Source organism: Sphingomonas sp. Leaf22, assembly GCF_001421715.1.
Lineage (GTDB): Bacteria > Pseudomonadota > Alphaproteobacteria > Sphingomonadales > Sphingomonadaceae > Sphingomonas.
The window spans coordinates 1-57671 of sequence record NZ_LMKP01000013.1; the positions used below are offsets into that span (position 1 = coordinate 1).

The following is a 57671-nucleotide window of genomic DNA, read 5'->3' on the forward strand; positions in this document are numbered from 1 at the left end:
CCTTTGCGCCGGTTCGCCTCGGACGTACGCAAGATACGCGATATCGTGCCGGGGCGCTGGCCCGACGGACCGGGGCGGGTTGCGCCACGCACCGACCCCTTCGTCCGTCGCTGCCGCTTGTGCGTCAAGGGCACCTCGAAAGCGACAACAACATTGCAGCGCGGACAGCGCGCCGTGTCGCGCTCGGGCAACCCAACTGGCTACAGCGTGAGCCGAAATTGCCTCGCAGCCGGGCATTCCCGACACAACCCTGCGCCTCGTCCATCGTTAGCAGGACCGCGGAAAGCGTATGCAGACTTACATTGGCCGGGCCGGAATGTGCCCGCCTGCGCTTCGGCGTGTCGACCACTGCGCAACACAACTGCACAGATTACCGCAGGCGGCAGCAGCGCCACACAGGACCGCGCCGATCATGGGCCGCGTTAGTCAGTCATCGAGCGCACCGAGAAGCGCCAGCAGCACGACGAAGGCGAGCAGCGCCATCGGGATTGAGCAATATTCCATCCGTATCCAGAACAGCTTGTGCGTCGGAGTCATTCCCAGACGCTCGCCGGTCGCGGGATCGACCAATTGGCGCGGCAGTGTCGTGTTCATCCACTTGCTGACGAACCAATTTACCGCTGCCGTGGCGAACAGGCCGGTGTTCGCTACAAGGAACGCCAGGTTCGGTTGGCCCGGAGCGCCAAACAGCCGTTGCATGAGCACGCCGACCGCGGTGACGACGCCAGCGACGATCAAAAATAGTCAGACCCCTGACCCACTCCAGATGATGAACATCGGCTGATCTCCTTGTAGGCGGCTCGATCGACCGCTTCGTTCCTGATGGTGACGGCGGCACGTCGGTCACGATGGTTGCTTCGCTTCTGCCCGGCTCGTTGCACAGTGCACGTTCCGGCATCGCCACCTGCGAGGGTGGACAGGGCAAGGCCTTACTGTATGATAAATACTATTCGGCATAGTGCCCGGGGGGACATCATGGATCGTTCGACATTCGCCCGGGCCGCGGGGTTGCTATTGTTTGCGATGGCGACGCCCGCAGCAGCGCAGCCCAACGCCACGGTACCGCTGACGGTTTCGGCCACGCGCGCGACCAGTCTCGTCACCTGGGTGCCGAAGCAGGTCAAAGGCGTCGTCCTGTTCTCGACAGGACATGGCTCGTGGCCCGAGCGCTACGACGCGATCGTTTCGGCATGGCAAAAGGCGGGGTTTGCGGTGATCGCGCCGGTGCATGTGGACTCGATGCACTATCCCGATCGGGAGAAGTTTAGTCGCGAAGCGAGCTTCGGCGAACGGATCGCCGATCTCCGCGCCGCCAGCGCCTATGCGGCGAAGACTTGGCCGGGACGACCGGTCGTCGCGGCGGGGCACAGCTTCGGTACGCTGACCGCGCTGTGTCTCGGCGGCGGGCTGGCGTCGTTTGGCAACTTCCGGGATCCCAGCGTAAAGGCGGTGCTCGGCTTCTCGTCACCCGGACGGATCCCCGGCCTGATCGGACCCGACGCCTATGCGGGCGACCGCGTTCCGATGCTGCTCGTCACCGGTGATCGCGACGTCGTACCGGGACTGGTGACCGACTGGCACGATCATCTGTTGCCGGTCCAGTCTGCGCCGGCCGATGACAAGTTCGGCGTCGTCTATGCCGGGGCCGATCACGAGTTTATCGGGCGTCCCGCCGACACCCATTTCGCCGGCGCTGCCGCGATCAGCACCGATTTCCTGCGCGCCTATGCGCTGTCCGACGCCAAGGCACGCAGCCGGCTGACCAAGGCACCCGACACGGCCACGACGACCTGGACGCGCCGCTGATGCGGGGCAAACCGCTTTGGGGCATCGTCGCGGCGGCCATGTTGCTCTGGACCGCCAACGCGGCGGCCCAGCAAAAACCGGTCTTCGATCCCACGTCGTGGAAACGCGACGTCGCCGGTCCCCCGACGCGGGTCATGGTCCTCGCCTCGACGCATTTGAAAAACCTGCCCGGCTTCAAGCCGGAATGGATGGGATTGCTGCTCGACCGCCTCGCGGCCTACAAGCCATCGATCATCACGATCGAGGCACTGTCCGGTCAGGAATGCGATCAGTTGCGCCGTTATCCCGCGACCTATCCGGGCGTGGCCGGCCAATATTGTCCGACCGTCGACGATGCGCGCATGGCGACCGGCCTCGACGTGCCGCAGGCGACGTCGCAGGCCGCCGCGATGCTGGCGGCGTGGCCGGAACGTCCGACGCCGGCCGCGCGCCGTCGGCTCGCCAGCGTGTTTCTGGCGGGCGGCGAGCCGGCGTCGGCGCTCGTTCAGTGGCTGCGGCTCGATCCGGGCGAACGCCATGACGGCGACGGCCTCGACGAAGCGCTGGTCAAACGGCTCGGCACCTTGATGGCGAGCGCCAACGAGAATTATCAGATTGGTGCGGCGCTCGCGGCCCGGCACGGCCTCGAACGGGTGTACCCGATCGACGATCACACTGCCGATGGCGCGATGAGCGAGGAGCAGGCGTTCGGTAAGGCGATCCAGCGGCTATGGTCGACCCCCGGACCGAACGTCGAAAAGCTGAACGCACAAGCGTATGAAAGCCCGGCGGACATGCTCGCCACCTTCCGGCTGAACAATCGCGTCGACATCCAGATCGGCGGGATCGAGGGCGACTTCGGGCGGGCGCTGAAGGATCGCACGCCCGAACTTTGGGGCCGGCAATATGTCAGTTGGTGGGAAATACGGAACCTGCGGATGGTCGCCAACATCCGCGCGACCTTCGCCCAGCAGCCCGGCGCACGCGTGCTGACCATCGTCGGCGCGGCGCACAAACCCTATTTCGATGCCTATCTGAATCTCATGCACGAGGTCGAGCTGGTGGATGTGAATACGGCGTTGTGAACCGCGCCGGGGTTGCCGGTTCGCATTGACCGTCGGTCGTGTAGCGCCTGTTCGAGCGCAGGTAGGACAGGCCGGTATGCGCGCTCCGACGGGCGCGCGCCGGAGCATCTCGGCCAACAAGATGTCGTGGGCCGGTTCTTACAACGCCCGAATCCACGCCGCCTTGGTCGTGGCAAAGCGCGTGTCACCGTCAGACCTGATCCGGTCTGAAAATCCGTCAATCATCCACGCTGCTGAGCACATGTTTGGTTAACCCGAGCAGCGGCGCTCGCTGCGCGGTCATACCACCCCCCGCCCCTGCTACGGCCGGGCTCGAGCCATAAAGTACGAGGGTACCGCCGTCGCTTCCTTGTACGACAATCTGTCTATTTCGGTACGGTTCAGTAACGAATCTTTATCATGCTCGTACCGCTATTCGGCATTTGCCAGACATATTACCATCGCACGTTCGGTGTCCTGCCGCGCCAGATCGACCAGAAATTCGGTCGCGGCGCGCGCGCCTGCGCCGTCGCTGCGGGCGATCATGTCGAACAGTGCCTGATGTTCCATGACCGGGTCGCGCGGCGTACCGGCCCGATATTTGAAAAGCGTGGTCCAACGCACTGCCGCGGCGATACTCGCTGACAGGCTGACCAGCAATTCATTGCCGGTCGCTTCGAGGATGATGGCATGGAAACTCTGATCGGCCGCCTGCCCCGCCTCGCTGTCGAGGCCGAGCCGCGCCATTTCCTCGAGCGCATGGCCCATCCGCGTCAACTGGCGTGCCGTGCGCGAAACCGCCGCCAATTCCGCCGCGGCCGGCTCGACGATCATGCGAAGCTGGAACAGGCTGCGCACGAACGTCAGGGACGGAGGCTCGCCTTCGAACATCCAGCCCAGCAGTTCGGGGTCGAGCAGGTTCCATTCCTGCCGCTCGCGAACGCGGGTGCCCGCCTTGGGGCGGCTTTCGACCAGCCCTTTGGCCGCCAGCATCCGCAGCGACTCGCGGATGACGCTGCGCGACACGTTGAAACCCTCGGCAAGGTCGATTTCGCCGGGCAGATAACTGCCCGGTTCGTGGCGGCCGGTGACGATCGCCACGCCCATCCGGCGGGCCAATACGACGTTGGCCGGCTGTCCGCCGTTGCGCAGAACCATGGTCCCCCTCCCCCGCTTTTCTCCAGCATAGCCGTGAAGATAAAGCTGCGTCGAGCCGCTCGATTCCATATTGTCAGGCAAATATTATACGGTAATATGTCAGACAAGACTCGATTCAGAGTCAGATATGGGGAGAGGCATTATGAGGACCATCAGGCACGCCCTCTTGGCGAGCGTTTCGTTGATGACCGTCGGCGGGTTCTCTGCCGCAGCATCGGCACAGACGGCGGCCGAGACGACCGGCGATGCGGCGGCGGGCGATGGTCAGGATATCGTCGTCACCGGGGTCCGTGCGTCGTTGCGATCGGCGCAGGCCATCAAGCAGAATTCCAACCAGATCGTCGATTCGGTCAGCGCGCAGGACATCGGCAAGCTGCCCGACGTCAACACCACCGAAGCGTTGCAGCGGATCACCGGCGTGCAGATCCAGCGCCGCTATGGTGAGGGCGCGACCGACTTCGATCATCGGACACAGCCGGCCGTAACCGTTCGCGGCCTGACCCAGGTACAGAACTTCCTCGACGGCCGTGCGGTATATTCGGCGTCGGGCGGTCGCGCCTTCGACCTCGAAGGCATTCCGCCCGAACTGCTCTCCGGCATCGACGTGTACAAGAACGCGCCGGCCAATATCATCGAGGGTGGCGTGGGTGGTGCGGTCAACCTGCGCACCCGCCGGCCGTTCGATTCGACGGGTCAGGTCATCAGCATGACCGCCCGCGGCAATTATTACGACCGCGTCGACAAGCCGGGCTATGCGTTCTCGGGCCTGTACAGCAACCGGTACGACACCAGCATCGGTGAAATCGGCCTGCTGGTGAACGCGGTCTATTCGAAAAGCCATTATCGCCAGGACGGCCTGCTTGCCGGTCCGTTCGGCGAGGCACGGCCCGGGTCGATCGCGAATGCGCCGAGCAACGCGCAGATCCCCTATGGTTTCGAAGTCTATGACGATACCGGCGATCGCAGGCGCTTCGGCATCGCCGCCGCGGTACAATGGCAGGCGAGCGATACCGTATTGGTCACCGCACAGTATCAGGGCAGCAAATACTGGTTCAACCGGACCGGCGCATATTATTACGATTTCAACAACCTGCCGGGAAACCAGTATAACTCCGCAGGACAGGTGACCCAGTACAACACGCTGCCGACCGCCGGCGCGGCGTTCACCTTCAACAAGGATGGGTATGCGACCAGTGGTTCGCTGTCGCCGCAGACTTTCGAGACCGGTCGTTTCGATCAGGAACTGTGGAGCGCCAGCCAGAACTACACCTTCAATGTCGGCTGGCAGGCGACCGACCGTGCCAAGGTCAATTTCGACGTCCAGTATCTGACGTCCTATTATAACGCCGATCGCAACGGTCATGTGCTGTCGCTGTACAATCGGACGAACCAGAACGCGACCGGCCAATATGGCGGCACCCTCGCGCCGCATCCGTCGACCGTGGTGTTCGATCTGCGCGGCAAATATCCGCGCTGGGACGTTACCGATCCGTCGGTGCTGAACAACCCGGCGAACTATACGCTGCCGTTCATCGCCGACTCGCTTCAGCGCAACGACGCCGACACGCTCGCGCTTGCCTATGACATCGAATATGATGTCGAAGGCGGCTTCCTGAAGAAGCTGCGTGGCGGTGCCCGCTATTCGGACAACGGCATCGATCTGCGCGGTACGTGGAACGGCGTCGGCCTGTTCCGCGACTATGCACCGGGGGCGAGCAACGTGCCGGCCGGCGCGGCGCTGATCCCGCTGACCCGTTTCCCGCAGCTCGCGATGAAGGGGCCGTCGAAGAACTGGTTCGACGGCAACACCGTCACCGGTGGCATCCTGTACCCCGCGTTCCCGGCCGGCGATGGCGTGTGGGAACAGACCAAGGCGCTGTACGCCCTGTTCGGTGCGCAGACGAAGGATGCCTTCACACCGGGCGACCTCAATCGCCAGACCGAAAAGACCTATACCGCCTGGGGTATCGCCGATTATGAATTCGCACTCGGCAGCATCCGGTTCGACGGCGGTGCCGGTGTGCGGATCGTCAAGACGCGCACCACGTCGGTCGGCACGCAGTTCAATGTCGACGGCACCTTCAGCCCGATCTCGCTGGGCAACGAATATACCAACGTTCTGCCCAGCGTGAACATCCGGGCCCGGCTGACCGACACGTTCCAGATGCGCTTCGCCTATTCGAAGGGCGTGGCGCGGCCGAACTTCGACGTGCTGTCGACCAACGTCACACTGCAGAACCCGAACCAGGTCGATCCGAACAACGGTCTGCCCTTTGCCAATTCGGGCAACCCGTTCCTGCGTCCGATCAAATCGGACAATTTCGACCTGACCGCCGAATGGTATTTCGCGCCGACCGGTTCGCTGACCGCCGGCCTGTTCTACAAGAAGGTCAACGGCTTCCTGTCGAGCGGACGGTTCATCGGCACCTATGGCGGACGTCAATATAACGTGAACTCGACGCTCAATTCGGGCGACGGGACGGTGAAGGGCCTCGAAGCGGGCTATCAGCAGTTCTTCGACTTCCTGCCGGGCCTGCTGAGCGGTTTCGGCATTCAGGCGAACTATACCTATGTCGACTCGAACGTCGAAAACCCGTTCTCGTCGTCGAGCAACAACCTGCCCTCCACGCTGCCGCTCGAAAAGCTGTCGAAGCATAGCTACAATTTGATCGGGCTGTACGAAAAGGGGCCGATCACCGCCCGCCTCGCCTATAATGGCCGGTCGAGCTATCTCGAACAGACGACGGGCAGCGGTGCCAATGGCCAAGGCCAGTTCGCCAAGCCCTATGCATCGCTCGATGCGTCGGTCAGCGTCAATCTGAACGAACACATCGCGGTATCGGCCGACGTCGTGAACCTGAACAACCGGATGAACGTGCTCTACATCGGCACGCCATCGGCACCGCTTCAGTATCAGTTGAACGATCGCCGCTTCGGCCTGTCGCTCCGCGCGACGTATTAAGGACAGGGCGACGCGACGAATTTTTCGTTTCGTCGCCCATATTTCCCCTCCCCTGTCGGCGTGGTTCGCCACGCCGACGCTTTTTGCGCTATCGGATCTGCCATGTCGTCCGCCCCGATCGCCGCCGCCCCGCCCACCATCACCATTCGCCATGTCGGCCATGAACGCGAACCGGTGGTCGTCATCGACCGGGCGACCGGGCAACGCGACGCTCTGGTCGATTTCGCCGCGACCCGATCGCGCTTCGCGCCGGCGACGGAGGTCGGCAGCTTCTATCCCGGCCTGCTCGGGGCAGCGCCGACCGCCTATGTCGACGCGATGGTCCGTCTGGTCCTGCCGCTGATCGCGGCCCATTTCACCCGGGCTCCGGTCCAGCCGGCCCGCGCTCGCGGCAATTTCTCGCTGGTCACGCTCGCCCCCGACGCGCTCAGCCCCGACCAGCGCGTGCCGCATGTCGATTCCGCCGACCGGCTGCAATTCGCGACCGTCCATTTCCTGTCGTCGGCCAATGGCGACGGCACCCGTTTCTTTCGCCACCGCACCACCGGGTTCGAGACGATCGACGCGGAGCGCATGGCGACCTTTCGCGCCGCGCTCGACGCGCAGATCGCCGAGGTGCCCGCCGCCTATGCCGATGGTAGCGACGGCCCGTTCGAGGTGATCGATACGGTCGATGCGGTGCCCGACCGGTTGATCCTGTACCGCGCGGCGCTGCTCCATTCGGGGGCGATCACCGCGCTGCCCGCCGATGCCGCCGATCCGCGGCACGGTCGCCTGACCGGCAATCTGTTCCTGCAATGCCGGATCGCGGCGTGAGCGCGCGCGCCGATGGTCCGCTGCGCCGGATCGCGATCGTCGGCGGCGGCACGGCCGGCTGGATGGCCGCCGCCGCGCTGTCGCGTCTGCTGGGACCGCACGGCCCGACCATCACCCTGATCGAGTCCGAGGAGATCGGCACGATTGGCGTCGGGGAAGCGACGATCCCACCGATTCAGGCCTTCAACGCGATGCTCGGCATCGATGAGGACGATTTCGTCCGCGCGACACAGGGCACGTTCAAGCTCGGTATCGATTTCCACGACTGGGGCCGGGTCGGCCACCGCTATTTCCATCCGTTCGGCGTGTATGGCATCGATGCCGGTGCGGTCCCGTTCGAGGCGACGTGGCGACGGCTGCACGCCGCCGGACAGGCCGGACCGCTCGCCGACTATTCGATCTGCGCCGCTGCCGCGTATGCCGGGCGGTTCCAGCGGCCACAGCCCGGCAACACCCCGCTCGCGCAGATCGGATATGCCTTTCACTTCGACGCCGGGCTCTATGCCCGGTTCCTGCGCGCGCGCGCCGAAACGGCCGGCGTGGTGCGGATCGAAGGGCGGATCGTCGATATCGGCCGGGACGGCAGCGGGTGGATCGATGCGGTCCTGCTGGCCGATGGCCGGCGGATCGATGCGGACTTCTTCATCGACTGTTCGGGCTTTCGCGCGCTGCTGATCGAAGGGGCGATGGGCGCTGGGTTCGAGGATTGGAGCCATTGGCTGCCCAACGATCGCGCGGTCGCCGTCCCCTCCGCCAATGCCGGCCCGCCCAGCCCCTTCACTCGTTCCACCGCACGTGCCGCCGGGTGGCAGTGGCGCATCCCGCTGCAGCATCGCACCGGCAACGGCTATGTCTATTCCAGCAACCATGTGTCCGATGACGAGGCGGCGGCCACCCTGCTCGCCAATCTCGACGGACCGGCATTGGCAGATCCCCGCCCCTTGCGGTTCCGCACCGGGCGACGCGACCGGTTCTGGGTCGGCAATTGCGTGGCGCTCGGCCTGTCCGGCGGATTCCTCGAACCGCTCGAATCCACCTCGATCCATCTCGTCCAGGCGGGCATTGCGCGGTTGCTGGAAATGCTGCCGACGCGCGCCTGCGACCCGGCCGATACCGCGCGGTACAACCGGCTGATGGCCGCCGAGTTCGATCAGGTCCGCGATTTCGTCATCCTGCATTTCCACGCCAGCGAGCGGCGCGACACCGCCTATTGGCGCGATCAGGCCGAACGCTCGATCCCGGAGACGCTGGCCGAACGGCTTGCCATCTATGCCCGCACCGGCCGCGTCTATCGCGAAGGCGACGAGCTGTTCACGAAGACGAGCTGGCTGGCGGTGATGGACGGTCAGGGCCTGCGCGCGGCGAGCTATGATCCGCTCGCCGATGCGATGCCGCTCGACGCCGCCGCCGCGCGGTTGCAGCGGATCGGCGCGGTCGTCGCCGCTACGGCGGCACAGATGCCCGCGCACGACGCCTTCATCGCCCGCCATTGTGCCGCCGCTGGGTGACGCTGACCGGATCGGTGCCGAGCGTACGGCCATGGACCGCCGGGACGCTGATCTCTGCACCCTGATGGTCGACCTCGTCTCGATGGACGAGGAACCACACCCCGCCAGCGCGGCGAGCGACGAATGGCGCGACGCGCTCCCGGCGGAACGGCAGGCACCCCTTCCTACTGCCGAACGGATACCGGCGGTGCGAAGACCAGCAGGGCGTTTGCTACCGGCCGTTCGCGGCCGGCGATGCCGGTATGGATCGGGCGGTTGAGAACGACCGCGCCCTTCCCCTCGGCGACGGCGAGGGTCGAGGAACCGCCGCCGTCGAAGCTCATCGCATCGCTGGCCCCCAGGTCGCGGAGCAGCGCGACCAGCGCGGCATTGTCCGCGCCCATGCTGTATCCCTTTTGCCGGCCGTCCACGACGACGATCCATGCCCGCCGCCGATCCGACGACAGGCCGATGGCCGTGCGCGGACCTTTTCCGCCCTCGGCCATCAGCGCGCGGTGGAGCGGGATGGCCTGCCCGCCCTGCAACAGATGCGGACCGGCAGCGATGGCGTCGCGCGTGCCCGCCGGACACCGCTGCCCAGCCCGGATGTCGGTGCGGCGGCCGAGGCACAGGATCGCCGATACCCGCAGGTCCTGATCGATTTCGACCGGCGAGGCGACCCGCCCGCCGCCGATCGCCGCCCCCGATACCGACACCGGCTCGCCGTCATGCGGGTAATAATCGTCGCCCTTGGGCGATCCGCCGAAAAAGGGCAGGAAGTAGCTGGCGTTGACCGCCACTTGGGCGTGTTGCGCGATCAGGTCGTTGCGGACGGTGTGCGCGACATATTCCATGCCGCGCGAGCGGTCGGGCGGGGTCACGCCCAATCGCAGGCCCGGCCGCGTCAGGTCGAGCGTGACGATGTGGATCACCGCCGGATCGGCCGAGGCATCGACGCGCCGTTCCTGACGATAGGTGACGCCGTCGAACAACGGCTTGTCTGCCGGTGGCGCGGCAGCGGCCTGCCACGCCGCTACCGCTGCCAAGAGGCCGTGCCAGACGCTCACAGCTTCACCGCCGCGCCGAGCCAGAACTGGCGGCCGAAGAAATTCTGATCGCGCGTGCCGAACCCGTCGAAATTCTCGCGGTGCGCATCGGTGGCGTTTCGGACCTCGCCGATGATCTGGATCGGGCCGAACGTCAGCCGCGTCTGCAGGTCGAGCTGGTCGAACGGCTGGTCGTAGCGGTTGGTGAGCGGCGCGGTCGGGCTGATTGAGGTATATTGCCGGCCGATATGCGCGTAGCTCGCCCGCGCCTGCAACCAGTCGCGCTGGTAGAACAGCGCGGCATTGCCCTGAAACTCCGGCTGCTGGGTCAGCCGGTCGAAGCTGCCCCCGGCCGGGAAACGCGACTTGCCGTTCAGATAGGTGGCATTGAGCGACACGCCGAAATCGGCCAGCGGCCCGGGCAGGAAGCGCAGCTTGTTGACGACCAGCGCACCCTCGACCCCGAACACGCGCGACCCGGACAGGTTCTGCGGCTGCGTGACCTGATAGGTGGTACCGTCGATCACCGTCGTGCCCGCCGCCCGCGAATAGATGTCGTCGCGAATATCCTTGTAGAAGGTTGCCAGCGACACAAGGCCGGCATCGCGCGGCATGTAATATTCGAGGCTGGCATCGAAATTCTGCGCCACCCGCGGCCGCAGGTCGGGATTGCCGCGCGTCAGGACCAGCGTCGTCTGGTTCAGCGTTTCGTTGGTGCCGAGGTCGCTGGGGCTGGGCCGTCCGATCGCCTTGTAATAGCCGAGCCGCAGCTTGAGCGGATCGGCCAGTTCGTAGTTAAAGGTGGCGGACGGCAGCCAGCTGCCATAGTTCGCGCCGCGCGTCAGCGAAGTTAGCGTGCTGCCGGCGACGCGAAAGCCGTCGATCGTCGTCTCGGTATCCTCATAGCGGACGCCGGTGATCAGCGTGTGGCGGTCGCCGGTGTGACGTAGCAGGACATAGCTCGCCATCACCTTTTCACCGACGATATAGTCCGACCGCCGCGCGTTGAGCGTGGTCTGCGCGGTATTCAGCGTGAAGGCAGTCGGGTTCTGGCTGAAATACCGCTGGAACGCGGTGAAATCGAGCAATGGCTGCGGCCGGCTCTGCCCACCGGTGTACAGCGGCGACCAGCGGTCGGGCAGCACGAAGTTGGTGGCGGTCAGGCTGGTCCCGGTCGCGCCGCTCCAGACCGCCTGTTGCGTGTCGAAATCGCGCGTCGCGGCACGGTATTTCAGCCCCGCACCGATGCCGAAGCCGCGATCCTGCGCGGTATCGCGATACCCCCAGTCGAACTGCCCCTCGCGCACCAGATCGAGCGAACGATCGCGATAGGGGGTGTAGGAGGCAAAGGTGTAATTGGCCGGATTGGTAAACGTCGCCGGATTGTCGAGCACCGCGATCGGCACGCCATCGGCCAGCGTCTGGCTATAGGCGTTGGCGGCGCTGGTCGGGAGGTTGAACTGCATCTGGTTCGACGCTTCAAGGAAGATGGCGCGTGACCAACTGCCGCGCAGCGCGGCATGGTGACCGTCATCGCCGGTCCACTTCACCCGGCCCTGCCCGACATAAAGCGGCTTTTCGAGCGGGAAGTCGTTGAAGCGCAGGAAGCCGCCGGCGGTGTTGACGCGCGCGGTGCCGCCGGTGGTGCGAACGGTATCGACGGTCCCGCGCGTCAGCTGCTGCTGATGGCGCAATTCATTGTCGGACTGCTGGAAAAACGTGCCCGACACCTCTGCCTGCACGCGCGGATCGGGACGCCATTCGAGCTTGGCGGTTCCGCCATAGCGGTCGACGGTGTTGGGATAGCCTGCCGAAATGATCCCGCTGGCCACGGTGACGCCGTTCACTTGGGTATAGCCGGTCGGGTTCTGCCGCTCCTGATCGCGCCGCTTGCGGCTATAGGCGCCGGTCAGCACGAACCCCCAGGTGTCGTCGACCCCGAACCGGGTCGCGAGCGTCGCATCGGCGCGATAGTTTACGCCGTCGTCGGTCGGCCGGTTGAAGCCCTTGCCGGGGACGGCGCGGCTGTCCGACAGGCCGATGAACGCATTGCCGACAAAGGTCCGGATACCGCGATCGAACGCCGATCGGCTGCGCAGGTTGACGATGCCACCGATCGCATTGCCCTCGACGTCGGGCGTGCGCGACTTGATGACCTCCAGCGCGGAGACGGCGGTCGTCGGGATCGCCTCCATGTTAAGCTGCCGGTTCTGCCGCTCGGCAGTGGCCAGCACCGCGCCGTCGAGCGTGCCGACGGTGAAGTTCGGGTTCATGCCGCGGATGCCGACATAGCGGCCTTCATCCTCGTCGAAGACGGTGGTGACGCCGGGCAGGCGGCGGAAGCTGTCGGAAATATTGTAGTCGGGCTGCTGGCCGATCTCGTCGCTGGCAAGGAATTCGCCGATCCGGTCGTTGTCCCGCTTGGCGGCGATGGCCTGCGTGTTCTGCCGGGCATAGCCGGTGACGACGATATCCTCGCTGGTGGTGTCGGACGGCACCTCCTGCGCCAGCGCCGAAATCGGCATCACCGCACCGGCCAGCAACATCACCCGCCACGTCTTCCCAAAGCGTACCATCGTCAAAACCCCCGATTCCTGAAACACGAATGCCATTTACTGACTATAAGTGACATATAGGTGACGCGACGACACCGGTCGGGCGTCGAACCGTGCAGGGAGCGACAGGATGTTGACACTGCTGGCTATTTCCTTGGCGATGTCGCCCGGTCCGGCCGCCTATGCGTGCGGGGACGATCAGGTGCGCGAGGTGCGAATCACCCCCGATGGCCCGGTCGAGGTCTGGCGATGGACCGCCCGCGATGCCCGCGACCTGCCGGCGGAATATCGGACGCGGCTGATGGCCCATATCGACGAATGCAAGCCGGTCGATCGCAACCGCGCGATCCTCGTCACCGCATCGACCGGCGGCGCGGTGCTGATCGATCGTGCCAGCGGACGCGTGCTGTTCCGGGCGCGGGTGCCGATGGCGCATTCGGCGGACCTGCTGCCCGGCGGGCGGATCGCCATCGCGCTGTCGATTTCGCCCGAAGGTGACCGGTTGCAGCTATACGACCGGCGGCATAGCGAGCAGGTGGTGCAGGACCTGCCGCTGCCATCGGGGCATGGCGCGGTATGGGACGCGAAGCGGCATCGGCTGTTCACCTTGTCGCACGATCTGGTGCAGTCGTTCCGGCTGATCGGTCAGGGGCGCACCTCGCGACTGGTCGAAACCGCGCGCTGGACGCTGCCGGGGCGGCGCGACGGCCACGACCTGTCGCTGGGCGATCACGGGCGTTATTATGTCACGACCGACGACGGCGCGTGGCGGTTCGATCCCGAGGGCGGCAGGTTCGTCCCCTATGCACCGCTCAACCCCGCGCTGCGGGTGAAGTCGGTGAGCGCGACGGCCGACCGCGTCGCATGGGTGCAGGCCGAGGAGAAGTGGTGGGCGAACGGCTTTACGGTGATGACGCCCGATGGTCGCGACCGCCACCGCATCACGCTCGACGGCATCCATCTCTACAAGGTCCGCTGGATACGATAGGTCTGCGGGCAGGCTTGACAAGCCGGGCCCCACACGGCGCAACAGCCGGATGAACGACGGTTATGCCGGTGCCTTTCACCCCCGCTTCCTGCGCGCCGATGGTCAGCGTACCGCGACCGCCAACGAACGGGTCGTCCTTGCGCTGCTGTCGCGGCGTGGCGCGGCTTCCCGTGCCGAGCTTGCCCGCGTCACCGCCCTCGCGCCGCATTCGGTGGGGCGGCTGATCGAACCGCTGATCGAACGTGGGCTGGTGCTGGCGGGCGCACCGGAAGTCGCGGGACGGGGCAAGCCCGGTGCGCCGCTGCGCCTGAACCCCGACGCCGCCTTTTCGATCGGCGTGTCGGTGATGACCGACGCGGCGACGCTGGTCGTGGTGGATTTTACCGGCGCGGTCCGTGCGCGGGCATCGGTGCCGCTGGAACGCGACGATTTCGATGCCGGCACCCGACAGATCGCTGCCCTGATCGACCGGGCCGTTGCCGAAGCCGGGCTCGATCCGGCGCGTCGTCTGGGAATCGGCGTCGGCGTCACCGGCTATTTCATCGGGGACGGCGCAAGGGTCAATCCGCCGCCCTCGCTCGATTCATGGGCGCTGCGGCCGCTCGACACGCTACTGGCCGACGCGTTGGGCGGTCCGGTCTGGGTCGATAATGACGGCAACGTCGCTGCGGTCGGCGAAGCGATGCTGGGCGCGGGCCGGACCTGCTCCGACTTTGCATATCTGTACTTCGCGGCGGGCTTCGGCGGCGGCGTCGTGGCGCGCGGCGCGCCGTTGCGCGGGGCGCACGGCAATGCCGGCGAGTTCGGATCGGTCCTGCCGGCGGGATGGTATCAGCCGAATCTGGAGAATCTGCGCCGTCACCTCGACGATCACGGCATGGCCTTTGACGGATTGCGGACGATGCTGCGCGATCTCGATCTCGCCGCGCCGGCGGTGGACGCGTGGGTCGATCGCTGCATGCCGTCCCTGAACCTCGTCATATCGGCGATCTTCGCCGCGCTCGATCCGGCGATGATCGTTCTGGGCGGCCGGCTCCCCCCCAGCCTTGCCGAGCGCATGATCGCGAAGATCGACATCACCAACCCGACCCGGCGGGGCCATCACCGCCCCATGCCGCGTCTGGTGCCTTCGGTCATCGGCAGCGATGCGGCGGCGATCGGTGCCGCGATGTTACCGACCCGCGCCGCGTTCTTTCAGTAACCGGCCCCCGGATCGCCTGCCGTATTGATCGAGAGCGAGCCGCAGGCAACGCTTCACCCTGCATCCGTCGCCGATGCTGCCAACAAACATCGTTCCAATATCGATGCCCATCGCCGCTGGCCCTGCTCGTCGGCCAGAAGATCCTGCCGGATCTCGATCTCGGCATAGCGGCGGCGCAGCGGATAGGCGTGCAGCGGGAGCGTATAGTCGACCTCATCCATCCGATACGGCTCGTTATCCCCGACGATCAGGTCGGCCTCCCGCCGCAGCGCCGCGAGCAGGGCGAGGGCGAACGACGGATCGCCGCCGTCGTGGAGGATGCCGGCATGCCACGGCCGTGCCGGCCCCCTGGACATGGCGGGGGTGAAGCTGTGGAGTGCGACCAGGATGCTCGCCTGCCCCTCCCGATCGCGCCGCGCTAGTTCGTCCGCGATCGCGTGATGATAGGGTGCATGGATCGCATCGATCCGGGTAGTGCGTTCCTCGGGCGTGAGTGCGGCGTTCGCCGGCACGATCGTCCTGTCGCTTACCGCCGGCATCGCATCGGCGGAACCGGGCGCGCGATTGCAGTCGATCACGAGGCGCGAATAGGTCTGGCGCAGGAAGACCGCGTCGAGCCGCTCGGCCAGCGCGAGGCCGAGACCGGCGACACCGATGTCCCATGCGATGTGGCGGCACAGGTCGGGCGAACCGATTCCCATCCTTCCCAAGGACGAGGGGATGACATTGCCGGCATGATCGCCGATGATCAGAAACGGCGATCGGCCTCCGGGATTGACGGTCACTACCGGCAAAGGGTCGGAATCGCTCAGCAACGCAGCCTCGACGCGGGGATTACCGTTTGATGCCATTCGTGAATCTCTCGCATGTGACGACCTATCTCTACAAGCAGCCGGTCGCGTTCGGCGAGCACCGAATCATGGTCCGGCCGCGCGAGAGTTTCGATCAGCATCTGCTCGAAGCGACGCTGACGATCGACCCCGCGCCGGCCGACGTGCGCTGGCTGCAGGACGTTTTCGGCAATGCCGTCGCCATCGCCACGTTCGAACGGCGCGCGAGCCGGCTGTCCTTTACCAGCGACGTCCGCGTCCGTCACGAACCGGGCGACGTCCAGTATGTCGACATCGAGGAATATGCGCGCAGCTATCCCTTCACCTATTCGTCGGAGGACATGCCCGACCTGCTGCGTTCGATCGAGCGACAGCATCTCGACCCGCAGCGCGAGGTCGACAGCTGGGCACGGCGGTTCCTGAACCCCGGGGGCGTCACCGACACGCTGGCGCTGCTGACGGCGATGACGACCGCGATCCGCCGCGAATTCACCTATCAGTCGCGCGCGGAGAAGGGCACGCAGACCCCGATCGAGACGCTGCGCCGTCGCAAGGGCACGTGTCGCGACTATGCCATCCTGATGATCGAGGCGGTCCGCGCGCTGGGCTTCGCCGCGCGCTTCGTCTCGGGCTATGTCTACAGTCCGTCGGGAACGCGCGACACCCGGATCGGCGGCGGCAACACCCATGCGTGGGTTCGCGTCTACCTGCCGGGATCGGGGTGGGTCGAGTTCGATCCGACCAATGGCATCGTCGGCAGCGCCGGGCTGATCCGCGTCGCGATCGCCCGCGACATCTACCAGGCCGTGCCGATCTCCGGCACCTTCGATGGTTTTCCCGGCAGTTTTCTCGACATGCAGGTGTCGGTGGATATTACGGTGGACCCGTCTCCCCCGCGCGACGTTCCTATCCCTGCCGATACCATAGGGGCCGTTCGATGCTGATCCGCGCCGGTTACGACATCAGTTTTTCCGCCGACACCCCGACGCCGATGATGGCGATGCTGAGCGTGCATCCGTCACGCCATCACGATCTGCGCACCCCGCACCGCATCACCACCGTGCCGGAGGTTGCGCTCCGCGACTATGTCGACGCCTTCGGCAACATCTGCACCCGGGTGAGCGTGCCGCCCGGCGGCCTGACGCTCAGCTGCGACTTCGTCATCGAGGACAGCGGCGAGCCCGACGTCCAGTCGCCCGGCGCGATTCAGCACGACATTGCGGACCTGCCCCATGACGTCCTCGTCTATCTGCTCGGCAGTCGCTACTGCGAAACCGACCGGCTGTCGGAAACGGCGTGGTCGTTGTTCGGCGATGTCCCGCCGGGTTGGGGACGCGTGGAAGCGATCGTGGCGTTCACGCACGATCATGTCGAATTCGGTTATCACCATGCCCGTCCCACCAAGACCGCGTGGGACACCCATCAGGAACAGCAGGGCGTGTGTCGCGATTTCGCGCATCTGGCGATCACGTTGTGCCGCTGCATGAACATCCCGGCGCGCTACTGCACCGGGTATCTGGGCGATATCGGGGTACCGCCGGTCGATGCCGCGATGGATTTCTCGGCATGGTTCGACGTGTATCTGGGCGGCGAATGGCACACGTTCGACGCGCGCCACAAACACCCGCGCATCGGCCGCATCCTGATGGCGCGTGGCCGCGATGCCACCGATACCGCACTGACCACGGTCTTCGGGCAGACGACGCTGACCCGTTTCGAAGTCCATACCGACGAAGTCGCCACGGTTTGACGATCGACGGGTCGCGACGCAACGACGTTATTGCATCGAGTTGTTGAAGAGCCAGGGCGTAGAAGCACCAATCGAGCGCGGCGACCGAATAAATTGCCTCCAGCGGAAGCCACATCTAGGACCCTACATAGCTCTACTGCCCAAACAATTCGATCTTGCCAACGACAACCACCAATCCGACCAGCGTCGACCGGTTCATTTAGCATTATTTCTATATTGCATCGGAACTGATGCACCATGCTGCTCGATTAGGCGCGAACCAAATGGTTGTAGACCATCGTTCTACTCGCCTGCCGCTGGTCGTTCCTTCCGAACCCGACGCGGGACGGTTCGCGATGCGTCGACCCGGTTTGGGGTAGCACGACCGGCGCTCTGCGTGGCGCGTCGTTCGCCTGTTTGCGCATAGGAACGACGGGAAATAGAGGCCATGGCAACCGCGATTTCCCCCTCCGGCGCGGCGCGCACCCCACCCGCCAGGACGCCGACCGGTACGCTCGACGCGCTCAACTTCTTTCTGGCCGACGTGCGCGACGGGCTGGGGCCGTATCTCGCCATCTATCTGCTGGTGGTGCGCGGACCGTCGCATGGCTGGGACGAGCAAACGGTCGGGCTGGTCCTGACCATCGCCGGCATCGTCGGCCTGTTGTCGCAGACGCCCGCGGGCGGGCTGATCGACCGGGTCAAGAACAAGCCGCGCATCGTCATCGCCGCCGCGCTGCTGGTGACGGCCGGCAGCCTGTCGTTGCCGATCGTATCGGGCTTCACGATGGTGACGATCACCCAGTCGATCGCCGCCGCGGCGGGCGCGGTGTTCGCCCCCGCGATTTCGGCGATCACGCTGGGGCTGGTCGGACCGAAGCTGTTCGCCAAACGCGTCGGTCGCAACGAAGCGTTCAACCATGCCGGCAACGCGGTGTCGGCCGGACTGGCGGGGGTGCTGGCATGGTCGTTCGGGCCGGTCGTCGTCTTCTGGCTGATGGCGGCGCTGACCGTCGCCAGCGTCGTGGTGGCCGCCCGGCTGAACAATGACGATATCGACAACGCCGTCGCCCGCGGTCTCGACTGCGAACCCGACGAGGGTTGCGACGAGCCGAGCGGATGGAAGACGCTGGTCGAAAACCGCCCGCTGATGATCTTTGCGCTCGCGGCCTTCACCTTCCATTTGTCCAACGCGGCGATGCTGACATCGGTCAGCCAGCTGCTCGGCCGCACCGTCGGAACCGACAAGGCGACCTCGCTGACCGCCGCGTGCATCGTCGCGGCACAGCTGGTGATGGTCCCGGTCGCGATCGTCGTCGGGCGCAACACCGAACGCTGGGGGACCAAGCCGATGTTCCTGATCGCGTTCGGCTTCCTCGCGATCCGGGGCGCGCTTTATACCGTATCGAACGATCCGTGGTGGCTGGTCGGGGTACAGGCGCTCGACGGGATCGGCGCGGGCATTTTCGGCGCACTGTTCCCGGTGATCGTCGCCGATCTGACCAGGGGGTCGGGCCGCTTCAACGTCAGTCAGGGCGTGGTGTCGAGCATCTTCGGCCTCGGTGCCGCGCTGTCGGCGACGCTGGCCGGGTCGATCATCGTCTGGGCCGGATACAGCGCCGGCTTCCTGACACTGGCGGCGATCGCCGCGATCGGCTTTGTCCTGTATCTGACCGCGATGCCCGAGACGCACAAATGACACGCCCGCTGCGCGGCCCCGACGAGAACGGACGCCATCGGTGATCCTTGCGACCGGGGCGACATGGGGAATCTGCGCTGCCGCGACCGCGGCGGTGATCGCGCGGCCGTTCCGCTGGCCCGAGGCGATCTGGGCACTGGCCGGGGCGGCGCTGCTGCTGCTGCTCGGCCTGATCCCGCTATCGGCGGCGCTGACGGCGGTGGCGAAGGGCGGCGACGTCTATCTGTTCCTGATCGGGATGATGCTGCTTAGCGAAGTCGCGCGTGCCGAAGGGCTGTTCGACTGGGTGGCGGCGACCGCCGCGATCCATGCGCGCGGATCGACCACGCGGCTGTTCGCGCTGGTCTATGTCACCGGCATCGTTACTACCACCTTCCTGTCGAACGATGCGACCGCCGTCGTCCTGACCCCGGCGGTCTATGCCGCCGCGAAAAAGGCGAAGGCCGATCCCCTGCCGCTGTTGTTCGCGTGCGCGCTGATCGCCAATGCCGCCAGCTTCGTCCTGCCGATCTCCAATCCCGCCAACCTCGTGCTGTATGGGGGGCGGATGCCGCCGCTGGGACAGTGGTTCGCGTCGTTCGCCCTCCCTTCGCTGGCGGCGATCGGGGTGACGTTCCTCGTCCTGCGCTGGCTGGAACGCGACCGGCTGGCGGGGACGTGTACCAGCAACGTCGAGCGCGCGCCGCTGACCGCCGGCGGCAAGGCGGCATTCGTCGGGATCGTCGCCACGGCGGCGGTGCTGCTGGTGGTATCGGCGCTCGACATCGAACTGGGATTGCCGACCGCGATCGCCGGGATCGTCACGACGCTGGTGGTATGCGCCATCGCGCGCAATTCGCCGGTCATGTTGCTGCGCGACGTGTCATGGAGCGTCCTGCCGCTGGTCGCCGGGCTGTTCGTGCTGGTCGAGGCGCTGGACCTGACCGGAGTGATCGGACAGGTCGCCGCCGCGCTGCGTACCGCGTCGGCCGATCCGGTATCGGCGGCTGCGGCGTCGGGCACGATCCTCGCCTTCGCATCGAACCTGATGAACAACCTGCCCGCCGGGCTGGTCGCCAGCACCGCCGTCGCACAGGCACAGCCGCCGCGACTGGTGGTCGATGCGCTGCTGATCGGGGTCGACCTCGGCCCCAATCTGTCGATTACCGGCAGTCTGGCGACGATCCTGTGGTTGCAGGCGATCCGGCGCGAGGGCGAGGATGTCGGTTTCTGGCGCTTCCTGAAAATCGGTGCGGTGGCGATGCCGCTGGCCTTGTTCGCGGCGCTGGGTACGCGGATCCTGCTGGGATAGCTGCGCAAGCGATCCCGTACGGTTCAGGCGGGATCGACCTTTATTCGAATCTCCGGCGATATTGCTCCCCTCCCTGACAAGGGAGTGTTGGGGGTGGGTCGGTCCGTTGGCGGACGGCACCTCCCCTCGCGGGCCAACCCACCCCCCGCCCCTCCCTTGTCAGGGAGGGGAGTAAGGTAATTGCGTCCGACCAAGGTCGATCCGGACTCGCGGGACGGCGGCGTTCCTGCATTGACAACGCATCCCTTAAACAATAGCAAATTTGTTAATTAATAGGGGCCGCACGATAACGGCCCGATCCATGGGGAGGCTCTATGCGCCGTACTTCGCTCTCGATCGTTCGTCCGATGTTGCTCGCGGCGGTATCCGCCTTCGCCTTGCCATCGGCGGGTTGGGCACAGACCGCTACCGGCAATGCCCCGGATGCCTCCGCCGTTCCCGCCGACGGGGCGGCCGCTCCCCAACAGGTCGAAGGTCCGGGCGAAGAAATCGTCGTCACCGGCATCCGCGCATCGCAGGCCCGATCGGTCGAGATCAAGCGCAACGCCGCCAGCGTGGTCGAGGCGATCAGCGCGCAGGATATCGGCAAGCTGCCCGACGTCACCATCTCCGATTCGCTGCAACGCATCCCCGGCGTCCAGATCCGCCGCGAGGCGGGCGAAGGCGGCGCGATCAACATCCGCGGCCTGCCGCAGGTCACCACGCTGATGAACGGCGAGCAGTTCCTCGGCGCCAATTCGGTGACGACGGTACAGCCGAACTTCACCGACATCCCGTCGCAGCTGTTCTCCGGCGCGACCGTGTTCAAGTCGCCTACGGCGTCGCTGCAACAGGCGGGTCTGTCGGGGACCGTAGACCTGCTGACCCGCCGGCCGATGGACCTGAAGAAGGGGCTGACGCTGTCGGCCGCCGCCGAAGGGCAATATGGCGACCGGACCGAAAAATGGAGCCCGTCGGCCAACGGCCTGATCGCCTATCATGGCGAGCGGTTCGGCGTGCTGGTGTCGGCGGCGTATAGCGACCTGACGCTCGGCAACAGCTTCCGCGGCATTCAGGATTACGGCGTCGCGCTCAACACCGAAGCCGGCAGCGATGCGGTGCTGAACCGCGACGGTTCGGTCACGCCCGCGAACCCCGGCAATTTCGCGGTCGGCAACAACGGCGTCAGCCGCGGCCGGCCGATCCGCAATTCCGCCGGCAGCCTGTTGGGCTATGACGTTAACGGCGATGGCGACGTCAACGACGCGTTCATCACGCCGCAGTCGCACACCGCGTGGAACCGCATCACCAATCGCGAGCGCTTCGGTGCCAACGCGTCGTTGCAGTTCGAGATCAACGATGCGCTGAAGCTGACCGCCGACGGCTTCTACACCCGCCAGACGCAATATGACCGCACCGCCGGTTTCCAGTTCCAGAATGTCGACTGGCTGTCGTCGCCGTTCCTGCCGACCAAGTCGCGCGATACCGGCGCGGTGTCGCCCAACGGCTACAACGTCAATACGGTGCAGGAATACAGCTACAGCCTGCCCAGCTTCGACAGCTATTCGGAAACCTTCCGTACGAAGAGCGAATCGCAGAATTACAATGTCCAGCTCGACTGGCAGCCGAGCGAACAGTTCAAGGGCACCGTTCGCGGTATCTATGGCAAGGCATCGCGCAAGCGCGATCAGGCCTATACCCAGTTCAGCCTGACCAACGGCACGCAATGGGCCTATAACGGCGTCGGCAACTATCCGGCATCGATCGGTGGCGACCGCCAATTCAATCCGACCGGTTACCAGATTTACAGCCAGACCGCGACCGTCGATTATTCGAGCGGCGCACCGGTGTTCGGCTTCTCGCCCGCCTTCCTCGCACAGGCATCGGACCCGTCGCGCTACGGGCTGAAGACGATCTCGTCGGAGGGCAACCAGTATCAGAATGGCGACCTGTGGGCGGTGCGCGCCGATGGCGAATATACCGCCGACAACGGCGTGAAGCTGTCGTTCGGTGGCCGCTATGGCGAGCGCAGCGTCGACCAGTTCACCTTCGACCGCGTCTCGCCCTTCTATGCCGGCAACACCGACAATGCCGCCAATCCGGCGGGCGGTTGCCTGGTCAAGTGGAAGGCGTTCGACGTCAACCTGAACGACAACAAGTGCGCGGTGCGCGATGCGCAGGGCAATGCCTATACCGCGGGCTATACCCGGCAAGCGAACGACCCGGTCTTTGCCGGCCTGATCAAGCAATATGCCCTGCCCGCCGGCGGCACGCCCGCGCTCTACGCGCTCGACCCGCACGCGATGGACGACAGCGAGGCGTGGCAGAACAAATTCTATCCGGGCAGCCAGAATCTGGTCAATCCGGCCGACAGCTTCACGGTCAACGTCCGCCAGATTTCGGGCTATGGCCAAGTGTCGGGCGAAGGCGAGCTGTTCGGCATGCCGTTCCGGGCCAATGGCGGCCTGCAGGTGGTCAATACCCGCCTGAACGTGCGGCAGAACATCGTCGGCGCGCCGCAGCCTTATGGCGTGTCGGGGGTCGATGCCGGTGACGTCGTGACCAAGCGCGAGTTCACCGACTTCCTGCCCGCGTTCAACGTCGCGTTCGACCTTACGACCAAGCTGCGCGCGCGTGCCGCCTTCTCGAAGACGATGACGGTGCTCGACTTCCTGCAATGGGGCGGCGGTCTGAACGTCAACTACGCGATCAATACGCAGGTGAACCCGGCCCGGTTCGAGGCGCGCACCGCCGATTCGCGCGGCAATCCGAACCTGAACCCGTGGCGCGCGACCAATGCCGAGGCGAGCCTCGAATATTATACCGGCCGCTCCAGCCTGCTGGCGGTCGGTGCGTTCTACATCTCGGTCGACAGCTTCATCACCACCACCACCGAAACCCGCAGCGACATTCCCGACAATGACGGCGTGATCCGTCGCCCGGTCGTCACCAACACGCTGGCACAGGGCGAGGGCGGTACGCTCAAGGGGATCGAGGCGTCGGCGCGCCAGTCGCTCGCCGATTACGGCGTGGGCGGACTGTTCGGCGGGTTCGGCGTCGACGCCAACTATACGCTGTCGCTGGGCGATGCGGGGCAGGTCGATCTGGCCGGCAACAAGATGCCGTTCCAGGACAACAGCAAGCATCAGGTAAACGCCGCCTTGTGGTTCGAGAAATACGGATTGCAGGCGCGCGTCGCCTACAACTTCCGGTCGAAGCGGCTCGCCTCGTCCAACTATGGCGGCATCCCGGGGCTGGCCCAGTATCAGGAACCGACCAGCTATCTCGACGCGTCGATCGCCTATGACCTGACCCCGCACTTCAGCATCTATGGCCAGGCATCGAACCTGACCGGCGAGACCGAACGCTATTACCTCACGTGGCAGGATCAGGTGTTCAACGAGAATATCTACGAGCGTCGCTTCATCGCCGGCGTCCGCGCCAAGTTCTGAACGCGTCGGGGAGGGTCCGGCCCCTCCCCGCTCACCCCGGCCATGCCGGGGTGACGTCCGCCACGGCGGGCGATAGCATGGCATCGCGGAACGGGGACGAGGGGGACGGATGCCGAACGAGCCGGTTCGATCGATCGTCATCGTCGGCGGGGGCACCGCCGGATGGATGGCCGCGACCTATCTGGCGCGGCGGCTGACGCATCTGAACCTGTCGATCATCGTCGTCGACAGCGCCGCGATCGGCACGGTCGGCGTGGGCGAGGCGACGGTGCCCGCGATCCGCGATTTCCTGTCGGCGATCGAACTGGGCGAGCCCGACGTTCTGCGCGAAACCGGCGGTACGATCAAATACGGCATCCGCTTCGATGGATGGGGCGGTGAGGGCCATCGGTTCTTCCACCCGTTCGGCCTGTACGGCGTCGGCGCGCAGGGCGTCGCCTTCCATCATTATTGGCTGAAACTGAACGCCGCGGACCGCGCCGGGCCGCTGGCGGACTATTGCCTCGCAACGCAACTGGCCCGCAACGGGCTGTTCCTGCCGCCCGCCGACCAGCCCGCCAACGATCTGGGCGTGTTCAACTTCGCGCTGCATTTCGATGCGGCCGCCTTTGCCGCGATGCTGCGTCGCCTCGCGCTCGCCAACCGCGTCGCGCATGTCGACGGGCGGATCGGGGCGGTCGCGACCGATCCGGCGCGCGGCCACGTCACCGGGGTCACGCTCGACGATGGGCGCACGATCGAGGGCGACCTGTGGATCGACGCATCGGGGTTTCGCAGCCTGTTACTGGGCGACGCGCTGGGCGTGCCTTATATCGACTGGCGGCACTGGCTGCCGTGCGACCGGGCCATCGCCATTCCCTGCAAGGCCGCAGCCGGCGATCCGACCCCCTATACCGTCGCCACCGCCCGCAAGGCCGGCTGGCAATGGCGCATTCCGCTTCGCCACCGCATCGGCAACGGATCGGTGTATTGCAGCGCGTTCCAGTCGGACGGCGATGCCGAGAACGCGCTGCTCGCCACGCTCGAAGGGGCACCGCTGGCCGATCCCAACCGACTGCGCTTCACGACCGGTCACCGGGAGCGGTTCTGGAGCGGCAACGTCATCGGCCTCGGCCTTGCCTCGGGCTTCCTCGAACCGCTCGAATCGACCAGCATCTCGCTGATCCAGTCGGGGCTCGAGCGGCTCGTCGCGCTGTTCCCCGATCGCGACTGCGACCCGCGCCTTGCCGCGACCTATAACCGGCAATCGGTGCTGGAATTCGAACGGCTGCGCGACTTCCTGTTCCTTCATTATCTTGCCAACGGTCGCAATGAACCGTTCTGGCAGGCCATCCGCGCGGTCGAACCGCCAGAACCCTTGCAGATCAAGCTGGACGCCTGGCGTTCGGGAGGAGAATTTGTGCGAAACGAGTGGGATACGTTCCAGGACCCGAGCTGGTTGAGCCTGTATGCCGGGTTCGGCGACCTGCCCGCCCGCCATTCGCCGCTGGCCGATGCGATCGATGAGGACACGCTGGCCGACAGTTTCGCCCGGATGCGCGAGGCGATCGGCAAGACGCTGGCCCATGCCGAACCGCATGGCCGCTTCCTCGCCCGGGTGACCGGCGCATGAGCGGCGCGACCCACACTCGCGCCGTGGTCGCGATGAGTCTCGGCGGACTGTTGTTCGGGTTCGACACTGCCGTCATCTCGGGCGTGACCGACGCGCTGCGCAGCAACTACGCCCTGTCCGAAGCGGGCCTCGGCCTCGCCGTCTCCGCCGCCTTGTGGGGCACGCTGGTTGGCGCGTTGTTCAGCGGCGCGCCGGGCGACCGCTGGGGCAGCCTTGCCGTGCTGCGCGTCGTCGGGCTGCTCTATGTCGTGTCGGCGGTCGGTTGCGCCATCGCCACCACGCTGACCGGCTTCATCGCGTTCCGCGTGCTCGGCGGCCTCGCCATCGGCGCATCGTCGGTGCTGGTCCCGGTCTATATCGCCGAAATCAGTTCGGCGAAGCGACGCGGGCTGCTCGTCGGGTTGTTCCAGTTCAACATCGTGGCGGGCATCCTGATCGCCTATCTCAGCAACTATCTGGTGGCGCAGGCGGTAACCCCCGATCTGGCTTGGCGGTGGAAGCTGGGCGTGGCGGCGGTGCCGGCCGCGCTGTTCCTGATCCTGCTGACCGGATTGCCGCAAAGCCCGCGCTGGCTGACCGCCCGCGGACGCGGCGACAAAGCGGCGCGTGCGGCGGCACGGCTCGGCCTCGAAGCGATCCCGCCTGCGACGAGCGGCGGCACCGGGCGGCTCGACTGGCACGTGCACCGGATGCCGATCCTGCTCGCCATCGCCATCGGGCTGTTCAACCAGCTGTCGGGGATCAACGCGATCCTCTATTACCTCAACGACATCTTTGCCGCCGCGGGCTTCACCGGCGTGTCCGGCGATATGCAGGCGATCGCCATCGGTGCCGCCAACCTGATCGCGACCGTCATCGGCATGGGCGTGATCGACCGGGTCGGGCGCAAGCCGTTGCTGATCGGCGGCGGCATCGTCACCGCCGTCGCGCTGGGCGGCGTCGCGCTGGTGTATATGGGACAGGCATCGCCGGCCCTGCTGCTGCCGCTGCTGATCCTGTTCATCGCCGCCTTCGCCATGTCGCAGGGCGCGGTGATCTGGGTCTATCTCAGCGAAATCTTCCCGACCGACGTCCGTGCCCGCGGACAGGCGATCGGCAGCGCGACCCACTGGGTCGCCAATGCCGTCCTGTCGTTCGCCTTCCCGCTGGTGGCGCATTGGGACCGAGCGCTGCCCTTCTGGGGCTTTGCCGCCGCGATGCTGGTGCAGGCGCTGCTGGTCTGGCGCTTCTTCCCCGAAACCCGTGGCCGCGATCTTGAAGCGATCAGCGCCGACCTGACGAAAAGGACTTCTGCATGAAACTGGGCATGATCGCCGCGCTGCTGGGCAGCGTCGCCATGGCGGGGGTCGCCGGCGCACAAGTCCCGGTCAATGGCGGGCCGTATAATGCCAGCTTCCTGACCGGCGGGATCGGGATCGAACGCCCGGTCGCCGGACCGGTGACACAGGCCGGGGCACCGTACAGCGTGACGTTGTGGATCAAAGCCGACGCGCGACAGGCGGGCATGGTGCCGCTGGTCGCGCTGGGCGAGGCGCGGGTCGTGGCACTGAACGACGGGCGGCTGACGCTGAACGACGGGGCGACGACGCTGACCGGCCCGGCCATCGCGCCCGGCCGCTGGACGCAGGTCGCGGCGGTATCCGACGGCACCCGCGCGACCCTGTATGTCGACGGTCGCCGCGTCGCGACCGGTACGGCCCGTTCCGCCGCGACCAACGGCGTCCTTCACGTCGCGCGCGCGGTGCCCGGCCGTCCGCATTTCGGCGGTACGCTGGTCGGCGTCACGCTGGATGACCGCGCGCTGTCGCCCGCCGCCATCGCCGCGATGCCGCGCCCCGACTTCGCCAATGTCCAGCTGTGGGAGGTCGGCGTCACTTGGCCTTTCCAGAAAACGGCCAATATCGGCCAGACCCAGCAGCAGGACGCATGGACCCTGCCGCAGTCGAAGGGCGATGCGTACAGCGCGCCGGTCGCCAAACCGCTGCCGACTGCGCCCACCGTGCAGGCGACGGCACCGGGCCGGTGGCAGATCAATGGCTGGCAACTCGCCGCCGCCCCCGATGTCACCGGCGACGGCGCGGCGCTGTCGCGGCCGGGCACTCCCAAGGGGGCGTGGCGCGCGGCGACGGTGCCGGGCACCGTGCTCCAGACGCTGGTCGATCGCGGCGTCTATCCTGACCCCTATTACGGCCTGAACAACCTCAAAATCCCCGAAAAACTGGCACGGCAGAATTACTGGTACCGCACCCGCTTCACCGTGCCGGCCGAGGCTGCCGGCAAGAAGCTGACGATCGTGTTCGGCGGCATCAACTACGCCGCCGACATCTGGGCCAATGGCGTGAAGCTGGGAGCCACGCGCGGCGCGTTCATCCGCGGCCAGTTCGATTACGTGCCCGTCGCGGGCGAGAACGTGATCGCGGTACGGGTATCGCCGCCGCCACATCCCGGCATTCCGCACGAACAATCGGTCAGCGCCGGCGTCGGCGAAAATGGCGGGCAGCTGGCGATCGACGGCCCGACCTTCGTCGCGACCGAGGGGTGGGACTGGATTCCCGGCATCCGCGACCGCAACACCGGGCTGTGGCGGCCGGTCGAGCTGGTCGCCCATGGCGCGGTCCGCATCCTCGACCCGCATGTCGTAACCGACCTGCCGCTGCCGCGCACCGACCGCGCCAATGTCCATGTCACCGTGCCGATCGACAATAGCGGGCCGGCGGGACCGGTGACGGTCAAGGTCGCGTTCGAAGGGGTGTCGGTCGAACGGACCGTGACCGCGCCGACCGGACGCAGCGAGGTCCGCTTCACCCCCGCCGACTTCCCGGCGCTGACCGTCGCCAACCCCAAATTATGGTGGCCCAATGGCTATGGCGAACCGCATCTCTACCACGCGACCTATCAGGTCAGTGACGCGAACGGCGTGTCGGATAGCAAGGCGCAGCGCTTCGGCATCCGCGAGGTCAGCTACGACCTGTCGCTGTTCGATGCGGCGGGCGCGCTGCGCCGGGTCAACGTCCAGACCACCGATGGCGGGCTTGCCGGGCAGAAGCTGATCGACGTCCGCCACGCCGCGATCAAGCAGACGCCGACCGGCTGGGCGGAATCGCTGACCCCGGCGGGTGAGGTGTCGAAGGCGGTGACGACGATCACCGAAACGCTGCCCGAACCGCATCTGACCATCCGCGTGAACGGGGTGCGGATCGCCGCGCGCGGCGGCAATTGGGGCATGGACGACGCGATGAAGCGCGTCAGCTACGACTGGCTCAGCCCGTTCTTCCGCCTCCAGCGCGAGGCGCATATGAACGTCATCCGCAACTGGATGGGCAACAATACCGAGGACGAGTTCTACGACCTGGCCGACGAGAACGGCATGATGGTCCTGAACGATTTCTGGCAATCGACCCAGAATTTCCAGATCGAGCCGGACGATGCCGCGCTGTTCCTCGCCAATGCCCGCGACACGATCGCCCGCTATCGCAACCACCCCAGCATCATCCTGTGGTTCGGCCGCAACGAAGGCGTCCCCTATCCGACGCTGAACGAGGGGCTGGACGATGCCGTGTTCCAGCTCGACGGCACCCGCTGGTTCACCGGGTCGTCGAACGTCGTGAATCTGCAGGGGTCGGGGCCGTATAACTACCGTGCGCCGGTCGGCTATTTCACCGATCTCGCCACCGGTTTCTCCGTGGAGACCGGCACGCCGTCGCTGTCGACGGCGGAATCGGTCGCGTCCTATGTCCCTGCCGCCGATCGCTGGCCGCTAGGCGACGTGCTGGCCTATCACGACTGGCATTTCGGCGGGAATGGCGACACCAAGACGTTCATGCAGACGCTGGCCACGATGTTCGGGACGGCCAAGGACTTCGCCGATTTCGAGCGCAAGGCGCAGATGATGAACCTCGAAACGCACAAGGCGATGTACGAGGGGTTCCTCGGCCACCTGTGGACGAAGAATAGCGGCCGGTTGCTATGGATGACGCATCCGGCATGGCCGTCGAACGCGTGGCAGATCTATTCATGGGACTATGACACCCACGCCGCCTATTATGGCGCGAAGAAAGCCGTCGAACCGCTACACGTCCAGCTGAACCTGCCGGGCAACGAACTGGTCGTGCTCAACACGACCCAGGGCGATGCGAAGGGGCTGACCGCGAGCGTGCGGGTCGTCGGACTGGACAATGCCGAACTGTTCGCACGGTCCGAACGGGTCGATGCGCTGGCCAATCGCGCGACGCCGCTGGCCGCCGTGCCGCTCGACACGCTCTATGCGGCGCATCCGGTGGTGCTGGTACGGCTGACCCTGTCCGATGCGGCCGGCAAGCCCGTTTCGGACAATTTCTACTGGCGCGGGCGCGATACCGTTTCCTATCAGGCGTTGAACGCGCTCGCCCCAGCGACGCTGACGGCACGGATGACGGCCCCGGTGGTCGATGGCGGCGATCGGATGGTCGCGGTGACGCTGTCCAACGACGGCCCGGTCGCCGCACTGAACACCAAATTGACGCTGCTCGACCGCAACGGGCAGCGTATCCTCCCCGCCTTCTACGACGACAACTATATTTCCCTCCTCCCGAAGGAAACCCGCACCATCACCATCCGCTACCCCGCGGCATTGGCCGCGCAGCCGGTCGTGACGTTGCGCGGATGGAACGTCGCGGAAACGATGGTGCCGCAGTGAAACGATAATTTCCGCGTTGCCGGTTTCAACGGCCGGCAGCCGACCGACCGCGGCGGCATCGCTGTCGTGGGCACTCTTCCCGACGATACGGTTCGCGAGAATCTGTCATCGGCCGCCGCTCGACAGGCGACGGCCGATGGCAACGGATCAGAAGCCCCGGCGCAGCGTCACGAACCACTGGCGCGGCGCACCGGCCAGTAGCGTCTGGTTGTCCCCCGAGGCGGTATAGCCGTTGGTGCCGACCGTCGAGATATAGGCGCGATCGGTCAGGTTGGTGACGCTTCCTTCGATCGCGACGCCTTCCAACACGCCACCCAGCCCGGTCAGCCGGTATCCGATGCTGGCGTCGAGCAACACCCGCGCGCCGACCGACTGGTCGTTCAGATAGGTGAAGTAGCGTTTCGACATGTAATCGCCGCCGACCCGCGCGAAGAAGCGGTCATCGTCATAGGCGATCTCGCCCTTGGCCATATGTTCGGGCGTGTCGACCACGGTCCGGCCCGCGATCGGCTGCACCACCGTGCCTGCCGCGTTGCGGACGTCGTTCTGATACGTCGCCTTGTTATACGAATAGCTGGCGAACAGTGTCAGCGGCGACGCGAGGCGATAGGTCGCGGCGAGTTCGGCACCATAGCTTTCGACGCTGCCGGCGTTGTTCAGCGTCGGCGGGTTGCCGATGATCCCCGCCCCGTTCGCAAAGGTCAGCAGCCGGTTCGAGAAATCGACATAATAGCCGACCGCCGACAACTGTAATCCGCCCGAACGCAGACGCGCCCCGCCCTCGACCGTCTTCGACGTTTCGGGCTTCAGGGTGGAACGGATTGCGTTGAATCCGTTCTGGGTCGTTGCGAACGGACCGGTCGTCGCCGACGACACGAACGCTCGCAGATTTTCAGTATAGCTCGCGAACAGTTCCGCTCCGCCGCCCAGGCGGAACAGGGCCGAGACCTGCGGCAGGAACCAGTCCCGCGCCTGGATGTCGCCGACGACCAGCGTACCGGTGCGCAGGTTCGCCGAATTGCGCACGCGCAACCCCTTCCAGCCGCCGTTGACCGTCAATGCGCCGAGGTCGAGGGTATCGGCGACGTGATATTGCAGCGTTTCGGTATCGTATTTACCGTCCCACTGCGTGCGGTACGGGTTGCTCTGGAACTGGCGCGCCGTGCGGTTCGGCGTGGCGGCGTCGTTCATGCCGTAGAAGCGGCGCGCCTGCTCGAACGTGTTCGTTTCGTACCACAGTCCGACTTCGATCCGGTTCGCGCCGGTGGTCAGCGCCATGCGGGTCTGATTGCCGGCGCGGTCGATGCCATATTCGGTAGTGCGGAAACCGAGCGGCGAGGCAAGGCCGGCGGTCGAGGTCGACGATACCGGCAATGCCGACCCGTCCGGCCCCGCGGCCCCCGCCGGGGTCGGCGAATAGGGCGTGATCCACGATCCCTGCCCCTTGTTGTGATGATAATAGCTGGTCGACACCAGCGACAATTCGGGCGTCAGCCGCGCATCGAAGGTCAGACCGCCCAGCCAGTCGCGCCGCAACCCGGCGGCGTCGTAATAGGCGTCGTCGACGGTGCCGAACCCGGTCGGAAAGGTGAAGCCGGCCCCGGTCCATGGCGCGGTGAAGCCCGTCGTCGATCCGTTGTTGGCGGCGGAATACGCACTGCGCGCCGCCTGATTCTGGTACACCCGGCCGATCTGCAGCGCGAGCGGATAGTCGTCCGAAATATTGTCGGCGCGCAGACCGCGCCGGGCGATGATGTCGTAGCTCAGATCCTGATAGTCGTTTTCGCGCCGGTCAGAGAAGTTGAGGAACGCGGTGATGCTGCCGCGGGTGTCGATCTCCTTCACCAGCTTGGCATTGGCCTGATGCTGACGCTGGACGCCGACGCCCTTCCACTTGTCGCTGGTCAGATAGCCATAGGACAGATAGCCCATCAGCCCGCCGCCGAGGTCGCCGGTGTCGATCCGGGCAAAGGCGCGGATCGTATCGTTACTGCCATAGGTGCCCGACGCGACGATATCGGCGGTGTCGGACGGCTTGCGGCTGACAAATTCCAGCGTACCGCCCAGATTGCTGGTCGATGTGGTGCCCAGCGCACCCGCGCCCTGCGCGACCGTGGTCGTCGCGATGTTTTCGGACAGGATCGCGCGGCTGATATGGAGGCCGTTGACGTTGCCATAGCTCATGTCGCCCAGCGGCACGCCGTCCAGCGTGAAGCCCAGCTGGTTCTGGTTGAACCCGCGCAGCGAGATGCGCGTCGACCATTCATAGGCACCGAACGCGTCGGCCGACTGGAAATTGACGCCCGGCAGCTTGGCGGCCGCCTTCAGCGGCGACGTCCCCGGGGTCAGCCGTTCCATGTCGATCGCCGAGATCGTCTGCACCTGCCGCGTCTGGCCAAAGCCTAGCACGACGATTTCCTCGCCTTCCGCCGGTGCCGCTTCATCGACCTCGGGGGCGGCAACGGGTGCTACGACCACGCGTTCCTGGCCGTACGCCGTGCCTGTCATGAGTGCGAGTGGCGCTGCGCCAACCAACCAGATGCGTGCCGTCATGATAACCCCCTGCGACATTCTGAACTGCCGTCCTGTCGGGGGGCGCTTGCGACGGTATCGTGAAGTACGTGCGACGGTTCGGCGACCAATCGATGACAATGCGCCGCCAATGGCTGCAGGGTACGTTCGGGCTCCAAACCGGGCGGCCGGTCAGAATTCGGCAGGTACAATCGATTATTAACCATCTGTCACGTTGTCGCAACGAACCTGTAATCCACCTGCCATGCGCAACGGGCAGCCTGATGCGCGAAGGCGGCCGGGGCCGCACCATCGCATGCGGGGAATGTCGGGTATGGATCTGTCGAAATATGTCCGGGTCGGACGCTATGACCTGCCCGAACCCACCCGCACCACCGCCCCCGCCGGCAACGTGCTGGGACAGGAAGCCTCGGGCGTCGCCTATAACTGGGATACCGACACGCTGTTCATCATCGGCGACGGCGGGCGTTCGATTACCGAGGTGAGCAAGTCGGGCAAGCTGGTCAGCACGATGACGCTGGGTGCCGGCAACAGTCCGCAGGGCACCGCCTTCTACGATCCCGAAGGCATCACCTATATCGGCAACGGCCAGTTCGTGTTCACCGAGGAACGCGATCGCAACGCCGTGCTCATCACCTATGAAGCGGGCGCGACCAAGACGCGCGCCGATGCGCAGGTCGTCAATCTCGGCACCTTCGTCAACAATATCGGTCTGGAGGGTCTGAGCTACGACCCGCTGACCAAGGGCTTCATCTTCGTCAAGGAAGCCGGACCGATCGGCGTGTTCCAGACGACGCTCGACTTCGCCAACAACACCGCCAGCAACGGATCGGCGACGACCGAAAATTCGACGAACCTGTTCGATCCGGCGCTGCTCGGCCTGTCCGACGTCGCCGACGTGTTCGCGCTGTCGAACATCCCGTCGCTGGCCGGCACCGCCGAAGCCGACAACCTCCTGATCATCAGCCAGGAAGAGGGCAAGATCGTGAAGGTCGATCGCGCCGGCAACATCCTGAGCGAACTGGTCATCCAGACCGATGCCGGCAATCCGCTGGGCGTCGCTGACCAGCAGCATGAGGGGATCACTGTCGATCGCAACGGCTTCATCTATGTCGTCAACGAGAATGGTGGCGGCGATGCCGATCATCCGCAACTCTGGGTCTATGCCCCGGCCGACTTCCCCAATGCCGCGCCGAGCGCGATCACGCTCGGCAACGCTTTGTCGGTGATCGAGGAAAACAGCGGCACCGCCCGCCGGGTGAAGGTCGCCGACGTGCTGGTCGCCGACGACGGCATCGGCGTGAACCAGCTGGCCGTCACCGGAGCCGACGCCGCCTTCTTCGACGTCGATTCGACCGGCCTGTATCTGAAGGCCGGTACGAAACTCGATTACGAAACCAAGACCAGCTATGCGGTCACCGTCACCGTCGATGATCCCAATGTCGGCGGCGCGGTCGATGCCAGCGTCGATTATGTGCTGAACGTCACCGACATCGCCAACGAAGTCGTCAAGCCGACGCTGTTCATCTCCGAAATCGCGCCATGGTCGAGCAGCAACAGTCCGGTCGCCGCCGACTGGTTCGAAGTCACCAATAGCGGCGACGTCGCGATCGACCTCACCGGATGGAAGGTCGACGATAATTCGGCGCAATTCAGCAACGCCCGCGCGCTGACCGGCATCGCCCGGATCGGTGCAGGGGAGTCGGTCATCTTCTTCGAAACCGCCGATCTGGCCGCGACGCAGGCGGCGTTCGTCGATGCATGGTTCGGCGGCAAGGCCCCGGCAGGACTGCAATTCGGTGCCTATACCGGGTCGGGCGTCGGCCTGAGCAGCAACGGCGATCAGGTCAATCTGTACGACACGGCCGGCGAAGTGCGGGCCAGCGTCAGCTTCGGCGCATCGCCCGCCGCCAGCCCGTTCGCAACCTTCAACAACGCCGCCGCCGTCAACAATGGCGAAGTGACCACGCTCAGCGAAGCTGGCGAGAACGGCGCGGTCGCGGTCGGCACCGGCGCCACCGCCGCGATCGGTTCGCCCGGCACGGTCGGCAAGCTGTTCGTATCGGAAGTCGCGCCTTGGGCAAGCGGCGACAGCCCGGTCGGTGCCGACTGGTTCGAAGTCACTAATTCGACCGGTCTCGCCATCGACCTGACCGGGTGGAAGGTCGACGACAATTCGCAGTCACCGATCGCCGCCGTCGCCCTGACCGGCGTCGATGCGATCGCCGCCGGGGAATCGGTCATCTTCGTCAACGGCGGCGCGATCGAGGTTCAGGCGTTCGTCACCACATGGTTCGGCGGCACGCTGCCCGATGGCGTCCGGATCGGGACCTATACCGGATCGGGCATCGGGCTGAGCACCGGCGGCGATCAGGTCAACCTGTACGACGCGGGCAATATGCTGCGTGCCAGCGTCAGCTTCGGCCAGTCGACCGGCCGCCCGTCGCTCGCGACGTTCGACAACGCCGCCGGGCTGACCGGCCCGATCGCGCAGACCAGCACCATCGGCACCAATGGTGCCTATCAGGTGACGACCGTCAACGGCACCGAAACCGGATCGCCCGGATCGATCCGCACGGCGATCGACGACAGCAATGCCGCACCGACTGCCATCGCGCTCGCCAACGCGCTGGACGGCATCGACGAAAACACCGGCACGCTGACCCGGATCAAGGTCGCCGACATCGCCATTACCGACGATGGACGCGGCACCAATGCGCTGGGCCTGACCGGCAGCGACGCGGCCTTTTTCGAAGTCGACGCCAACGGCCTGTATCTGAAGGCCGGCACCAATCTCGATTACGAAGCCAGGACCAGCTACGCGGTCACCATCACCGTCGACGATCCGACGGTCGGTGCGACGCCCGACGCCACCATCGATTATGTGCTGAACGTCCGCGACATCGCCAACGAAGGCACCGGTCCGGCGATCCGCATCACCGAAGTCGCCCCATGGGCCAGCGGCGACAGCCCGGTGCGCGCCGACTGGTTCGAACTGACGAACTTTTCCGATGCCGCGGTCGATATCGCCGGGTGGCGCGTCGACGACGATTCGAACAGCTTCGCCGCGTCGGTCGCGCTGAGCGGCGTGACCAGCATCGCCGCCGGCCAGTCGGTGATCTTCCTCCAGACCACCGACCTTGCCGCGACGGCAAAAACCTTCGTCGACACGTGGTTCGACGGACAGGCACCGGCCGGGCTGACCTTTGGCAGCTATACCGGGTCGGGCATCGGATTGAGCGGCGGCGGCGACGCGGTCGTCCTGTTCGACGCCGCCGGGCGGGTCGCGGCCAACGTCACCTTCGGCGCGTCGACCGGCGTGCCCGCGCTGGCGACGTTCGACAATGCGGCGGGGCTGAACAATGCCCGCCTGACGACCATCGCCACCGCCGGCATCGACGGTGCGTTCGCGGTTCCCGGCAGCACCGGCAACAGCGAAACCGGATCGCCGGGCTATATCGCGCCGTCGCAGATCGTCGGCGGGGCCGGTAACGACGTGCTGAACGGCACCGTCCTTGCCGATTTGATGATGGGCGGCGCGGGCAACGACACGCTGTCGGGCATGGCCGGCAACGACCGTCTGGTCGGCGGCGCCGGATCGGACACGATGCGCGGCAGCGCGGGGGCCGATGCGTTCTTCTTCGCGGTCGGCGACAACAGCCTGTCGCGGGCCCGGGCACAGACGCTCGATCGCATCCTCGACTTCTCGGCGCAGGACGTGCTGGTCACCGACGTCGCGCTGTTCGACAGCGACGACAACGGCATCGTCACCTTCGGCCGGAACAAGCTGCTCGACCTGACCGGCGGCGGACAGGTCAGCATCATCGGCGAGAACGGCAAGCGCGTCCTCGCGCTCGAGTTCGACGGCATCTGGCGCGACGAAGCGACCGGCATCGACCATTATGTCTACAGCCTGGTCGGCTCCGCCGCCGGGGTCGCCACCCTCGACCTGACCGCTTGACGCATCGCCGGGGGATCGGAAGCACGCGCCGCCGATCCCCCCGGTTCCTTACCGTCGGGCGCGCACCTGCCGCCAGACCAGCAGCGCGTCGACCGCATCGGTCTGGATCAGGCGGACGCCGCTATCCGCCAGTCGTCCCCAGACCGCTTCGGGATCGCGGGCCGCGGCCGCATCGCCGCCCAGCCCGGTCACGAACCCTTCGAACAGGGTGTTGACCCAGACGGCCATGCCCGCTTGACGGGCGGCGGCGACGCTGGCCGGCAGGCTGGCGAGCGGCATCCGCGGCAGTTCGACGGCCAGCGGCTTACGCCGCGCGCCCGCCTGTTGCCGGATAATCGCCGGCACGTCGGCGGCGGCCGGGTCGCCGGTGATCGGGATCGGCGCAAACGGCACCCGGTCATAGGGCGGCATCGCGGCCAGTGGCGGCGACCCGATCCCGGCAAAGGTCTTGACGATCACCCGGTCGGCCACACCCGCTCGCACCACCGCGTCGACCACCTCGCCATAGATTGCGTCCTTCACGTCGAGGTTCAGGACGATCCGCCCCTTCGCCAGCGCCAGCAGCTCGTCGAGGGTCGGCACCCGTTCGTCGGTGAGCGCGGTCCCCGCCCCGCCTTCGTCGTCGCGCAGGCGCAGCGCGCGGATTTGCGCAAGGGTCAGGTCGGCGACCTTCCCGGTGCCATCGGTGGTCCGGTCGACGCTGTCGTCATGGACCATGACCAGATAGCCGTCGCGGGTGCGGCGCACATCGGTTTCCATCACCTCGACGCCCAACGCCGCACAGCGCAGCAGCCCGGCGCGAGAATTTTCGGGAAGCGTTCCGGCCATCCCACGCGTCGGCGCGGCGGCATGACAGCCGCGATGGGCGATGGCGATGATGCCGCCCCTGGGATCGGCGATCCGACGCATCGTATCGACCGGTCCCGCCTGTGCCGCCGACGCGACGACACAGGCAAGGACGGTGGCGAGCAGCGGACGGATCACCACTTGCGGCTCACGATCAGGCGGAAGTTGCGCCCGAACAGCGGCCGGCCGAAGATCGCGGTCGGCACGCCCTGCCCGAACCGGTCGCCTGCGGTATTGCCTTCGGTAAAGCCATGCGCGTTGGTGATGTTGTCGCCCACGATCTGGACCTGCCAGTCGCCGTTGCTGACCGTCCCGCCCAACCCGAACGCGCCATAAGCCGGCAGCGCGGTGCTGTTGAAGAAGTCGGTATAGCGCCGGCCGACATAGTCATAGCGTCCATAGACGCTGACCGCTGCGCCGCCCAAGTCGAGGTCGATGGTCGGCCGTACGTTCAGGAACAACTTCGGTTCGCGGATGATCTGCTTGCCGCTCGCCCGGCTGCCATCGGCACCGGTATTGCTGCTGAAGTTCAGATAGCGCGGGTCCTGGAACGTCACCGACCCGGCGAGCGAGAAGGGTCCGGTCAGGCGCAGCTGCCCATCGGCCTCCAGCCCCTTGGTCTCGGCGGTGCCGATGAAGTTCGTCACCTGATCGGCGCGGCCCGTCGCCGGGTTGAACGCGGCGAAGCTGGCGTTCAGCGGATCGAAGCGGGTGTAGAAGCCGGTGACGTAGAGATAGGAGCGTCCGGCGGCGAACTTCACGCCCGCCTCGTACAGCTTGGCCTTGGTCGCGACGATCGCCGCCACCGGATAGTTCAGCGCGATGGTCGTGTTGGGCGGCACCTCCAGCTGCGAAGCGCGGAGATACGCGCCGATATTGCCGGTTGCGTCGTAATTGGCCCCGACCGTCCAGTTGGTCGCCTGCTGCTTCAGCCGCAACGTACCGATCGCGCCGGTGAACCCGCGCGTGGCATTGTCGGCCAGCGTGGTGGCGTCGCCCAGATTATAGCTCGACGTCAGCCGGCCGAACCCGTCATAGCTATACCATTCGTGACGCAGGCCGGCATCGATCCGCAGCCGGTCGGTCACGTCCCACGTGTCGGTGCCGTACAGCGCGAACAGCTGGCCGTCGGTCGCACCGCCGCCCAGCGTCGCGGCATTCGCCAGCGCGCCATTGTCGGTGACATAGCCCAGCACCGCGCCCGTCGCGCCATAGGCGGCGAGGTCCAGCGTGCGCGGCCGCGACTTCACCTCAACCAGCAGGTTCTGGTACGCGTTGAACGTCTTCTGACCCCAGAAAGAGGTATAGACCCCGGCACGCAGATCGTGCGCACCGATCGCGGTTTCCAGCTTGCGCGTGACCGACAGGTCGCCCTGCGTCGAATGGAAATCCGTTTCGACCGAACGATATTGCGCCTGCATTACCAGGCCGGAATCGGCGGCGGGGTTATAGGCGGTCTGTCCGCCCGTACCGGCGACGCTGTAGCCGAGGCGGCTGACGTTCGCACCGAATGCGGTGGTCGCCGCTGCGCGGAAATTATTGGCGAACGTCGTCGCATCGACCGGGTTCGACGTCGAATAGAAGGCGTCGAAATGCAGCTTGCCCTGCGTCACGCCACCCTTGGCCGACACGTGCCAGTCGCCGACATCGCCTTCGTAATTCAGCGCGACGTTCCCGAATTGCAGATGCCGCCCATTGGCCAGATCGCCGCGCTGGTTCTGCAACACGCCAGCACCATCGCGATACTTGATGTTCACCTGCCGCAGCGACGGGCTGTTCAGCGTACCGGTGAAATAGTCGATATACTTGTCGAGGCTGACCGACGGATCGCGCGGATCGGCGGTCGGGATCGACAGATAGAACAGGTTGTGGTCGTTGGTGTATTGCCCCGACAGCTTCACGAACCCATTGGCCAGATCATGGCGGATGTTGGCGCGGATCTGCCCGCCGCGATCGGACGGAAAGCCGGAGTCGCGATAGCCGTCATGATGGCGCAGGAAGCCGCCGATGGCGTAATAGGTGTCCTTCGAAATCGGTCCCGCCTGATATGCGTCGAGGCGGTACAGCCCGGTATCGCCCAGCGTCAGCTGCGCCTTGCCGCGCGTCGTCGCATTGCCGGTCACGGTGATGACGTTGGCGATCGCGGCCGCGGTGCTGGCATAGATCGGTGCCGGACCGCCGCGAACGACCTCGATCCGGTCGGTCATCAGGTCGAGCCGGTTCATGCCGTCGCCCTGATTGAAGAAGAAGCCGTCCAGTTCTTGGAACAACGGCAACCCGTCCTGCTGATAATAGAGGAAACCGCGATCGGTCGGGATGCCGCGCACGCGGGTGATGTTCTGCACCTCGCCGCCGGTCGCCTCGGCATGGATGCCCGGCAACGTCCCGATCAGGTCGGTCGTGCTCTTGGGCGCGATTTTCTGAATATCGGTCTGGCTCAGCGAATTGACCGCATAGGATACGTCGAAGCGCCGCTGCTGCCGCGCCGATCCGGTGACGATGATGTCCGATGCCGGTGCGTCCATGGACTCCACGGTCTCGGCGGTCGGCGTCGTATCGCGCGCGGTCGGCGTGGTTTGCGCGATGGCCGGACTGGCGATGGCAAGCAGCGCGACATACGCGACGCCGCCCAGGAATTTGGTGTGCATGGAAAGAAGCCCCCTTTGGTTTCGTTGAAGGGCCCTTGGCGGCACTGCGTGACAGTTTTATTTGCTTACACGCAATTAAATCGTGGTTTGATGGGACGTGATCGCGTGGATCGGGATCATCGCCGCGCCGATCACCACCGCCTTGCTGCCGATGGCGGACGCAAGCACAGGCGGCAGGGTCGCCCGATACTTGTCGCCGCGACGACGGCCGATCGCGTCCAGCCCGTCGGCGATGCGGCGCAGCAGCGGCAGCGGCAATGCGCCCGACACGATGATCGCGCCGGGATCGAGCCAGACGATGCCGCTCAGCACGGCCAGGTCCAGCTGCCCGATCACCCGGTCGGTCCAGCGGTCGATGATCGCCCGATGCGTCGCCATCAATCCGTCGATGTCCGCTAGCGAATCGACCTCGACACCCTCGGCACGCAGGGTCCGCAGCAGGTCGATGCCCGATGGCCGGTCGCCATCACCGGGAAACAGCCGTCCGACCTCACCGGCATTGCCATGTTCGCCGAGGAACAGGTCGCGCTCCGCAATCAATCCGCCGCCGACGCCATGCCCCAGAAACAGGGTCAGGACCGATCGATAGCGACCGATGATGCCGTCCTGATAATATTCGGCCAGCCCGGCGACGCTGGCGTCGTTCTCGATCCACACCGGCATGCCCAGCACGTCGCCGATGATCTCGGCCAGCGGCACGTCGTCCCACCCGGCGACGCGGTCGACGACGGCGCGACGATTGCGGTCGCCCGACAGGGCATAGCCCGGAACGGCGACCCCCATCCCCAGAAACTGGCCGCGCATGAATCCGTGTGCCGCCGCCAGCGCCTGCAACCGCGCCTCGACGGCGCGCGCGAACACGCGGGGGTCGGGACTGTCGAATGGCGTCGTATCATGTACCAGCGGCCGGCCGCGAAAATCGACCAGCACCAGTTCCAGCCAACCGGGATGCGGCGTCGCACCGATCGCCCAGCCGCCGCCCCCTGACACGGTCAGCGGCACCAATGGCCGCCCCCGCGCCACCGCTTCGGGGGATTCGCGTTCCTCGATCAAGCCGAGCGCCAACAGCGATTGGGTCAGCCGGGTCACCGTCGCGCCGTTCATCCCCAGCACCTGCGCCAGTCGCGTCCGCGGGGCGGTCCCCTCGATCCGCAACTGGATCAGGACCCGGCGTTGCGGTTCGCTGAGCGGGATGGGCGGGCGGTGCGGACGCGACATGATGCGGATGATATAGTTGCGACGTGTCAAATAAATGAAATCGCCGCCGCCTATGCGCAGCCATCATGCCTTCCGCTGCCGATCCCGTCCCGACTTCGCTGCCGACCCGGATCGGCTACAGCATCGGCAATCTGGGCAAGAGCGTCGTCTGGACCAGTTTCGAAAACTTCATGCTGTTCTATCTGGTGTCGATCGCGGGATTGCCGCCAATGCTGGCGGGCGGATTGCTGGCGGCGGCGATGTTGTGGGACGGGCTGTTCGATCTGGGTATCGCCTTATGGGCCGATGCCCATGGCAGCGGCGACCGGCTGGGGCGGCTGATCGTGATCGGCACGCCGATGTGCGCGACCGGGTTCTACCTGTTGTTCACGCTCGATCGGCCGGGGGCGATCGCGGCGGCGATCTTTCTGTGCCGGGTCGGCTATTCGCTATGCGATGTCGGCCATAACACGCTGCTGGTCCGCGTTGCCCGGACACCGGGCGATGCGTCGTCGGTATCGGGCTATCGACTGATCTTCAGCGCGTGCGGTGCCGGGCTGGTGGCGCTGGCGTCGACCTGGATCCTCGCCCCGTCCGACGCGGCGGCGCGGCAGGATGCGTTCGCCATCAGCGCGCTGATGGGCGGGCTGTTATACGCAGCGACGCTCGCCATCGCCGTAATCGCGACCCGGCATCTGGGAGGACGAACCGGGCACCGCCAGCAGCTGTCGCCGCGCGACCGGTTGCGCGGATTGTGGCGGCACGAAGCGTTCCGCCGAACGCTGCTGGTCGCGGCGATCCAGGCCGGGGCAGTGCCGCTGTTCCTGCGCACATTGCCCTTTTTCGGACAGGCGGTGCATCACGATGCGGGCTGGGCCGGACCCGCGCTCGCGACGATCACGCTGGGTCAGGCGCTGTCGCTGCCGGGCTGGATGGCGCTGTCCCGCCGCCTGTCGTCGGTCGCGATCTCGCGGATCGGGCATGGCACGACCATCGTCGCGATGGCGGGGCTGGCGATCGGGTCGCGTGGGCCGATCGGCACCGCGATGCTCCTGTTGCTCGGCAGCGCGCTTGCCGCGATGAATCTGGCGATCTGGGCGATGCTCGCGCTGGCCGCGCAACGGTCGGCAGCGAACGAGGCGACCCCGGTCGGCCTGTTCCTGACCACGCTGAAATCCGCCGCCGCGCTCGGGAATCTGGCATCCGGCGCGCTGGTCGCCATGGCCCCCCCGCAATCGGCGGACAGCTGGTCGACCTTCACCTTCGGGGCGTTGCTGTTTCCGGTGGCCGGATGTGGCCTGACCTTGCTGCTGTTGCGCCCGCGCGTGCCTGCCGCCGCAACTCAAGGAGGTTTATCGACAGGCCAAGACTAGCGTCAATGGTCGGCGCGTAGCCGATATCCGACGCCGAGTTCGTTGGCGATGACACTGCCCACCGGTCCGGGGGCTTCGAGTTTTTGGCGCAGGTTGCGGATGACGATGCGCAAATATTCGACGCGCGGTTCCTCCTCCGCGCCCCAGCACGCGGACAGCACCCGCTCATGCGTCACGACGCGGCCGATATGCCGCGCCAGCATGCCGAGCACGTCATGCTCCTTCCGGGTGAGGTGCAGCTCCTCCTTGCCCCGACGAACGATCCGCCGATCGAGATCGATGCTGAGGTCGCCGCGGCGGACGATCTTCTGCGTGGCGGGTGACACCCCCTGATGACGCAGCGCGACCCGCAACCGGGCGAGCAGTTCGTCGGTATCGAACGGCTTCGTCACGAAATCGTCCGCGCCGAGATCGAGCGCGGTGACCTTCTCGTCGGTCGCGTCGCGTGCCGATACGACGAGGATCACGATGTCGCCCTGCGCGCGCAACTGCGGGATGATGCTCAGCCCGTCACGATCGGGAAGGCCGAGGTCGAGCAGGACGGCATCGGGATGCTCGACCGCCGCCTGCCGCAGCGCGCCTTTGGCATCTTCGGCCTCGACGACGGCATAGTCGGCCCGCAACAGCGTGTTGCGAAGCAACCGGCGGATCGCCGCGTCGTCGTCCACGACAAGGATTTTAGCCGGCATGGCGAGGGGCGCTTTCGGTCGCGTGCGGTTGGACGATCAGGGCGGGCGGGAACACCAGCGCGAAGGCGGCACCGGTGCCGTCGGGGCGGTTTGAGGCTTCGACGGTCATGCCCATCGCCTCCGCGAACGCCTTGACGATGGCGAGCCCGAGGCCGGTCCCGCCGATCGCGCGATCGGACCCCTCCAGACGTTTGAACATTTCGAACACCTCGCGCTCGCGACCCGGCGGCAATCCCGGCCCGTGATCGAGGACCGCGAGCCGCAGCTCGCCATACCGGTTTCGCCCCTCGATCACGATGTCCGTCCCCGGCTCGCCATATCGGCCGGCATTGTCGAGCAGGTTCAACAGGCAGTGATGGAGCAGCTGCGGATCGGCCCGCACCAGCGGCAAGTCTGGCGGGACGTCCAGACGCACGGCATGTCCCTCCAGCGCACGTCGGGCATCGTGCGCCGCCCCGGTGACCGCATCGCTCAGGTCGGTCGCCTCGATATTCAGTTTCAGCGCCCCCGCCTCGACCCGGGCCATGTCGAGCAGGTTGGCGACGAAGCGATTGAGCCGCTGCGCCTCGCTCTCGATCGTACCGATCAGTTCGGGCGTGACCCCGTGATGCAGTTCGGCCGCGGCGGCGATCACCGCGGTCAGCGGCGTGCGCAGATCGTGGCTGACCGAGGATAGCAGCGCGGCGCGAAGCCGGTCACGGGTGCGGACCACATCGACGTCGCGCATCTCGGCCTGAAGCCGCAGCCGTTCGAGCACCAGCGCGGACTGGTCGATCAGGCTGCCGAGCAGCGGCAACTGATCGGCGCGCACCGGGCTGCCGGCCTTGTCGCTGGCGACGCCCAGCACACCGAGGACCCGGTCGCCCGCCTTCATCGGCTGGAACAGCCATTCCGAGGCGGCAAGCGTCCCCGATCCCTTGCCCGCCGGGCTGCCGGTGTCGAAGGCCCAGCTGGCCGCGGCATTGTCCATCGTGTCGAGGCGATAGGCCGGGTCGCTGACCGCGATGATGTCGAGCGCCGCGCCATGCCCACGGCCGAGCAGCACGACCTGTACGTCGAGCAGCCGGCGGACATCGTCACAGATCATCTGCGCAGCGACATCGCGGTCGTTGACCCCGGCGATCTGGCGCAGGAAGCCGGCCAGCGTCGCGTTGGTCCGCGCGCTGGCGGTGGCCAGATCGGCCTGCGCGCGCACCCGCGCGGTCAGCTGGCTGGTCGCGATGGCGATGCCGAGCAGCACGATTATCGAGATCAGGTTTTCGGGATTGCTGACCGTCAGCGTCCCGGTCGGCGGCAGGAAGAAGAAATTATAGGCGAGGCTGGAGGCGATGCCGGCGTACAGGCCCGTCCGCAGGCCATAGAGGCTCSCCGCCGCCATCACCGGCAGCAGATAGAGCAGCGCCACGTTGCCGAGGTCGAGGATCTGGAACAGCGCGCTGGCGAGGCCGGTGATCGCCGCGACCATCACGCTGGTGATCGCATAGCCGGCGGGCGTACCCCATTGCCCCGGCCGTCGCCGGATGTGCTGCCGGCCCGATGGCGCGCTCGGCATCGGCAGCACGTGAACGGTGACGCCGGGGGTATCGCGGACCAGCCGGTCGACGACCGACCCATGGCGAAGCTCGAACCAGCGCGAACGGTCCGCCTTGCCCAGCACCAGCTGGGTAGCGCGCAGGTCGAGCAGCACGGACTGGATGCCGGCCACGACATTTTCGGCGGGCACGGTCGCGACCGCGCCGCCCAGCTGCGTCGCCAGCGTCATCGTCGCCGCGATCCGGGCGTGCTGTTCGTCGGTGAAGTGCGCAGCGCGCGGGGTTTCGATGAACACCGCGGTCCATGGGCCACGCAAGCCATCGGCGACCCGCTTGGCGGCACGCACCAGCGCGTCGCACCCCGGCAGCTCGCTGATCGCGACGACGATGCGGTCGCCCCCGGCCCAGGTACCGCCGAGTCCCAAGGACCGGACATCGTCCAGCATCCGGGCATCGACGGCCTGTGCCGCCCGTCGAAGCGCCAGTTCGCGCAACGCGGACAGGTTCGATTTCGAAAAGAAGTGCTCGAGCGCGCGACTTGCTTCGGCGGGGAGATAGACCTTCCCCGCTTTCAACCGCTCGATCAGCTCGTCGGGCGGAATGTCGACGACCTCGATCTCGGCGATTTCGAGGATGCGGTCGGGCACCGTCTCGCGCACCCGCACCCGGGTGAAGCTGGCGACGATATCGTTCAGGCTTTCGACGTGCTGGATGTTGACGGTCGAATAGACGTCGATGCCCGCCGCCAGCAGCTCCTCGACATCCTGATAGCGTTTGGGATGCCGGCTGCCCGGCGCGTTGGTGTGGGCCAGTTCGTCGACCAGCGCCAGACGCGGCGCACGGTGCAGGATGGCGTCGATATCCATCTCGCGCAGCGTGCGCCCTTCATAGGCCATGTCGCGCCGGGCGACGATCTCATGGCCGCGCAGCAGCGCCTCGGTTTCGGCGCGGCCATGGGTTTCGACGACGCCGATGACGACATCGACCCCGTCGCGCTGCCGGGCGGCCCCTTCGGACAGCATTTCATAGGTCTTGCCGACGCCGGGGGCCGCGCCGAGGAAGATCTTCAGCCGCCCCCTGCCCTCCTGCTCGGCCGCGCGCAGAAGGGCGTCAGGATCGGGACGCGCCATGTCCGGTCCGGATCCCGCCACCGGCATCAGCGCGCGGGCGACCGGACCGGCGCGCCGGGCACCGCGTCGAGCGCCGTATTGAGCGCGAGGACGTTGACGTGGGGATCCCCCAGCAGCGAGGTTTCGGTGTTTCCAGTCACGATCGCGCGAACGCGATCGGGCGAGATGCCGCGTACGCGCGCGATGCGCGGCACCTGTACCATCGCCGCCGCCGGCGACAGATCGGGGTCCAGCCCCGAACCGCTGGCGGTGACCAGATCGGCGGGCACCGCGCCGGTCAGCCCCTCACCCCGGCGTTTCGCGACATCCGGCGTTACCCGGTCGACCAGCGCCCGGCTCGTCGGACCCAGGTTCGAACCGGACGAGGCGAGCCCGTCATAGCCCTTGCCGGCCGCCGACGGCCGCGTCTGGAAATAGCGGTCGGCGGTGAAGGCCTGTCCGACGACGGTCGATCCGATGACCCGGCCGGTCGTGTCGCGAACGAGACTGCCATTGGCCTGGCTCGGGAAGATCGCCTGGCCGATACCGGTCATCGCGAGAGGGTATGCCAGCCCGAGCAGCAGCGCGAACAGGATCGTCATGACGATCGCCGGACGCAGCGCGGTAGAAAAATCTTTGCCCATGATATCGATCCTTACGCGAGGCCGAGGCCACCGACCACAAGGTCGATGATCTTGATGCCGACGAACGGGGCGAGAAGACCCCCAAAACCGTAGATGGCGAGGTTGCGTGCCAATAATGGCCCCGCCGCCATCGGCTTGTATGCCACGCCCTTCAGTGCCAGCGGCACCAGCAGCGGGATGATGACCGCGTTGAAGATGATCGCGCTCAGGATCGCCGACTGGGGCGAGCCGAGGCCCATGACGTTCAGCACGCCGAGGCCCGGATAGAGCGCGACGAACATCGCGGGAATGATCGCGAAATACTTGGCCACGTCGTTGGCGACCGAGAAGGTCGTGAGCGCACCGCGCGTCATCAGCAACTGCTTGCCGAGGCCCACCACCTCGATCAGCTTGGTCGGATCGCTGTCGAGGTCGACCATGTTGCCCGCCTCGCGCGCGGCCTGCGTGCCGGTGTTCATCGCCACGCCGACATCGGCCTGCGCGAGGGCGGGCGCGTCGTTGGTGCCGTCGCCACACATCGCCACCAGCTTGCCGCCCAGCTGTTCCGTGCGGATCAGCGCCAGCTTGTCTTCGGGCGTCGCCTGCGCGAGGAAGTCGTCCACCCCCGCCTCGGCGGCGATGGCAGCGGCGGTCAGCGGGTTGTCGCCGGTGATCATCACCGTGCGGATGCCCATCGTGCGCAGCTCGCCGAAGCGTTCGCGGATACCCGCCTTCACCACGTCCTTCAGGAAGATCGCGCCGAGCAGGCGGCCATCCTTGGCCACCGCCAGCGGGGTACCGCCGGCGCGTGCGATCTCGTCGGTGATGCGGCGCAGTTCGGTTGCCGCCGCCGTCTCGCCCGACCCGGGGTTCGCCTTCAGGATCGAGACGACGGCCCCCTTCTGGATTAGCGTGCCGTCGAAGCGGACGCCCGATACGCGGGTCTGGGCGGTGAACGGGATGACCTCCGCCCCGGCGGGCATCAGCCGTTGCAGATTGAACGCTTCGCGCGCCAGCACCACGATCGAACGGCCTTCGGGCGTTTCGTCCGCAAGGCTGGCGAACAGGGCGGCTTCGGCCAGTTCGGCATCGCTGGTGCCGCCGACCGCCCGGAACTCGCTTGCCTGCCGGTCGCCGATCGTGATCGTGCCGGTCTTGTCGAGCAGCAGGACGTCGATATCGCCCGCCGCCTCGACCGCGCGGCCCGATTTCGCGAGCACGTTGAAGCGGACGAGCCGGTCCATGCCCGCGATCCCGATCGCCGACAGCAGCGCCGCGATCGTCGTCGGGATCAGCGTGATGAGCAACGCGGCGAGAATGGCGACGGGGATGCTGCCGCCCGCATAGGCGGCGAAGCCCGGAATGGTGGCGACCGCGATCAGGAAGATGATGGTCAGACCGACGAGCAACAGCGTCAGCGCGATCTCGTTGGGCGTCTTCTGCCGTTCGGCCCCCTCGACCAGCGCGATCATGCGGTCGAGAAAGCCCTTGCCCGGCTCGACCGTCACCTTGACGCGGATCTCGTCGGAAATGACGCGCGTGCCCGCGGTCACGGCCGAGCGATCGCCGCCGGCCTCGCGGATCACCGGTGCGCTTTCACCGGTGATCGCCGCTTCGTTGACCGACGCGACGCCCGATACGACGTCGCCGTCCGACGGGATCAGGTCGTTCGTCTCGACCAGCACGACGTCGCCGACCCTCAGCTGGCTGGCGGGCACCGCGTCATATGCGCGCCCGTCGCCCTTCAGCCGCTTGGCCGTCAGTTCGGCCTTGGTGGCGCGCAGGCTCGCCGCCTGCGCCTTGCCGCGCCCCTCGGCCAGCGCCTCGGCAAAAGTGCCGAACAACACGGTCAGCCACAGCCAGACGACCAGCTGGAGCTTGAACCCGATCGTCAGGCCGTCCTGCCCGACGACGAGCAGGACGGTCATCAGCGCCGCAACGACGGCGGTGACGAACATGACCGGGTTGCGGACAAGCTCCCTTGGGTTGAGCTTCAGGAACGACGCGGTGATCGCGGGCAGGACGAGATCGGCTGTAAACAGGCTCTTGGCCGGATCTTTTTGTGATTGGGTTTTCGCCATGATGGCCCCCGTGTCAGAACAACTGGCCGCGGATCATCGCGAGATGATCGGCGATCGGACCGAGCGCGAGGCTCGGCAGGAAGGTGAGGCCACCCAGAACGAGGATGATGCCCACCAGCAGGCCGACCCACAGGCCGCCCGTCGTCGGGAACGATCCCGCGCTTTCCGGCGTGTATTTCTTCGCCGCGAGGCTGCCGGCGATCGCCAGCATCGGCACGATGACGAAGAAGCGGCCGACCCACATCGCGACCCCCAGCAGCCCGTTGTACCACGGCGTGTTGGCGGTCAGTCCGGCAAAGGCCGAACCGTTGTTCGCGACGGCGGAGGTGAAGGCGTAGAGGATCTCCGAAAAGCCGTGCGGCCCCTTGTTCAGCGGCCCGGCCAGCCCCTGTTCCTGCACCGACGACAGGGCGGTCAGGCCGAGGATCATCAGCGGCAGCACCGCGATGGCGAGGACCGCCAGCTTGACCTCGCGCGCCTCGATCTTCTTGCCGACATATTCGGGCGTGCGGCCGACCATCAGCCCGGCGACGAACACCGCGAGGATGGCAAACAGCAGGAAGCCGTAGATGCCGGCACCGACGCCGCCGATCACGACCTCGCCCAGCTGCATGTTGAACAGCGGGATCAGCCCGCCGAGCGCCGTGAAGCTGTCGTGCATCGCGTTGACCGCACCGCACGACGCGGCGGTGGTGACGACCGAGAAGAGCGCGGAGGCGGCGATGCCGAAGCGCACCTCCTTGCCCTCCATATTGCCGCCCGCGACGCCGATCTGGTGCAGCACCGGGTTACCTACCGCTTCCGCCCAGTAGGTAACGGTCGTGCCAGCGAGGAACAGGACCATCATCGCCGCGAGGATCGCCCAGCCCTGTCGCGGGTTGCCGACCGCCTTGCCGAAGGTCCAGGTCAGCCCGACGCCGATGACAAAGATCGACAGCATCTGGATGAAGTTGGTCAGCGCCGTCGGGTTCTCGAACGGATGCGACGAATTGGCGTTGAAGAAGCCGCCGCCATTGGTGCCGAGCATCTTGATCGCTTCCTGCGAAGCGACCGGCCCCAGCAGGATCGACTGGCGCGCGCCCTCCAGCGTCTGCACGTCGACGACCCCGCCCAGCGTCTGCGGCACGCCGCTGGCGATGTAGAAGAGGGTCAGCGCGATGCAGAGCGGCAGCAGCAGATAGAGCGTGATCCGCGTCACATCGGCCCAGAAGTTACCGACCGTCTTCGTTTCCCGCCGCGCGAACCCACGAAACAGTGCGAAGGCCAGCGCGATGCCGGTCGCCGACGACAGGAAGTTGTGGATCGTCAGCCCCAGCATCTGGCTGAGGTTCGACATGGTGCTCTCGCCGCCATAGCTTTGCCAGTTAGTGTTGGCGGTGAAGCTGATCGCGGTGTTGAACGACAGATGCTCGCCGACGCCGGCCAGATGCTGCGGGTTGCCCGGCAAGATGCCCTGCAGACGCAGCACCGCATAGGTGAACGCCATGAGGACCGCGTTGAACAGGAGCATGTGCACCGCGTAGCGGCGCCAGCTCTGCTCCTGCGAGGGATCGATACCCGACAACCTGTAGAAGCCCCGCTCGACCGGGCCGAGCAGGAGGTGAAGCGGGGTGCGTCGCCCTTCGTACAGCGCGAACAGCCACAGACCGACCGGCTTGGCGAGTGCCAGCAGGATGCCGGTAAAGGCGATGATCAGGAACCAGCCCTGAAATGTCATGGTGCCGCCCCTTTCAGAAGCGTTCGGGGCGGATCAGGACGCCCACGAGATAGACGAGAAGGCCGAGCGCGGTCAGCGCCGCCAGCCAGAGATCGAGCGTCATGTCAGCGCTCCCTCACGCATTGTCGCAAAGGCGGACATAGGCGAGCGTCAGCGCCATTAGTCCGACCATGATCGCGACCCACAGCAGGTCATGCATCGGTGTTCTCCAAAGCTCAGAAGGCAGCGGTCAGCGCGACCACGACGGTGCCGCCGGCGATGTTGCCGGTGCCGTCCTGACCCTTGCTGAAACTGGGGCGGAGGTACGTCGCCTCGCGGTTCGAAATGTCGGTATCGACATAGCTGACGTTGAACGTCAGGTTTTTGTACGTGGCATCTGCCCCGAACGACCAATCCCAATAGGTGCCGGTGGGCGAAACCGCGGTCGCGTTCGGACCGAGCCCGTCCTGTCCCCAGCTATGGCCGACATGCGCCCGGGCGGTGATCGGCGTACCGGCGAGCGCGAACGCGCCGTCGCCCCACAGATACAGGTTGTCGTCCCTGGCACCGGGATCGGTGTAGGTTCCGGCGGCAGCGGCGGCACCGGTGTCGTACCATTTGCCGATGGCCTCCTGCCTCGGCGCATAGGCAGCACCGGCGGTGAGCGTCGCCGGCCCGGCAATGCCGGTCAGTCTGGCATAGGGTTCGGCGAAATCGGTCTTGTCGGCACCACCCGGATAGAGGTACCAGGTCAGCCCGACGTCCAGCGTCGCGGTGTCGGACAGCCTCGCCTTGTACCCGCCGATCAGGTCGAGCTCCATATTGGCCCCGCCGAACGTGCCCCAGCCGGCAAGGTTCGAACCCCATGTTCCAATATACAGGCCGCTGTCGTGCGCGACGGTGATGCCGCCCTGCACCGCCATTTCCTGATCGGACTGCGATACGCCGCGGAACCGGTAATCGGACGCGATCGACGCCGACCCGCTGATCGTGATCGCCGGGGACGATGCGGTCCCGGCGGACGCTTCCGCGTCGTCGGCGGGTGCCGATTGGGCTTGCGCCGCGGCCGGCAGCGCGAACAGCGCCACGACTGCGGCCGCCTGATAAAACTTCATTCCAGCCATCCCTTTGCGCGGCGAACGTCGCATGACGCTGCCTTCAGGGACGCGCGATTAGGCCCATATCGCGTAGCAATTCGAGAGCGATTCCGGGTAATCGCATAGTGCGCGCATATAGATGTCGCTTTTTCGGTCGGTTTGGACGCCATGCGGCGTCCCGGGCGGTGGCATATTGCCCCCGCCCTTGACCTCGCGGTGCCCGGCATCCGACACTTCGCGAATGATCAAGCCTTTCGTCGCCACCGTCGCGCTATTCGCCCTCGCCACCGGAACCGCTGCGCAGACCGTGCCCACGCGGCAGGTCGGCACCGCCACCCTGTCGGGCGTGCCCGACATTCCCGCCGATGTGCGCGAGGCGGTGCAGCGCTATCAGAACAGCCGCGCGGCACAGTTCGAGGACTGGCTGCCCGACGGTTCGATGCTGATCGCCACGCGCTTCGGCGCAACCCAGCAACTGCATCATGTCGCGGCCCCCGGCGGCGCACGGACGCAGATCACCTTCGGCGCCGAACCGGTCGCCGCAGCGACGACGATCCCCGGCAGCGACCGGTTCGTGATGACGCGCGACACGGGCGGGGACGAATGGTTTCAGCTGTACACGCGCGGTCTCGCCGGTGTCGCGACGCCGCTGACCGAGGCCGGGACGCGCAACCAGTCGCCGGTCTTCAGCAAGGACGGTGCGCTGATGGCATGGGCGCGCGCGACCAGGGGCAGCGCTGCCTATGCGATCCTCGGCATCGATCCGAAGGCGGGCGGGAAACCGCGTACGCTCTACCAGTCCGACGGTGCGGTGGCACCCGCCGATATCGCGCCCGACGCCGCGCGGCTGATTTTCGTGCGCAGCCTGTCCAACCGCGAGGACCAGCTGTTCGAACTCAATATCGCCAGCGGCAAGGCAACGCGGATCGCGCCGAACGCCGCTGGCGCGGTCTATGCCGATCCGCGCTATCTGCCGGGCGGCCGCAAGCTGATCGCCATCTCCGATGCCGGCAGCGACACCCGCCGGCTGGTCGAGATCGATATCGCTAGCGGTGCGCAGACGGTCCTGACCCCGGACCTGAAATGGGATGTGGAAAGCTTCGACCTGACCGCCGACGGACGCGTGCTGGCCTATGCCGTGAACGAGGACGGCTTCTCGCGCATCGTGGTTCAGGACCGCGTCACGCGCCGGGCGCTGCAGCAACCGTTTCTGCCCCGCGGGGTGCTGACCGCGCTTAAATTCTCACCGGATGGCCGAAATCTGGCGATCGGCCTGACCTCGGCGACGTCGGCCGGCGACGTATGGAGTTGGCCGGTGACCGGCGGCGACCTGACGCGCTGGACGGTGTCGGAACTGGGCGAACTCGATCCTGTCACACTCGCCGAACCCGAACTGGTGCGATTCAAATCGTTCGACGGCCTGTCCGTCCCCGCGTTCGTCTATCGCCCCCGGGGAGTGCCGGCGGGCACGCGGACGCCGGTCATCATCGACATCCATGGCGGCCCGGAGGCGCAGACGCGTCCGATCTGGAACTATGGCGCGCAATATTTCGCCGATGTGCTGAAGGCGACGGTGATCCTGCCCAACGTCCGTGGCAGCGACGGTTATGGCAAGCGCTACCTGAACCTCGACAATGGCGCGAAGCGCGAGGATTCGGTGAAGGATATCGGCGCGCTGCTCGACTGGATCGGCACGCAGCCCGGCCTCGATGCGGCCCGCGTCGCGGTCTATGGCCAGTCCTATGGCGGCTATATGAGCCTTGCCGTCATGACGAAATATTCGGACCGGCTGGTCGGCGGGGTCGAACGCTACGGCATCAGCAACTGGAACACCTTCCTCCAGAACACCGAAGCCTATCGCCGCGACAATCGCCGCGCCGAATATGGCGACGAACGCGATCCGGCGATGCGCGCCGTGCTGACGCGGGTGTCGCCGATCACCAATGTCGCGCGGATCACCAAGCCGATGCTGGTGATGCAGGGGGCCAACGACCCGCGCGTGCCGCAATCGGAATCGGATCAGGTCGTCGCCCGCCTCCGCGCAAACGGCAACGACACCTGGTATGTGCTGTTCGCCGACGAAGGCCACGGCTTTCTGAAAAAGCCGAACAACGACCTGCGGCGCGAGGTGGAAACGGTGTTCCTGCGGCGGCTATTCGCGCGGTAGAACGTGGCTGGAGCGTGCCGGCCTATGTCTGGGAAAGCGCGCCGCTGGCGATGACGGGGCCGGTCGGCGTCGGTTCGGGCGAACCGCCCAGCGGTTCGATCGATATCGCCAGCACCTCGTTCGTCCCCAGCGCACCGCGCTCGGCCACCGGCAGGGTAAGGCGTGTCGCGCCGGCCCGGTCGAGCAGACCGATCGAATGCGGCACACCGTCGCGGATGATCCACAGCTGCGCGTCTTTCCCCGTCGGTGCCAGACCGCTGGTCGCGACGCGAACCTCGCTGGCATCGAGGTCGATCGACGCTGCGAAGGGCGCATCGCTCTTGTCGGCGGGCACGAGTACCGCCAGCATCGTCTGCTGCACCCGTGGCGACGGCTGTTCGACCGTCCCCTTCGGCTGGACAAGCAGGAGCGCGACCGACGCCGCGATCGCGCCGGCCAGCGGAACGAACGCCCATCGGAACCCCGATCGTTTCGCCGCGGGTGCCGGAAAAATCCGGTCGGTCCGCAGTGGCGGTGCCTCGACGGGACGAACGTCGTCGAACAGCGCGGCAAAGCGATGCCGCCACCATTCGACCTCACGCGCGAACTGCGGGTCCGACAGCGACCGGCGCAACGCCGCCGATCGATCGTCACCCTCCAGCAAGCCGAACGCGAACTCGGCGGCCATCGTTTCGGGATCAGGATCAGTCATCGCCGACACACCCCCGAAGCTGCAACAATCCGCGTCGGACCCAACTCTTCATCGTCCCCAATGGTACCCCGCGGGCGTCGGCGATTTCGGCATAGGTCATCCCGTCGACGAAGGCGGTCCGGATGGCATCGCGCTGCGCAAGCGTCAGTTCGTTCAGGCAGTCATAAAGCCGTTGCACGGTTTCGGCACGCTCCGCCGTCGCCGCCTGGTCGGGCGTATCGTCGGCGATATCGAACGCCTCCTCGATCGGGCGCATCGGCCGCCGGCCGTGTCCGCGGACCCAGTCGATCGCCCGGTTGCGCGCGATCGTCGCCAGCCATGCGACCGGATAGAGCGACCCGACCTGAAACGCGCCGGCCCGTTTCCAGATGATCGCATACACCTCGTGCAGCACGTCTTCCGCCGAACTGCGGTCGCCACAGATGCGCAGGCAGATGCCGAAGAGCTTGGCGGACGTCATGCGATATAATTCGCCCAACGCATCCCGATCCTCGGCCGCGACCCGTTCCAGCATCTCGCATAACCGGATGCGTTCCTCGAGGGCGTCGGTCGTCATATCAGGCACAGGTCCTTTGTCGGCGGGTCGTCGATCGGACAACGGGTGGTCATGCGTCCTTACCGCCGGAATGGCCGACGTGCTACCGCGATGCGCCGATCGGAGGTGGCCGGCAGGGTGCACGGGCCGGCACCGCAAAATGCGCATCCGGGCGTTTTCAAACAGCCGCTTACCCCCGAAATCGGATATATCTTGCCAACCTCTCGCCATTGGTTATGTCGAACGCTGGTTTAGGGAAGGTGATACACGATGAAGAAGGTATTTGCATTTGGCGTCGCCGCCGGTCTGCTGTCGCTGGCCGCATGCAACAACACCCCGCGTGAACAGGCCGCCGACAATATCGAAGCGAACGCAGAAGCGGTTGCCGACAACCTCGAAGACGCTGCGGACGCCGTCTCGAACGACGTCGTCGAGGCGAATCTGGAAAACGCTGCCGAGGCGGTTCGCGCGACCGGCGAGAACCAGGCCGAAGACATGCGGACCCACGATGCCGACACCAACCTGAAGAACGGCATCTGATCGAAACCGAACCCGCCGGTAGCGCCGATGCACGGCGATACCGATCCGGAAAGGCGCCCACGGCAACGCGGGCGCCTTTTTCGTTGCGGCTCCCGGTGGCAGTCGCCGCTGGGGCACGGTAACCGTCCGCGATGGTCGGCGGCGACCACCCTGCTTAAGCGAAACGTCATGCGGCAGCAGTCGGAACCCGCATATCTGCGAACATCGTAGCGCCCGGAAACCGACCGTGCGGTGCGACCCATCCAGAATCTCGAAGCGCCCCCCCCTGCGATCACACTTCCAGCGTGGCATTTATGTGACAGCTCCGAAGTTAGTAGGCTTCGTCTACATTTTCACTCTTGCCGGCTTCCCGAACGAATACTCTTATATCGGTAAGCCCTATCGGGCGGAAAAACGGGGAAATTTTGTGAAACTGTCACATCTTTATGTGGCCACGGCATTGACGCCGCTGGCTATCGCTATCGCTTTGCCTGCGTCGGCCCAGACCATCGCCACCGATACGCAAGCCAGCCCGGTTCCCGATCCGACCCAGGTGCCGAGCGACGCCCAAAACCCGCAATCGCCGAACGCCGAGGACGGCACCGTGACGGTCGGCACGGACATCGTCGTCACCGGTTCGCGCATCCGCCGCGACGAATTCTCGGTGGCGGAACCGATCACCGTGATCGGTCGGGGCGAAATAACCCAGGCCGGCTTCGCCAGCGTCGGCGATGCGTTGCAAAGCAATGCCGTTGCGCAGGGCGCGTCGCAGATCAACAGCGCCTATGGCGGCTTCGTCACCGACGGCGGGGGCGGCGCGAACACGCTTGGCCTGCGCGGCCTTGGCCCCAACCGCACGCTGATCCTGCTGAACGGTCGGCGACTGGCACCGGGCGGCACGCGCGGATCGCTGCTCGCTGCCGACCTGAACGTCCTGCCCAACGCGATCGTCGAACGGATCGAGGTGCTGAAGGCCGGCGCGTCGTCGGTCTATGGATCGGACGCGGTCGCCGGCGTCGTCAACATCATCACCGACCAGAAGCTCAAGGGCCTCCAGCTCAATTTCCAGATGAACGTGCCCGAGGTCGGAGCCGGCATCGATCGCCGCGCCAGCGCCAGCTTCGGCTTCAGCAACGATCGTTTGAGCGTCATCGGTTCAGCCGAATATCGCAAACGCGATCTCCTGTCGCGCAACGACGTGCCGTTTTTCGGCTGCCCGATCGGCGGTTTCCTGAACGGCGAGGGCTCGGCATTCGGTTCGGGCGACAATTTTTCGCCGGACGATCCTCGTGCCTGTTTCACGCTCGATAATGGTGGCGTGACGATCAATACGCTGGGCCTGCCGACCCGCGATGCGATCGGGCGTACCAGCGGTGCCGTCGGCCGGTTCAACCGGTTCGTACCAGCGCCCGGCCAGACCACCGGCCCGTTCCCCGGCTATCTCGGCGTCGGCACCTATGACCGCGACACCTTCGATCCGCGGCAGGAGGAAGAGCCGCTCATCAACGACACCGAAATCTATACCGGCTATCTGTCGGCGACCTACAAGCTGGACTTCCTCGGCAATGCCGAAGTGTATGGCGAATTGCTGGCGACGCGGCGCAAGTCGTCGACGGACCTGTATCGCCAGCTGTCGCTCGATTATCTCCAGGGCAGCCCGCTGCTTCCCGAAGCGATCCGCAACGGTGCCTTCGCCAACCCCACCAACACGTCGAGCGGCCGCAACATCGCGGCGCGGGCGTTCATCGGCTATGGCATGACCTCCTCTGCCCAGACGGTGGACTATGTCCGCGCGTCGGGCGGCGTGCGCGGCGACTTCTTCTTCCCCAACTGGCGCTATGACGCCTATATCGGCAAGTCGTTCAACGACGGCACCTACGAAGCCGAGTCCTTCCTGATCGACCGGCTCGCCAATTCGCTGAACGTCACCGCCAACGCCAACGGCACGTTCAGCTGTGCCAGCATCGCCTCGAACGCCAACTGCGTCGCTGCCCCCTTCCTGAGCGCGGCGGTGATCGGCGGCCAGTTGCCGACCGATTTCCGCAA

38 protein-coding genes (1 of these 38 running past the window's edge) are annotated in these 57671 nt (G+C 66.2%); 20 read left to right on the plus strand and 18 right to left on the minus strand.

Annotated elements, in window-relative coordinates; genetic code table 11:
- Positions 1–426: 426 nt before the first annotated feature.
- Entirely contained in the window at positions 427–738 is a 312-nt protein-coding gene (locus tag ASE70_RS08740; protein ID WP_056503612.1) for a hypothetical protein, read from the minus strand.
- A 285-nt stretch (positions 739–1023) separates the two neighbouring features.
- On the opposite strand from ASE70_RS08740, the gene ASE70_RS08745 reads away from it, so the two are divergent.
- The gene (locus ASE70_RS08745) at positions 1024–1806 is read left to right on the plus strand and encodes an alpha/beta hydrolase family protein (RefSeq protein ID WP_162235949.1); all 783 of its coding nucleotides are present in this window, start codon (positions 1024–1026) and stop codon (positions 1804–1806) included.
- Complete coding sequence (locus ASE70_RS08750; RefSeq protein WP_056503617.1) at positions 1806–2870, plus strand: DUF5694 domain-containing protein; 1065 nt, start codon at positions 1806–1808, stop codon at positions 2868–2870. Before ASE70_RS08745 ends, ASE70_RS08750 begins: the two co-directional genes overlap by 1 nt.
- 411 nt (positions 2871–3281) lie before the next feature.
- Here ASE70_RS08750 and ASE70_RS08755 read toward each other — a convergent pair whose 3' ends face one another.
- On the minus strand, positions 3282–4007 hold the full coding sequence (locus ASE70_RS08755; protein ID WP_056503622.1) for a FadR/GntR family transcriptional regulator: 726 nt from the start codon (positions 4005–4007) through the stop codon (positions 3282–3284).
- A 184-nt stretch (positions 4008–4191) separates the two neighbouring features.
- Between ASE70_RS08755 and ASE70_RS08760 the strand changes: the two genes are divergently transcribed.
- The 3 genes from ASE70_RS08760 to ASE70_RS08770 all read left to right on the plus strand — a co-directional run bounded on the left by ASE70_RS08760 (position 4192) and on the right by ASE70_RS08770 (position 9293).
- On the plus strand, positions 4192–6969 hold the full coding sequence (locus tag ASE70_RS08760; protein ID WP_056503625.1) for a TonB-dependent receptor: 2778 nt from the start codon (positions 4192–4194) through the stop codon (positions 6967–6969).
- 102 nt (positions 6970–7071) lie between these two features.
- Positions 7072–7785: a DUF6445 family protein gene (locus tag ASE70_RS08765; protein WP_056503628.1), complete on the plus strand. Its 714-nt coding sequence runs from the start codon at positions 7072–7074 to the stop codon at positions 7783–7785.
- Complete coding sequence (locus tag ASE70_RS08770; RefSeq protein ID WP_268795542.1) at positions 7782–9293, plus strand: tryptophan halogenase family protein; 1512 nt, start codon at positions 7782–7784, stop codon at positions 9291–9293. The genes ASE70_RS08765 and ASE70_RS08770 overlap by 4 nt, the downstream gene beginning before the upstream one ends.
- Before the next feature lie 164 nt (positions 9294–9457).
- Here ASE70_RS08770 and ASE70_RS08775 read toward each other — a convergent pair whose 3' ends face one another.
- Entirely contained in the window at positions 9458–10339 is an 882-nt protein-coding gene (locus tag ASE70_RS08775) for a phosphodiester glycosidase family protein (RefSeq protein ID WP_056503633.1), read from the minus strand.
- On the minus strand, positions 10336–12930 hold the full coding sequence (locus tag ASE70_RS08780; protein ID WP_056503635.1) for a TonB-dependent receptor: 2595 nt from the start codon (positions 12928–12930) through the stop codon (positions 10336–10338). The genes ASE70_RS08775 and ASE70_RS08780 overlap by 4 nt, the downstream gene beginning before the upstream one ends.
- Before the next feature lie 73 nt (positions 12931–13003).
- On the opposite strand from ASE70_RS08780, the gene ASE70_RS08785 reads away from it, so the two are divergent.
- On the plus strand, positions 13004–13861 hold the full coding sequence (locus ASE70_RS08785; protein WP_056503639.1) for a DUF6528 family protein: 858 nt from the start codon (positions 13004–13006) through the stop codon (positions 13859–13861).
- Between the two features lie 49 nt (positions 13862–13910).
- Entirely contained in the window at positions 13911–15062 is a 1152-nt protein-coding gene (locus ASE70_RS08790; protein ID WP_056503644.1) for an ROK family transcriptional regulator, read from the plus strand.
- A gap of 53 nt (positions 15063–15115) precedes the next feature.
- Here ASE70_RS08790 and ASE70_RS08795 read toward each other — a convergent pair whose 3' ends face one another.
- The gene (locus ASE70_RS08795) at positions 15116–15913 is read right to left on the minus strand and encodes an N-formylglutamate amidohydrolase (RefSeq protein WP_056503649.1); all 798 of its coding nucleotides are present in this window, start codon (positions 15911–15913) and stop codon (positions 15116–15118) included.
- On the opposite strand from ASE70_RS08795, the gene ASE70_RS08800 reads away from it, so the two are divergent.
- The 8 genes from ASE70_RS08800 to ASE70_RS08835 all read left to right on the plus strand — a co-directional run bounded on the left by ASE70_RS08800 (position 15907) and on the right by ASE70_RS08835 (position 30329).
- Positions 15907–16836 (plus strand): transglutaminase family protein, encoded by a 930-nt coding sequence (locus tag ASE70_RS08800; RefSeq protein WP_056503651.1) that lies wholly within the window; start codon positions 15907–15909, stop codon positions 16834–16836. The two genes, ASE70_RS08795 and ASE70_RS08800, sit on opposite strands and share 7 nt — an antisense overlap.
- On the plus strand, positions 16830–17642 hold the full coding sequence (locus ASE70_RS08805) for a transglutaminase-like domain-containing protein (protein ID WP_056503654.1): 813 nt from the start codon (positions 16830–16832) through the stop codon (positions 17640–17642). The genes ASE70_RS08800 and ASE70_RS08805 overlap by 7 nt, the downstream gene beginning before the upstream one ends.
- A 427-nt stretch (positions 17643–18069) precedes the next feature.
- Positions 18070–19320, plus strand: coding sequence for an MFS transporter (locus ASE70_RS08810; protein WP_056503657.1), 1251 nt, complete (start codon positions 18070–18072; stop codon positions 19318–19320).
- A gap of 40 nt (positions 19321–19360) precedes the next feature.
- Positions 19361–20611 carry an arsenic transporter gene (locus ASE70_RS08815; RefSeq protein WP_056503659.1) on the plus strand — a complete coding sequence of 417 codons (1251 nt, stop codon included), beginning with the start codon at positions 19361–19363 and terminating at the stop codon, positions 20609–20611.
- 314 nt (positions 20612–20925) lie between these two features.
- Positions 20926–24042, plus strand: a complete 3117-nt coding sequence (locus ASE70_RS08820; protein WP_056503662.1) for a TonB-dependent receptor — start codon at positions 20926–20928, stop codon at positions 24040–24042.
- 109 nt (positions 24043–24151) lie between these two features.
- Positions 24152–25654, plus strand: a complete 1503-nt coding sequence (locus tag ASE70_RS08825; protein ID WP_056503664.1) for a tryptophan halogenase family protein — start codon at positions 24152–24154, stop codon at positions 25652–25654.
- Positions 25651–26952, plus strand: coding sequence for a sugar porter family MFS transporter (locus ASE70_RS08830; RefSeq protein ID WP_056503665.1), 1302 nt, complete (start codon positions 25651–25653; stop codon positions 26950–26952). The genes ASE70_RS08825 and ASE70_RS08830 overlap by 4 nt, the downstream gene beginning before the upstream one ends.
- Complete coding sequence (locus ASE70_RS08835; protein ID WP_056503667.1) at positions 26949–30329, plus strand: glycoside hydrolase family 2; 3381 nt, start codon at positions 26949–26951, stop codon at positions 30327–30329. Before ASE70_RS08830 ends, ASE70_RS08835 begins: the two co-directional genes overlap by 4 nt.
- A gap of 147 nt (positions 30330–30476) precedes the next feature.
- Here the strand turns inward: ASE70_RS08835 and ASE70_RS08840 are convergent, their stop codons facing one another.
- Positions 30477–32882, minus strand: a complete 2406-nt coding sequence (locus tag ASE70_RS08840) for a TonB-dependent receptor domain-containing protein (protein WP_056503671.1) — start codon at positions 32880–32882, stop codon at positions 30477–30479.
- A gap of 283 nt (positions 32883–33165) precedes the next feature.
- Between ASE70_RS08840 and ASE70_RS08845 the strand changes: the two genes are divergently transcribed.
- Positions 33166–36822: a lamin tail domain-containing protein gene (locus ASE70_RS08845; protein WP_235519694.1), complete on the plus strand. Its 3657-nt coding sequence runs from the start codon at positions 33166–33168 to the stop codon at positions 36820–36822.
- 48 nt (positions 36823–36870) lie between these two features.
- Here ASE70_RS08845 and ASE70_RS08850 read toward each other — a convergent pair whose 3' ends face one another.
- From ASE70_RS08850 to ASE70_RS08860, 3 genes are all read right to left on the minus strand, one after another.
- Positions 36871–37809, minus strand: coding sequence for a glycerophosphodiester phosphodiesterase family protein (locus ASE70_RS08850; protein WP_235519696.1), 939 nt, complete (start codon positions 37807–37809; stop codon positions 36871–36873).
- Positions 37803–40316 carry a TonB-dependent receptor gene (locus ASE70_RS08855; RefSeq protein ID WP_056503678.1) on the minus strand — a complete coding sequence of 838 codons (2514 nt, stop codon included), beginning with the start codon at positions 40314–40316 and terminating at the stop codon, positions 37803–37805. Before ASE70_RS08855 ends, ASE70_RS08850 begins: the two co-directional genes overlap by 7 nt.
- 75 nt (positions 40317–40391) lie before the next feature.
- Positions 40392–41564 (minus strand): ROK family transcriptional regulator, encoded by a 1173-nt coding sequence (locus ASE70_RS08860; protein WP_235519705.1) that lies wholly within the window; start codon positions 41562–41564, stop codon positions 40392–40394.
- 35 nt (positions 41565–41599) lie between these two features.
- Here ASE70_RS08860 and ASE70_RS08865 point away from each other — a divergent pair, with 35 nt between their 5' ends.
- Positions 41600–42886 carry an MFS transporter gene (locus ASE70_RS08865; protein ID WP_056503681.1) on the plus strand — a complete coding sequence of 429 codons (1287 nt, stop codon included), beginning with the start codon at positions 41600–41602 and terminating at the stop codon, positions 42884–42886.
- Positions 42887–42888: 2 nt separating this feature from the next.
- On the opposite strand, the gene ASE70_RS08870 is transcribed toward ASE70_RS08865, so the two are convergent.
- From ASE70_RS08870 to ASE70_RS08900, 7 genes are all read right to left on the minus strand, one after another.
- Positions 42889–43575 carry a response regulator transcription factor gene (locus ASE70_RS08870; protein WP_056503685.1) on the minus strand — a complete coding sequence of 229 codons (687 nt, stop codon included), beginning with the start codon at positions 43573–43575 and terminating at the stop codon, positions 42889–42891.
- Positions 43565–46237 (minus strand): sensor histidine kinase, encoded by a 2673-nt coding sequence (locus ASE70_RS08875; protein WP_056503690.1) that lies wholly within the window; start codon positions 46235–46237, stop codon positions 43565–43567. The genes ASE70_RS08870 and ASE70_RS08875 overlap by 11 nt, the downstream gene beginning before the upstream one ends.
- 26 nt (positions 46238–46263) lie before the next feature.
- A complete protein-coding gene (gene kdpC, locus ASE70_RS08880) occupies positions 46264–46860 on the minus strand; it encodes a potassium-transporting ATPase subunit KdpC (RefSeq protein ID WP_056503694.1) in 597 nt (198 codons plus the stop codon).
- An 11-nt stretch (positions 46861–46871) separates the two neighbouring features.
- Complete coding sequence (kdpB, locus tag ASE70_RS08885) at positions 46872–48920, minus strand: potassium-transporting ATPase subunit KdpB (RefSeq protein ID WP_056503697.1); 2049 nt, start codon at positions 48918–48920, stop codon at positions 46872–46874.
- 13 nt (positions 48921–48933) lie between these two features.
- The gene (gene kdpA / locus ASE70_RS08890) at positions 48934–50637 is read right to left on the minus strand and encodes a potassium-transporting ATPase subunit KdpA (protein ID WP_056503702.1); all 1704 of its coding nucleotides are present in this window, start codon (positions 50635–50637) and stop codon (positions 48934–48936) included.
- A gap of 13 nt (positions 50638–50650) precedes the next feature.
- Complete coding sequence (gene kdpF / locus ASE70_RS08895) at positions 50651–50740, minus strand: K(+)-transporting ATPase subunit F (protein WP_056397559.1); 90 nt, start codon at positions 50738–50740, stop codon at positions 50651–50653.
- Positions 50741–50852: 112 nt separating this feature from the next.
- A complete protein-coding gene (locus ASE70_RS08900) occupies positions 50853–51731 on the minus strand; it encodes a TorF family putative porin (protein ID WP_056503704.1) in 879 nt (292 codons plus the stop codon).
- Positions 51732–51954: 223 nt separating this feature from the next.
- On the opposite strand from ASE70_RS08900, the gene ASE70_RS08905 reads away from it, so the two are divergent.
- Complete coding sequence (locus ASE70_RS08905) at positions 51955–53880, plus strand: S9 family peptidase (protein WP_056503707.1); 1926 nt, start codon at positions 51955–51957, stop codon at positions 53878–53880.
- Between the two features lie 22 nt (positions 53881–53902).
- Here ASE70_RS08905 and ASE70_RS08910 read toward each other — a convergent pair whose 3' ends face one another.
- Both ASE70_RS08910 and ASE70_RS08915 read right to left on the minus strand, forming a co-directional pair.
- A complete protein-coding gene (locus ASE70_RS08910; protein ID WP_156356101.1) occupies positions 53903–54571 on the minus strand; it encodes an anti-sigma factor in 669 nt (222 codons plus the stop codon).
- Positions 54564–55127: a sigma-70 family RNA polymerase sigma factor gene (locus ASE70_RS08915; protein WP_056397545.1), complete on the minus strand. Its 564-nt coding sequence runs from the start codon at positions 55125–55127 to the stop codon at positions 54564–54566. Before ASE70_RS08915 ends, ASE70_RS08910 begins: the two co-directional genes overlap by 8 nt.
- Positions 55128–55376: 249 nt before the next feature.
- Here ASE70_RS08915 and ASE70_RS08920 point away from each other — a divergent pair, with 249 nt between their 5' ends.
- Both ASE70_RS08920 and ASE70_RS08925 read left to right on the plus strand, forming a co-directional pair.
- The gene (locus ASE70_RS08920) at positions 55377–55646 is read left to right on the plus strand and encodes a hypothetical protein (protein ID WP_056397543.1); all 270 of its coding nucleotides are present in this window, start codon (positions 55377–55379) and stop codon (positions 55644–55646) included.
- A 466-nt stretch (positions 55647–56112) separates the two neighbouring features.
- Positions 56113–57671 carry the 5' portion of a TonB-dependent receptor plug domain-containing protein gene (locus ASE70_RS08925; RefSeq protein ID WP_235512228.1) on the plus strand. The gene runs 1429 nt beyond the window's last position, so the window shows 1559 of its 2988 coding nt (coding positions 1–1559); the start codon lies at positions 56113–56115; its stop codon lies off the right edge, out of view.

Excerpts from the sequence above, each read along its gene's own strand:
- ASE70_RS08745 (WP_162235949.1), top strand. The coding sequence starts at position 1,024 with ATGGCGACGCCCGCAGCAGCGCAGCCCAACGCCACGGTACCGCTGACG.
- ASE70_RS08750 (WP_056503617.1), top strand. The coding sequence starts at position 1,806 with ATGCGGGGCAAACCGCTTTGGGGCATCGTCGCGGCGGCCATGTTGCTC.
- ASE70_RS08755 (WP_056503622.1), bottom strand. The coding sequence starts at position 4,007 with ATGGTTCTGCGCAACGGCGGACAGCCGGCCAACGTCGTATTGGCCCGC.
- ASE70_RS08760 (WP_056503625.1), top strand. The coding sequence starts at position 4,192 with ATGACCGTCGGCGGGTTCTCTGCCGCAGCATCGGCACAGACGGCGGCC.
- ASE70_RS08765 (WP_056503628.1), top strand. The coding sequence starts at position 7,072 with ATGTCGTCCGCCCCGATCGCCGCCGCCCCGCCCACCATCACCATTCGC.
- ASE70_RS08780 (WP_056503635.1), bottom strand. The coding sequence starts at position 12,930 with ATGGCATTCGTGTTTCAGGAATCGGGGGTTTTGACGATGGTACGCTTT.
- ASE70_RS08785 (WP_056503639.1), top strand. The coding sequence starts at position 13,004 with ATGTTGACACTGCTGGCTATTTCCTTGGCGATGTCGCCCGGTCCGGCC.
- ASE70_RS08790 (WP_056503644.1), top strand. The coding sequence starts at position 13,911 with ATGAACGACGGTTATGCCGGTGCCTTTCACCCCCGCTTCCTGCGCGCC.
- ASE70_RS08800 (WP_056503651.1), top strand. The coding sequence starts at position 15,907 with ATGCCATTCGTGAATCTCTCGCATGTGACGACCTATCTCTACAAGCAG.
- ASE70_RS08795 (WP_056503649.1), bottom strand. The coding sequence starts at position 15,913 with ATGGCATCAAACGGTAATCCCCGCGTCGAGGCTGCGTTGCTGAGCGAT.
- ASE70_RS08805 (WP_056503654.1), top strand. The coding sequence starts at position 16,830 with ATGCTGATCCGCGCCGGTTACGACATCAGTTTTTCCGCCGACACCCCG.
- ASE70_RS08810 (WP_056503657.1), top strand. The coding sequence starts at position 18,070 with ATGGCAACCGCGATTTCCCCCTCCGGCGCGGCGCGCACCCCACCCGCC.
- ASE70_RS08820 (WP_056503662.1), top strand. The coding sequence starts at position 20,926 with ATGCGCCGTACTTCGCTCTCGATCGTTCGTCCGATGTTGCTCGCGGCG.
- ASE70_RS08825 (WP_056503664.1), top strand. The coding sequence starts at position 24,152 with ATGCCGAACGAGCCGGTTCGATCGATCGTCATCGTCGGCGGGGGCACC.
- ASE70_RS08830 (WP_056503665.1), top strand. The coding sequence starts at position 25,651 with ATGAGCGGCGCGACCCACACTCGCGCCGTGGTCGCGATGAGTCTCGGC.
- ASE70_RS08835 (WP_056503667.1), top strand. The coding sequence starts at position 26,949 with ATGAAACTGGGCATGATCGCCGCGCTGCTGGGCAGCGTCGCCATGGCG.
- ASE70_RS08840 (WP_056503671.1), bottom strand. The coding sequence starts at position 32,882 with ATGACGGCACGCATCTGGTTGGTTGGCGCAGCGCCACTCGCACTCATG.
- ASE70_RS08845 (WP_235519694.1), top strand. The coding sequence starts at position 33,166 with ATGTCGGGTATGGATCTGTCGAAATATGTCCGGGTCGGACGCTATGAC.
- ASE70_RS08855 (WP_056503678.1), bottom strand. The coding sequence starts at position 40,316 with ATGCACACCAAATTCCTGGGCGGCGTCGCGTATGTCGCGCTGCTTGCC.
- ASE70_RS08865 (WP_056503681.1), top strand. The coding sequence starts at position 41,600 with ATGCCTTCCGCTGCCGATCCCGTCCCGACTTCGCTGCCGACCCGGATC.
- ASE70_RS08870 (WP_056503685.1), bottom strand. The coding sequence starts at position 43,575 with ATGCCGGCTAAAATCCTTGTCGTGGACGACGACGCGGCGATCCGCCGG.
- kdpC (WP_056503694.1), bottom strand. The coding sequence starts at position 46,860 with ATGGGCAAAGATTTTTCTACCGCGCTGCGTCCGGCGATCGTCATGACG.
- kdpB (WP_056503697.1), bottom strand. The coding sequence starts at position 48,920 with ATGGCGAAAACCCAATCACAAAAAGATCCGGCCAAGAGCCTGTTTACA.
- kdpA (WP_056503702.1), bottom strand. The coding sequence starts at position 50,637 with ATGACATTTCAGGGCTGGTTCCTGATCATCGCCTTTACCGGCATCCTG.
- kdpF (WP_056397559.1), bottom strand. The coding sequence starts at position 50,740 with ATGACGCTCGATCTCTGGCTGGCGGCGCTGACCGCGCTCGGCCTTCTC.
- ASE70_RS08900 (WP_056503704.1), bottom strand. The coding sequence starts at position 51,731 with ATGAAGTTTTATCAGGCGGCCGCAGTCGTGGCGCTGTTCGCGCTGCCG.
- ASE70_RS08905 (WP_056503707.1), top strand. The coding sequence starts at position 51,955 with ATGATCAAGCCTTTCGTCGCCACCGTCGCGCTATTCGCCCTCGCCACC.
- ASE70_RS08910 (WP_156356101.1), bottom strand. The coding sequence starts at position 54,571 with ATGACTGATCCTGATCCCGAAACGATGGCCGCCGAGTTCGCGTTCGGC.
- ASE70_RS08915 (WP_056397545.1), bottom strand. The coding sequence starts at position 55,127 with ATGACGACCGACGCCCTCGAGGAACGCATCCGGTTATGCGAGATGCTG.
- ASE70_RS08920 (WP_056397543.1), top strand. The coding sequence starts at position 55,377 with ATGAAGAAGGTATTTGCATTTGGCGTCGCCGCCGGTCTGCTGTCGCTG.